The 57671-nt window shown below is 71.2% G+C and carries 43 protein-coding genes and 1 pseudogene; 26 read left to right on the top strand and 18 right to left on the bottom strand.

All coding sequences use genetic code 11. From position 1 onward, the window contains the following. Positions 1-64: 64 nt before the first annotated feature. Entirely contained in the window at positions 65-2983 is a 2919-nt protein-coding gene (locus AB0F04_RS02890; RefSeq protein ID WP_362037017.1) for a glycoside hydrolase family 48 protein, read from the bottom strand. 475 nt (positions 2984-3458) lie between these two features. Here AB0F04_RS02890 and AB0F04_RS02885 point away from each other — a divergent pair, with 475 nt between their 5' ends. Continuing rightward, complete coding sequence (locus tag AB0F04_RS02885) at positions 3459-5180, top strand: glycoside hydrolase family 6 protein (RefSeq protein ID WP_362037016.1); 1722 nt, start codon at positions 3459-3461, stop codon at positions 5178-5180. Positions 5181-5311: 131 nt separating this feature from the next. Continuing rightward, the gene (locus AB0F04_RS02880; RefSeq protein WP_362037014.1) at positions 5312-6208 is read left to right on the top strand and encodes a class I SAM-dependent methyltransferase; all 897 of its coding nucleotides are present in this window, start codon (positions 5312-5314) and stop codon (positions 6206-6208) included. Between the two features lie 299 nt (positions 6209-6507). Here the strand turns inward: AB0F04_RS02880 and AB0F04_RS02875 are convergent, their stop codons facing one another. The 3 genes from AB0F04_RS02875 to AB0F04_RS02865 form a co-directional block, all read right to left on the bottom strand. Beyond that, on the bottom strand, positions 6508-7299 hold the full coding sequence (locus AB0F04_RS02875) for an aldo/keto reductase (protein ID WP_362037335.1): 792 nt from the start codon (positions 7297-7299) through the stop codon (positions 6508-6510). 156 nt (positions 7300-7455) lie between these two features. Beyond that, the gene (locus tag AB0F04_RS02870; protein WP_362037012.1) at positions 7456-9282 is read right to left on the bottom strand and encodes an AMP-dependent synthetase/ligase; all 1827 of its coding nucleotides are present in this window, start codon (positions 9280-9282) and stop codon (positions 7456-7458) included. Positions 9283-9607: 325 nt separating this feature from the next. Next, complete coding sequence (locus AB0F04_RS02865) at positions 9608-10486, bottom strand: LysR substrate-binding domain-containing protein (protein WP_362037010.1); 879 nt, start codon at positions 10484-10486, stop codon at positions 9608-9610. Positions 10487-10648: 162 nt separating this feature from the next. On the opposite strand from AB0F04_RS02865, the gene AB0F04_RS02860 reads away from it, so the two are divergent. Next, positions 10649-11665: a bile acid:sodium symporter family protein gene (locus AB0F04_RS02860; protein ID WP_362037333.1), complete on the top strand. Its 1017-nt coding sequence runs from the start codon at positions 10649-10651 to the stop codon at positions 11663-11665. On the opposite strand, the gene AB0F04_RS02855 is transcribed toward AB0F04_RS02860, so the two are convergent. The 3 genes from AB0F04_RS02855 to AB0F04_RS02845 form a co-directional block, all read right to left on the bottom strand. Continuing rightward, entirely contained in the window at positions 11601-12836 is a 1236-nt protein-coding gene (locus tag AB0F04_RS02855) for a DUF4185 domain-containing protein (RefSeq protein ID WP_362037008.1), read from the bottom strand. The genes AB0F04_RS02860 and AB0F04_RS02855 overlap by 65 nt on opposite strands. Before the next feature lie 11 nt (positions 12837-12847). After that, complete coding sequence (locus AB0F04_RS02850) at positions 12848-14716, bottom strand: sialidase family protein (RefSeq protein ID WP_362037006.1); 1869 nt, start codon at positions 14714-14716, stop codon at positions 12848-12850. A gap of 140 nt (positions 14717-14856) precedes the next feature. Next, positions 14857-15774 (bottom strand): zinc-binding dehydrogenase, encoded by a 918-nt coding sequence (locus AB0F04_RS02845; protein ID WP_362037331.1) that lies wholly within the window; start codon positions 15772-15774, stop codon positions 14857-14859. A 103-nt stretch (positions 15775-15877) separates the two neighbouring features. Between AB0F04_RS02845 and AB0F04_RS02840 the strand changes: the two genes are divergently transcribed. Continuing rightward, a complete protein-coding gene (locus tag AB0F04_RS02840; protein WP_362037004.1) occupies positions 15878-16321 on the top strand; it encodes a MarR family transcriptional regulator in 444 nt (147 codons plus the stop codon). 90 nt (positions 16322-16411) lie between these two features. On the opposite strand, the gene fdhD is transcribed toward AB0F04_RS02840, so the two are convergent. Genes fdhD through AB0F04_RS02815 form a run of 5 tightly spaced genes read right to left on the bottom strand, consistent with a single transcriptional unit; the run spans position 16412 to position 22857 of the window. After that, on the bottom strand, positions 16412-17260 hold the full coding sequence (gene fdhD / locus AB0F04_RS02835; protein ID WP_362037002.1) for a formate dehydrogenase accessory sulfurtransferase FdhD: 849 nt from the start codon (positions 17258-17260) through the stop codon (positions 16412-16414). A 7-nt stretch (positions 17261-17267) separates the two neighbouring features. After that, positions 17268-18128 (bottom strand): 2Fe-2S iron-sulfur cluster-binding protein, encoded by an 861-nt coding sequence (locus AB0F04_RS02830; RefSeq protein WP_362037000.1) that lies wholly within the window; start codon positions 18126-18128, stop codon positions 17268-17270. After that, entirely contained in the window at positions 18125-19957 is a 1833-nt protein-coding gene (locus tag AB0F04_RS02825; RefSeq protein WP_362036997.1) for an NAD(P)H-dependent oxidoreductase subunit E, read from the bottom strand. Before AB0F04_RS02825 ends, AB0F04_RS02830 begins: the two co-directional genes overlap by 4 nt. A 6-nt stretch (positions 19958-19963) precedes the next feature. Next, positions 19964-21889, bottom strand: a complete 1926-nt coding sequence (locus AB0F04_RS02820) for a molybdopterin-dependent oxidoreductase (protein WP_362036995.1) — start codon at positions 21887-21889, stop codon at positions 19964-19966. Then, positions 21886-22857, bottom strand: coding sequence for a 2-dehydropantoate 2-reductase (locus AB0F04_RS02815; RefSeq protein WP_362036993.1), 972 nt, complete (start codon positions 22855-22857; stop codon positions 21886-21888). Before AB0F04_RS02815 ends, AB0F04_RS02820 begins: the two co-directional genes overlap by 4 nt. A 234-nt stretch (positions 22858-23091) precedes the next feature. Here AB0F04_RS02815 and AB0F04_RS02810 point away from each other — a divergent pair, with 234 nt between their 5' ends. The 4 genes from AB0F04_RS02810 to AB0F04_RS02795 all read left to right on the top strand — a co-directional run bounded on the left by AB0F04_RS02810 (position 23092) and on the right by AB0F04_RS02795 (position 26482). Then, positions 23092-24426 carry an OFA family MFS transporter gene (locus AB0F04_RS02810; protein ID WP_362036991.1) on the top strand — a complete coding sequence of 445 codons (1335 nt, stop codon included), beginning with the start codon at positions 23092-23094 and terminating at the stop codon, positions 24424-24426. Continuing rightward, entirely contained in the window at positions 24395-24535 is a 141-nt protein-coding gene (locus AB0F04_RS02805) for a hypothetical protein (RefSeq protein WP_362036990.1), read from the top strand. Before AB0F04_RS02810 ends, AB0F04_RS02805 begins: the two co-directional genes overlap by 32 nt. 170 nt (positions 24536-24705) lie before the next feature. Beyond that, positions 24706-25644, top strand: coding sequence for a beta-ketoacyl-ACP synthase III (locus AB0F04_RS02800; RefSeq protein ID WP_362036988.1), 939 nt, complete (start codon positions 24706-24708; stop codon positions 25642-25644). Positions 25645-25804: 160 nt separating this feature from the next. Then, positions 25805-26482: a GntR family transcriptional regulator gene (locus tag AB0F04_RS02795; RefSeq protein ID WP_362036986.1), complete on the top strand. Its 678-nt coding sequence runs from the start codon at positions 25805-25807 to the stop codon at positions 26480-26482. Here AB0F04_RS02795 and AB0F04_RS02790 read toward each other — a convergent pair. Next, positions 26479-26610 (bottom strand): hypothetical protein, encoded by a 132-nt coding sequence (locus AB0F04_RS02790; RefSeq protein WP_362036984.1) that lies wholly within the window; start codon positions 26608-26610, stop codon positions 26479-26481. The two genes, AB0F04_RS02795 and AB0F04_RS02790, sit on opposite strands and share 4 nt — an antisense overlap. A 200-nt stretch (positions 26611-26810) precedes the next feature. Here AB0F04_RS02790 and AB0F04_RS02785 point away from each other — a divergent pair, with 200 nt between their 5' ends. The 15 genes from AB0F04_RS02785 (at position 26811) to AB0F04_RS02715 (ending at position 46731) form a co-directional block, all read left to right on the top strand. Further along, positions 26811-27992: an ROK family transcriptional regulator gene (locus AB0F04_RS02785; protein ID WP_362036982.1), complete on the top strand. Its 1182-nt coding sequence runs from the start codon at positions 26811-26813 to the stop codon at positions 27990-27992. A gap of 182 nt (positions 27993-28174) precedes the next feature. Next, positions 28175-29692 carry a sugar ABC transporter ATP-binding protein gene (locus AB0F04_RS02780; protein ID WP_362036980.1) on the top strand — a complete coding sequence of 506 codons (1518 nt, stop codon included), beginning with the start codon at positions 28175-28177 and terminating at the stop codon, positions 29690-29692. Beyond that, the gene (locus tag AB0F04_RS02775) at positions 29689-30705 is read left to right on the top strand and encodes an ABC transporter permease (protein ID WP_362036978.1); all 1017 of its coding nucleotides are present in this window, start codon (positions 29689-29691) and stop codon (positions 30703-30705) included. The genes AB0F04_RS02780 and AB0F04_RS02775 overlap by 4 nt, the downstream gene beginning before the upstream one ends. 17 nt (positions 30706-30722) lie before the next feature. Further along, positions 30723-31769 (top strand): substrate-binding domain-containing protein, encoded by a 1047-nt coding sequence (locus AB0F04_RS02770; protein WP_362036976.1) that lies wholly within the window; start codon positions 30723-30725, stop codon positions 31767-31769. 55 nt (positions 31770-31824) lie between these two features. Next, positions 31825-33036, top strand: a complete 1212-nt coding sequence (locus tag AB0F04_RS02765; protein WP_362036974.1) for a Gfo/Idh/MocA family oxidoreductase — start codon at positions 31825-31827, stop codon at positions 33034-33036. Positions 33037-33051: 15 nt separating this feature from the next. Beyond that, positions 33052-34050 carry a sugar phosphate isomerase/epimerase family protein gene (locus AB0F04_RS02760; protein ID WP_362036972.1) on the top strand — a complete coding sequence of 333 codons (999 nt, stop codon included), beginning with the start codon at positions 33052-33054 and terminating at the stop codon, positions 34048-34050. 141 nt (positions 34051-34191) lie between these two features. Next, positions 34192-37914 (top strand): ThuA domain-containing protein, encoded by a 3723-nt coding sequence (locus tag AB0F04_RS02755; protein ID WP_362036970.1) that lies wholly within the window; start codon positions 34192-34194, stop codon positions 37912-37914. Positions 37915-38000: 86 nt separating this feature from the next. Beyond that, positions 38001-39185: an inositol-3-phosphate synthase gene (locus tag AB0F04_RS02750; RefSeq protein ID WP_362036967.1), complete on the top strand. Its 1185-nt coding sequence runs from the start codon at positions 38001-38003 to the stop codon at positions 39183-39185. After that, entirely contained in the window at positions 39182-40225 is a 1044-nt protein-coding gene (locus AB0F04_RS02745; RefSeq protein WP_362036966.1) for an SCO3242 family prenyltransferase, read from the top strand. The genes AB0F04_RS02750 and AB0F04_RS02745 overlap by 4 nt, the downstream gene beginning before the upstream one ends. Further along, on the top strand, positions 40222-41211 hold the full coding sequence (locus AB0F04_RS02740; RefSeq protein ID WP_362036963.1) for a sugar phosphate isomerase/epimerase family protein: 990 nt from the start codon (positions 40222-40224) through the stop codon (positions 41209-41211). Before AB0F04_RS02745 ends, AB0F04_RS02740 begins: the two co-directional genes overlap by 4 nt. Then, entirely contained in the window at positions 41208-42041 is an 834-nt protein-coding gene (locus tag AB0F04_RS02735; RefSeq protein WP_362036961.1) for an EboA domain-containing protein, read from the top strand. Before AB0F04_RS02740 ends, AB0F04_RS02735 begins: the two co-directional genes overlap by 4 nt. Continuing rightward, a complete protein-coding gene (locus tag AB0F04_RS02730; RefSeq protein ID WP_362036959.1) occupies positions 42041-42961 on the top strand; it encodes a TatD family hydrolase in 921 nt (306 codons plus the stop codon). Before AB0F04_RS02735 ends, AB0F04_RS02730 begins: the two co-directional genes overlap by 1 nt. 3 nt (positions 42962-42964) lie before the next feature. Beyond that, positions 42965-44134: a metabolite traffic protein EboE gene (eboE, locus tag AB0F04_RS02725; protein WP_362036957.1), complete on the top strand. Its 1170-nt coding sequence runs from the start codon at positions 42965-42967 to the stop codon at positions 44132-44134. After that, positions 44131-45579: a nucleotide pyrophosphatase/phosphodiesterase family protein gene (locus tag AB0F04_RS02720; RefSeq protein WP_362036955.1), complete on the top strand. Its 1449-nt coding sequence runs from the start codon at positions 44131-44133 to the stop codon at positions 45577-45579. Before eboE ends, AB0F04_RS02720 begins: the two co-directional genes overlap by 4 nt. Before the next feature lie 81 nt (positions 45580-45660). Then, positions 45661-46731: a sugar phosphate isomerase/epimerase gene (locus AB0F04_RS02715; RefSeq protein ID WP_362036953.1), complete on the top strand. Its 1071-nt coding sequence runs from the start codon at positions 45661-45663 to the stop codon at positions 46729-46731. A 52-nt stretch (positions 46732-46783) separates the two neighbouring features. On the opposite strand, the pseudogene AB0F04_RS02710 reads toward AB0F04_RS02715, so the two are convergent. From AB0F04_RS02710 to AB0F04_RS02690, 5 genes and pseudogenes are all read right to left on the bottom strand, one after another. After that, a pseudogene (locus tag AB0F04_RS02710) lies at positions 46784-47050 on the bottom strand (MFS transporter); the annotation flags it as partial. A 45-nt stretch (positions 47051-47095) separates the two neighbouring features. Beyond that, a complete protein-coding gene (locus AB0F04_RS02705) occupies positions 47096-48484 on the bottom strand; it encodes an OFA family MFS transporter (protein ID WP_362036951.1) in 1389 nt (462 codons plus the stop codon). Positions 48485-48606: 122 nt separating this feature from the next. Beyond that, complete coding sequence (locus tag AB0F04_RS02700; RefSeq protein ID WP_362036948.1) at positions 48607-50751, bottom strand: acetate--CoA ligase family protein; 2145 nt, start codon at positions 50749-50751, stop codon at positions 48607-48609. A gap of 4 nt (positions 50752-50755) precedes the next feature. Beyond that, the gene (gene frc / locus AB0F04_RS02695) at positions 50756-51991 is read right to left on the bottom strand and encodes a formyl-CoA transferase (protein WP_362036946.1); all 1236 of its coding nucleotides are present in this window, start codon (positions 51989-51991) and stop codon (positions 50756-50758) included. Positions 51992-52001: 10 nt separating this feature from the next. Further along, positions 52002-53684, bottom strand: coding sequence for a thiamine pyrophosphate-binding protein (locus tag AB0F04_RS02690; protein WP_362036944.1), 1683 nt, complete (start codon positions 53682-53684; stop codon positions 52002-52004). Between the two features lie 142 nt (positions 53685-53826). On the opposite strand from AB0F04_RS02690, the gene sucC reads away from it, so the two are divergent. From sucC to AB0F04_RS02675, 3 genes are all read left to right on the top strand, one after another. Then, complete coding sequence (gene sucC, locus AB0F04_RS02685; protein ID WP_362036943.1) at positions 53827-54957, top strand: ADP-forming succinate--CoA ligase subunit beta; 1131 nt, start codon at positions 53827-53829, stop codon at positions 54955-54957. A gap of 14 nt (positions 54958-54971) precedes the next feature. Next, on the top strand, positions 54972-55853 hold the full coding sequence (sucD, locus tag AB0F04_RS02680) for a succinate--CoA ligase subunit alpha (RefSeq protein WP_362036941.1): 882 nt from the start codon (positions 54972-54974) through the stop codon (positions 55851-55853). A 200-nt stretch (positions 55854-56053) separates the two neighbouring features. After that, positions 56054-57595 (top strand): aldehyde dehydrogenase family protein, encoded by a 1542-nt coding sequence (locus AB0F04_RS02675; protein WP_362036939.1) that lies wholly within the window; start codon positions 56054-56056, stop codon positions 57593-57595. Positions 57596-57671 lie beyond the last annotated feature (76 nt).

Below are 57671 nucleotides of genomic sequence, written 5' to 3'. Positions count from 1 at the left end.
CGCGACCAGCCACAACGGGCCCGCAGCCGAAGAACCACCCACCCCGCGCAGCGCCCGGCGGGGGCTATTCGAGAAGCTCCGCGTACGAGCCCATGGCAAGCGCGATGTCCGCCTGGGCCCAGAACCGGTGGTAGGTGAACGACGGGACGGCCCCGCCGGCCAGATAGCTCTCGATCTTCGACCAGGCCGGGTCGTCCTCGTAGAAGGAGCGGATCGAGTCGAACGTCGACGACGAGTTGATCGCGTCACCGTTCGGCATCGTGCCCGTCCAGCCGCTCGGGATGTGCACCGGGTCGTCGAAGCGGTTGTAGTCGGCCCGGTTCTCCGGAACGGCGATCCCGAGGGCGTCCTGGTGGTTGACCCACATGCCGTCCAGCAGCTTCTTCGCCGCCGCGGCGGCCTCGGTGTCACCGGAGCGGTCCGCGTAATAGGTCAGGGTCTTGGCGAACGCGGCCGCCACACCGACGTCGTTGGTGTAGTCGGCGACGGTGACGTGCAGCCCGCGGTTCGCGCCGGGGCTCGAGGCGTTCCAGGTGTCGGGCTGGCCCGACCACTGCAGCGTCGACGGGATCCGGTAGGTGCCGTCCGGGTTGAACGTGGTCTTGGACAGCGCCCAGTCGACCCACTTGTCCAGGACGGCCTTGGCCTGGGCGTTCCCCGTCTGCTGGTACAGCTCGGCGACCCGCTCCACCGACCACGCCTGGAAGCCGAACCACTGGTTGGACGGCGGGTCGTGGTAGACGGGCTTCTCGTCGTAGTACATGCCGTAGAACGTCGACTTCCCGGCCGGCGGGGTCGCGTACCGGCCCGCCCAGCTGTTGGTCGCGCCACCGGCGATGGCACCCTCGTCCGACTGCAGCCAGCGGTAGAACTCCAGCTGCCGGTCCATGGACTTGGCCCAGTCCGCCTGTCCCGTCGCCGACTTCGGCTTCAGCGGCGCGTAGTTGGCGAGTGCGTGGGCCGCGAGGGGGTTCTGGTAGCCGCCGTGGGCGTGGCTGGAGCCGATGCGCCAGGCCCAGCCGGCACTCGTGTCGGTGGCGCCGCCCCAGGCGTAGTACCAGGACATCAGGTACATCGAGGCGTCCTTGCCGGTACCCGCCGGACAGGCCGCGGGACCGACGCAGTTGCCCACCTTCTTGAAGTACTTGTCGTACATGGAGTAGCGCAGGTAGTCGCCCATCTTGGCGGCCTTGCCGACCGTCGCGGAGACGGCCGAGCCCTTGCCCTGCTGCTTGGCCCAGATGTCGGCCCAGTACGCGGCCTGCACGGCCCGCGCGTCGGCGTCCGGAGCGTTGGTGAACTTCCACTGCTTGGCGTAGGAGGCGTCAGCGGTGAACAGGTCCAGATAGCCGTTCCTGCCGCCGTACTTGAAGGCGTCGCAGGTCGGCTGCGGCACCGTCTCCCACACCGACTCCTGCGCGCCGCGCTGGAAGGTGTTGATGTACGAGGGGCCGGTGTCCGAGGGGCCCGCCTCGCACTTGCCGGGCGCGTTGCCGTAGCCGTAGACGTTGTCGACGTCCTGCAGCCAGTGCATGCCGTAGACGTCGTCCGTGCCGTACGCGCTCTTCAGCTCGGCCGCGATCGGGTCGCGGCCGACCGGCACACCGGTGTCGAGCTTGGCCGGGTACTCGTTCGGCGTGTCCAGCTCGGGCGCGTAGGTGGCCGGCTTGGAGGCGTTGTAGAAGGAGTTGGTCGGCTGGTCGGCACGGGTGGGGATCATGTACTTCTCCATGAGGTCCCACGCGCCGTTGAACTTCGACCAGTCACCCGTCACCTTGCCGTACATGGCCTGGAGCCACAGGAGGTAGCTGTACGCCTCCGAGGTGGTCTCGTGGCCGTGGTCCGGCGCCTCGACGATCAGCGTCTCGACCGAGTGGTAGGGGATGCCCTCGGGGGAGAAGTAGCCGTTCGCCGGGTTGGTGATCTTCCCGTACAGCTCCAGGAAACGGGCGTCGTAGACCTTCGACGCCGCCAGCTGGGTGACGGTGACCGAGGCCTTGGCGTGGCCCGGGGCCGTCGACTCGAACACGGCCGACCCGGTGCCGGAGTTCGCGGCCGCGACGGTCACCTTCTGCGCGGTGTTCCAGTTCTGCGGCGTGAAGGTCAGCGAGGCGCCGGCCGAGACCGACAGCCCCGAATTGCCGCTCGCGCGGGCCGACGTCACCGTCACGCTGGAGGCCGGCTGCTTGGACAGCTTCACCTCGTAGGTGCCCGACTTGCCGGACTGGACGCCCAGTTGGAGGGGCGAGGCGACGACGGTCGGGCCGGAGGAGACGGTGATGCCGACCGGCGTGGAATCGGCGGAGGCGCCCATGCTGTCGTAGGCCTTCGCGACCAGGGAATGACTGCCCACGGCCAGGTCGGAGACGGACAGCGTGTAGGGCGCGCTGGTGTCCGTGCCCAGCAGCGCGGTGTCGTCGTAGAACTCCACCTTGCTGATCGTGGCGTTGTCCGCGGCAGCCGCGGTGGCCGCCAGCGGCACCGCCTGACCCTGGGTGTAGACGGCGCCCGCGCTCGGGCTGGTCAGCACGGCGATGGGCGGCTGGTGCGCACCGGTGCAGGGCGTGCCGTTGACCGAGAACGACGTGGGCGCGGTGTTGGAGCCGCTGTAGGAGAACTGGGCACCTGTGGAGACGGCGGCGCCCGCCGCGACCCGACCGTTGTGGGAGGCGTTCTTCACGGTGATGTTCTGGCCGGACTGCGACCAGGTGCCGTTCCAGCCGTTGCCCAGCCTCTGGTTGCCGGAGTAGGCGTAGGTCAGCGTCCAGCCGTCGATGACGTCCGTGCCGCGGTTGGTGAGGGTGAGGTCCACGGTGAAACCGGAGCCCCAGTCGTTCGTCCTGTAGTCGACACTGCACTGAAGTGCCGCAGCCTGTGCGGGAGTCGACCCTGAGGAGAGCATCGTCAACGGAAGGGTGAGAGCTGCGAGCGCGGCGGTCCACAGACGCCGCACTGCTCTCCGCCTCCGGGGTGGGGGATGCATGGTGCTGGTTCCTCCTTGGGGCTCGGAGAAGTCAAGGCTTGAACCAGTGGGAGCGCTCCCATAGTGCGGATGCGTCAGGTACCGGTCAAGGTTCTCGAAGAGTCGAAAAGATTCGACGCCTCGCGCTGAGCAAAAGTCAGTGACTCCCCTGTTCTTTACCGTCACTTGCCGCTACCTTCCTTGACACCAGTGGGAGCGGTTCCATCAGTTCGACGCGTCCGTGACGGCACGCCCGACCTGCAAGGAGTCGCTCATGCGACACCCCCCGCGTTCAGTACTTTGAGCCGCCGCCGGCGTGAGAGCGCCGCGCGCGGCGGACAGTCGCCGCCCTCCGTCGGCCGCATACGGCGCCGCACCGGCCCCGGCATGCCCGCGGACACCCCACCGCACCTGCTGAACACCTCACCGCACCTCTGAACCCCCCACGGAACCGCGCACAGCGCAAGGAACCCAACGGAAAGAGGGACCCCCACTCATGAGCCGTACGAGAACCGCGTTACTGGCCGCCATGGCCCTGGTCGGCGGCGTGACCGGAACCGCCTTCGCCGTCGACCCGGGCGGTGCCGACGCCGCCGCCGTCCCCTGCACCGTCGACTACAAGATCCAGAACCAGTGGAGCACCGGCTTCACGGCCGCCGTGACCATCACCAACAACAGCGCCGCCAAGTCGTCCTGGTCGCTGAAGTGGTCGTACGCCGGCGACCAGAAGGTCACCAGCGGCTGGAACGCCAAGCTGAACCAGAGCGGTGCCGCCGTCACCGCCGCCAACGAGACGTACAACGCCCAGCTGGGGTCCGGCGCTTCGGTGAGCTTCGGCTTCCAGGGCAGCTACAGCGGCAGCAACGCGGTCCCGGCGACCTTCACCCTCGACGGTGTCACGTGCAACGTCGACGGCGGCGGTCCCGGCGGCCCGACGGATCCGCCGGACCCGGGCGGACCGTCCAACCGGGTGAACAACCCCTACGAGGGCGCGAAGGTGTACGTGAACCCGGAGTGGTCCGCGAACGCCGCCGCCGAGCCGGGCGGCAGCCGCGTCTCCAACCAGCCCACGGGCGTCTGGCTGGACCGCATCGCGGCCATCAACGGCGCGAACGGCAAGATGGGCCTGCGTGCCCACCTCGACGAGGCGCTGCGCCAGAAGGGCTCCGGCGAGCTCGTCGTCCAGTTCGTCATCTACAACCTGCCCGGCCGGGACTGCTCCGCCCTGGCCTCCAACGGCGAGCTGAAGGCCGACGAGATCGGTCGCTACAAGACCGAGTACATCGATCCCATCAAGGCCATCCTCGCCGACCCGAAGTACGCCTCGCTGCGGATCGTCACCACGGTCGAGATCGACTCGCTGCCCAACCTCGTCACCAACACCGGCAGCCGCCCGACGGCCGTCCCGCAGTGCGACGTGATGAAGGCCAACGGCAACTACGTCAAGGGTGTCGGCTACGCGCTGAACAAGCTCGGCGACGTGCCGAACGTCTACAACTACGTCGACGCCGGGCACCACGGCTGGATCGGCTGGGACGACAATTTCGGCCCCACCGCCGCCATCATGAAGGAGGCGGCGACCGCCGAGGGCGCCACGGTGAACGACGTCCACGGCTTCATCACCAACACGGCGAACTACAGCGCCCTGAAGGAGAACAACTTCACCATCGACGACACGGTGGCCGGCAAGTCCGTCCGTGAGTCGAAGTGGATCGACTGGAACCGCTACCTCGACGAGCTGTCCTACGCCCAGGCCTTCCGCACCCGGCTGGTCACGGCGGGCTTCAACTCGGGCATCGGCATGCTGATCGACACCTCCCGCAACGGCTGGGGCGGCACCGCACGGCCCACCGGGCCGGGTGCGACGACCAGCGTCGACACCTATGTCGACGGCGGGCGGTACGACCGTCGCTTCAACGCCGGCAACTGGTGCAACCAGTCCGGAGCCGGTCTCGGTGAGCGTCCGAAGGCCGCCCCGGCCGCGGGGATCGACGCGTACGTGTGGATGAAGCCGCCGGGCGAGTCCGACGGGGCCAGCAAGCAGATCCCCAACGACGAGGGCAAGGGCTTCGACCGCATGTGCGACCCGACCTACACGGGCAACCCGCGCAACAACCACAACATGTCCGGTGCCCTGCCGGACGCGCCGCTGTCCGGGCACTGGTTCTCCGCCCAGTTCCGGCAGTTGATGCAGAACGCCTACCCGCCGCTGTCCTGACCGGTTCGCGGTGAACCGCTGATCCGCCGGGGCACCGGGCCCCGGCGGATTTTGCGGGACCGGCAACAGCAGTGGCCTCCGTCCGGTGTGCCGGTGCACGCTGACCGCATCCGAGCGAGAGGCTGACCACCATGGGGCACGATCACCACGACCACGAGCGGGGCCACGGCCCTCGGCACGACCACACCCATCTCGACTGGGCCGAGATGGGCCCGATGCTGGAGTCCTCGGCGGAACTGTTCGCGTCCCTCTACGAGCGTGCCCTGGGCTGGCTGGCGCAGGAGGTGACCGAGCCGGGGCTGATCGTCGACGCCGGCAGCGGGCCGGGTGTCGTGGCGTGCCTGTTCGCGGAGGTGTTCCCGGGCGCGCGCATCGTGGCGGTGGACGGCTCCGAGGCGCTGCTGGAGCGGGCCCGGGCACGGGCCGGGCGCCTGGGCGTCGCCGACCGCTTCGGCACGCTCACCGGTGATCTGCCCGAGGTGCTCGACGAGCTGGACTACCCCGCCGATCTGCTCTGGGCGAGCCGCAGCCTGCACCACCTGGGCGACCAGCGGGCCGCGCTGGCCGCCTTCGCGCAGCGGCTCGCGCCGGGCGGCACGCTGGCCCTCATGGAGGGCGGTCTGCCCCTGCGGTTCCTGCCGCGCGACATCGGCATCGGCCGGCCCGGTCTCCAGGCGCGGATCGACGCGGTGGAGGCGGAGTGGTTCAGCCGGATGCGCACCGACCTGCCCGGGCACGTGGCCGAGACCGAGCACTGGCCGGCCCTGCTGGCCGCCGCGGGTCTCAAGCACACGAGGACGCACAGCTTCCTGCTCGATCTCCCGGCCCCGGCCTCGGACCGGGCGCGCTCCTATGTCGTGGCGTCGCTGTCGCACCTGCGCGACATGCTCGCCGGGGAGCTCGACGCCGAGGACCTCGCGACCGTCGACCGTCTGCTCGACCCCGACGACGAGGCGAGCCTGCACCGCCGCCCGGACGTGTTCGTTCTGGAGGCCCACACGGTGCACACGGCGGTGCGGGCGGGGTAACGCGGCCGCCCCTGACTTCGAGAGCAGTGGGGGAGGGCGGTGACAGGTCTCGCCGAGAACACCCGGCGGCAGGTCACCGAAGGGGACGTGGGCGTCACCCTGGTCGCGCCGCCGTCCGGGCGATGAGCCGGCAGGAGGGCGTCGACGTCAACACCAGTCGTACGCCCGTTGGGACAGCCGGTCCGAGGCGGCGGGAACGAGGCGCCCCGGGCCGGGCCTCCGTGAGGGGCCCGGGCCGGGGCGCTGCCGGGGCTCCGGCCCCGCGAGGGGGCTTCGGGACCGGGTGCTGCCGGTGCGGTTCAGGCGCCGTTGAACTCGGCCGGGTCCGGGCCGATGCGCCGGTCCTCGTTCAGCGCGCTGATCGCCGCCAGGTCCTCGTCGTCGAGGCTGAAGTCGAACACCTCGATGTTCTCCTTGATCCGCGACGGCGTCACGGACTTCGGGATCACCACGTTGCCCAGCTGGATGTGCCAGCGCAGCACCACCTGGGCCGGGGTGCGGCCGTGCTTGCGGGCGATGGCCACGATCGCCGGGACCTCCAGCAGGCCCTTGCCCTGGCCGAGCGGGGACCAGGCCTCGGTGGCGATGCCCTGCTGTGCGTGGTACTCACGGGAGGCGGCCTGCTGCAGGTGCGGGTGCAGCTCGATCTGGTTCACCGCCGGGACGACCGACGTCTCACCGATCAGCTTCTCCAGGTGCTCGGGAAGGAAGTTGGAGACACCGATGGCCCGGATCCGGCCGTCGGCGTGCAGCTTCTCGAACGCCCTGTAGGTGTCGACGTACAGACCCCGCTCCGGCGTCGGCCAGTGGATCAGGTACAGGTCGACGAAGTCCAGGCCCAGCTTCTCCAGCGAGGTGTCGAAGGCGCGCAGCGTGGAGTCGTATCCCTGGTCGGCGTTCCAGAGCTTCGTGGTGACGAAGAGCTCCTCGCGGGGCACGCCGGCGGCGGCGATGGCCTTGCCGGTGCCCTTCTCGTTGCCGTAGATCGCCGCGGTGTCGATGCTGCGGTACCCGGCCTCCAGTGCCGTCCCGACGGCCGTCTCGGCCTCGTCGTCCGGCACCTGCCAGACGCCGAAGCCCAGCTGGGGCATCTCGACGCCGTTGTTCAGGATGATCGGGGGGACCTTGCTCACGAGCTCTCGATCCTTCGGTAAGTGGTCAGTGTGCTCCCATCGTCAACGATCACGGGCGGTGATGCATTCCTGACGGGAGATCTCCGAAGCCACACCTGCCCATCGGGGCGGAGGTCACGCCCGGTAGAGCGCCTCGACCTCGTTCTCGTAGGCGTTCTCGATGGCCTTCCGCTTCAGCTTCAGGGACGGGGTCAGCAGCCCGTGCTCCTCCGTGAACGGCTGGGCCAGTATGCGGAACGTGCGGATCGACTCGGCCTGCGAGACGAGCGTGTTGGCGGCGACCACCGCGCGGCGCACCTCCGTCTCAAGATCCGCGTCGCGCACCAGCTGCGCCGGCGACATCTGCGGCTTGGACCGCATGGCCAGCCAGTGCTCCACGGCCTCCTGGTCGAGGGTGATCAGGGCGGCGATGTACGGGCGGTCGTTGCCGACCACGATGCACTGATTGACCAGCGGATGGTCCCGGACGCGTTCCTCCAGCACGCCGGGGGAGACGCTCTTCCCGCCGGACGTGACGAGGATCTCCTTCTTGCGGCCGGTGATGGTGAGGAAGCCGTCCTCGTCCAGAGCGCCGAGGTCGCCGGTGGCGAGCCAGCCGTCGTGCAGGGTCGCGTCGGTGGCCTTCTGGTTGTTGAGATATCCCTGGAAGACGTTCTCGCCGTGCAGCCAGATCTCGCCGTCGTCCGCGATGTGCACGGTCATGCCCGGGATGGGCTGCCCGACCGTGCCGAACCGGGTTCGTCCGGGCGGGTTGGCGGTCGCGGCCGCCGTGGACTCGGTCAGGCCGTAGCCCTCGTAGATGTGCACGCCCGCCCCGGCGAAGAACAGCCCGAGGCGGCGGTCCATCGCCGAGCCGCCGGACATGGCGTGCTTGATGCGGCCGCCCATCGCGGCGCGGATCTTGGTGTAGACGAGCTTGTCGAACAGCTGGTGCTGCATGCGCAGGCCCGCCGACGGGCCGGGGCCGGTGCCCCAGGCCTTGGCCTCCATCGCGTCCGCGTACCTGATCGCGATGTCGACGGCCTTCTCGAAGGGGCCGGAGCGCCCCTCCTTCTCGGCCTTGCGGCGGGCCGCGTTGAACACCTTCTCGAAGATGTACGGCACGGCCAGGAAGAACGTCGGCTTGAACGCGGCCAGATCCGGCAGCAGGGCCGCCGCGTTCAGCTGCGGCTGGTGGCCGAACTTCACCTTGCCGCGGATCCCGGCGACCTGGACCATCCGCCCGAAGACGTGCGCGAGCGGCAGGAACAGCAGGGTCGCCGCCTCGTCGCCGCGCCGGGAGTGGAAGACCGGCTCCCAGCGCTCGATGACGGTGTCCGCCTCGTACATGAAGTTGCCGTGCGTGAGGACACAGCCCTTGGGGCGGCCGGTGGTGCCCGAGGTGTAGATGATCGTGGCGACCGACTCGGGTGTGACGGCCTGCCGGTGGCGATGCACCACCTCGTCGTCGAGGTGCGCGCCCGCGTCGTACAGCTCGTGCACGGCGCCGGAGTCCAGCTGCCACAGCCGGCGAAGCCGGGGGAGCCGGTCGATGACGGTGGCGATCGTCATCGCGTGGTCCTCGTGCTCCACCACCGCGGCCGTCACCTCGGCGTCGTAGAGCATCCAGAAGCACTGCTCGGCCGAGGACGTCGGATAGACCGGCACGACCTGGGCGCCGATCGTCCACAGCGCGTAGTCGAACAGGGTCCACTCGTAGCGCGTACGGGACATGATCGCGACCCGGTCGCCGAACCGGATGCCGCTCGCCAGCAGGCCCTTGGCCAGGGCGAGCACCTCGTCGCGGAACTCGGCGCTGGTGACGTCCTGCCATTGTCCGGAGTCGTCCTTGCGGCCCAGCGCGATGTGCTGCGGGTCCTCCTGGGCATGCTCGAAGACCACGTCGGCCAGACCGCCCACCGGAGGTGCCAACGCCAACGGAGGGTTGGTGAACTCGCGCAAACCCCGCTCCCCGTTCCTCAGCGCTCTTGTCGAGTGACGCCCCGCACAGCGCCGTGAAAGCTACCCCACCCGGCCGGGGCGCGGGAGGGGGTACGGAAGCACACACCGCTCCGGTCCGCGCTGGTCAGCGAGGGAAAAAGCGCTCACATGGGGAAGGGTCGGACACAAACCTGACGGTTGAGCAAGTTTCGGTGCCGTAATCTCCACCGAATCTGTACGAGTCCGGCCGTGGAGCGGGAGCACCGTCGAAGGGGGTCCCTTCTGTCAGCGAAAGGGCGGCGGATTCTGTCACTCCGCTTCCGCCGGAGGCGATGGACCGGCCAGATCACAGCCCCTTCCGCGCGCTGCGCTGCAGCCGGTCCCCGCCTGCCAGGATCGCCGCTGCCAGGGCGTCCGCCGCGCCCTGGGCGGAGGGGCGGCGCCGGCCGTGCACCAGGACGAAGTCGACCTGTCCCAGTACCGGCAGCCCGGCCCGGTCGGGGATCCGGACCAGACCCGGTGGGATCAGGCCGCGGGAGTGGGCCATCACACCGAGACCGGCCCGGGCCGCCGCGACGAGGCCGTTGAGGCTGCCGCTGGTGCACACCACACGCCAGCCGCGGCCCTGCCGTTCCAGGGCCTCCAGGGCGAGTGCGCGGGTGATGCCGGGCGGCGGGTAGACGATGAGCGGCACCGGGCGGTCCGGGTCGAGCCGGAGGCGTTCCGCGCCGATCCACACCAGCCGGTCGTGCCGGACCAGCTCGCCCCGCGGGTCCTCGGGCCGCCGCTTGGCCAGGACCAGATCCAGCTTCCCGGCGGCCAGCTGCTCGTGCAGCGTGCCCGACAGCTCGACCGTCAGCTCCAGGTCGACCTCCGGATGCTCGTGCCGGAAGCCCTCCAGGATCTCGGGCAGCCGCGTCAGGACGAAGTCCTCCGAGGCGCCGAAACGCAACCGGCCGCGCAGCCGGGTGCCCGTGAAGAACGCCGCCGCCTGCTCGTGCACCTCCAGGATCCGGCGCGCGAAGCCCAGCATGGCCTCGCCGTCCTCGGTCAGCTCGACCGAGTGCGTGTCCCGGCTGAACAGCGTGCGTCCGGTGGCGTCCTCCAGGCGCCGCACGTGCTGGCTGACCGTCGACTGCCGCACCCCGAGCCGCCGCGCGGCCTGCGTGAAACTCAGCGTCTGCGCCACCGACAGGAACGTGCGCAGCTGGGACGGGTCGTACATGGGCCCAGGCTATCGCGGAACGCGATGACAGTGAGAGCGGTATACCGGATTCCCGATCGCCGGTCGGGGAAGCAGGATGGAAGGGGACCGCTACGGCCCCCGGACCGACCGAAGTACCAAAGCAAGTGGAGCACCGTGAAACGCCTGCGCTGGCCGCATTGGATGCCGATCGACCCCTACATCCTGCTCCTCCTCGGGACCGTGGGCCTCGCCGCACTGTTCCCGGCGCGCGGAACGGCCGCAGATGTCGCCTCGGGTGCTTCCACGGCGGCGGTCGCCCTCCTCTTCTTCCTGTACGGCGCCCGGCTCTCCACCCGTGAGGCGCTCGACGGACTGCGGCACTGGCGGCTGCACGTGACCGTTCTGGCCTGCACCTTCCTGGTCTTCCCGCTGCTCGGTCTCGCGGCCCGCGGGCTGGTGCCGGTGATCCTGACGCACCCGCTCTACCAGGGCCTGCTCTTCCTCACCCTGGTCCCGTCGACCGTCCAGTCGTCGATCGCCTTCACGTCGATGGCCCGCGGCAACGTCCCCGCCGCGATCTGCGCGGGCTCCTTCTCCTCCCTCATCGGCATCGTCGCCACCCCGCTGCTCGCGGCCTCGCTGCTCGGCGGCAGCGGCGGCGGCTTCTCCGCCGACTCGCTGCTGAAGATCGTGCTGCAGCTGCTGGTGCCGTTCCTCGCGGGGCAGCTGCTGCGCCGCTGGATCGGCAGCTTCGTCACGCGCCGCAAGCAGGTCCTCGGTCTGGTGGACCGCGGCTCCATCCTGCTCGTCGTCTACACCGCGTTCAGCGCGGGCATGGTCCAGGGCATATGGCACCAGGTCAGCCCGGTGCGGCTGGGCGCCCTGGCCGTCGTCGAGGCCGTGATCCTCGCCGTGATGCTGCTGCTCACCTGGTACGGAGGCAAGGCGCTGGGCTTCGGCCGGGCGGACCGGATCGCGATCCAGTTCGCCGGCTCGAAGAAGTCGCTGGCCGCCGGACTGCCCATGGCGAGCGTCCTGTTCGGCGCGCAGGCGGCCCTCGCCGTGCTGCCGCTGATGCTCTTCCACCAGATGCAGCTCATCGTGTGCGCGGTGATCGCCAAGCGGCGCGCGCGGGAGGCGGCGGCGGAGGAGGTCAGCGCGTCGCGGCCAGTCGCAGCGACACGAACCGCGGTCGGTACAGGGACACGTTCCGGCTGAGCCGGTCGGCGGCGCCCGTCGGCTCCAGCCAGTTGACGTCGTAACTCAGGACGAGCCGTCCGCCGCCGCTCAGCTCCGGATGCGCCTGCGGGTTGTAGGCGGCCACCAGCCCCTGCGGGAGCGGGGGGCCGAACTCCTCTCCCGGACCGTGCCACGGCCCGGCCGGGGAGCAGGCCCAGTACGACGCCACGGTGGTCAGCCCCTTCGTGCCGGCGGCCATGGTGAACAGCACGTAGGTACCGCCCTCCCGGACGACCGAGAAGGCGCTGCCCACGCCCCTGCTCCGCCCGTCCCCGAGCACCGGACGGGGACGGGCACGCGGCACCCACGCCGAGCCGCTCCAGTACTGCCAGGCCGAGGGGTCCGCGAGCCGGCCCTCCGGCACCCGGGCCGCGTACGCGTGTGAGGCGGGACGGGAGGCGGCCCGGCCGTCGTCGCCGCCGAACACGTACGTCCAGCCGTCCTCCTCGACCAGCGTCGTGCCGAACAGCACCCGCCGGGACGGGTCAGGCACCGACTGCTGTCCGAACACCTCGACGATCGATTCCAGGCGCAGCCCGGGCAGTGACAGGGTGGCGACCTCGGTCGCGGTGGGCACGCCGTAGATCCACGGGGCCTGTCCCGCCGTGCGCACCCACAGCAGCACCCGGACGACCTGCTCCGAGGAGCCGGGGGAGCGGGGTTCGACGCGTGCGGCGACCGGCCAGCGCCACCGGTCCGGTGCCGGGTCGGCGAACAGCGGGGCGGGCAGGGTGGATTCGAGCCGGCCGTCGCGCATCAGCACGGCCGAGTTGCGCACCAGCGGCGTGGTGGCGTCCCGCCAGGCGTAGGACTCGCCGTGCGGATTGGGCGGGCCGTACACCCGGCCCAGATAGGTGTCCGAGAACAGCCACAGCACCCGGCCGTCCGGCAGCCGCACCGAGTGGGTGCCGTCGCCGCCGGTCCAGTCGTCCGTGCGGCTCGCGTCGTCGCCGTAGCGGGCGAACTCGGCGTCGAGGGCGTCGTCCCTGTCCCAGGACCCTACGGTGAGCGCCTGGCAGGCGTCGTCGTCCGGACCGTCGTCGCCGGGCAGGGCGACGATCAGCGCCGCGCCGAGCACCAGGACCAGCAGCAGGCCGATCCCGGTTCCCGTGCGCTGTCGTGCTCGTAATGCTCCTGAGTCGTCGGGCACGTCCCGTGACGTTAGTTGCTGCCGCTCACCCGGTCCATGGGCAGCCACAGCACCGTGCCCCGCGAGGCCGCGCCCGAGGCGCCGAAGGCCAGCTCATCGTCGCTCAGGGCCCGGTTCCACACCCGCACGTCGTCGATCGCCCCGGTGAGGAAGGCCCGGCTGTCCATGCGCTGGCCGATGTGCACGCCGAACGGCGAGTTGCGGCTGACCGAGCCCGGCACGTCAGCGGTGGTGAGCGGCGTGCCGTCGAGGAACAGGGTCAGCCGCCCGCCGCCCCGGCGCAGCGCCAGATGGTGCCAGCGGCCGTCGTTGCGGGCGCCGTCGGTCCACACCGAGGCCGACCTGACGGCCGTCGCACCCGTCCTGGTGGTGATCAGCGCCCGGACCCGGTCGCTCGCGGGTTCCCCGCGCAGCCAGATCTGCGGCTGGGTGCCGCCGATGCCGCCCATCCACAGGAAGGGCTGCTCACCGGCCGTGGCCGCGTAGCGGAAGTGCAGCGACACCGTGAAGTCCCCCTCCCCGAGCGCCGGCCGGGACCGGTACGGGAGCCGGACGGCGTCGTCGGTGCCGTCGAAGGACAGTGCGCCTCCCCGGACGCCGTCCGTCCGCGCCGCGCCGCCGAGCACGGCCGCGGGCCGGCCACCCGCCGCCGCGTCAGGCGTGGCCGGGTCGGCGCCCCGACGCGGCTTCAGCCAGTCGTCGGTGAAGCGGGCGAAGCGGATCTCCTCGCGCGCGTCGGCCGCGCCGCCCTCGTACAGCAGTCCCACCGCCGTGCCGCCCAGAGCCGCCATGTCGGAGTAGCCGGACCAGTCCGTGGTGACGACCGTGCCCCGGTCCACGCTCTCCCAGGTGCGCCCGCCGTCGTAGGAGGAGCGGATCATCATGGTGCGGCGGCGGTCCGGGTCGGCCGGAGCGGACAGCAGCATCCGCTCGCCGAGGCGCAGGGTCGCGCCCTGGACCTGCGGGGTGTACAGGTCCGGCAGGCCCCGGAAGGGCGTGGCGAAGCTGTCGCCGCCGTCCGTGCTGAGGGTCTGGGAGCGGTGGCCCAGGTCGGTGCCGTCCTGTTCCCGGCCGCTGACGAGCAGGGCGCCGTCGGCGCGTTCGGTGAGCGTCACCTCGGACGGCCTCTGCCGGACCGTGCCGTCCTGCGCCACGGGCCAGGTGTCCGTGGCGCCCACGCGCCAGGAGTCGCCGCCGTCGTCGCTGACGACGAGCGCGGCGTGGGCGGCGGAGACGCTCGTGCCGTCCCACGTCTCGGCGTTGACGCCGAACACCAGCCGCCCGGCGTGCCTGCCGCGGGTCAGCTGGACGCCGTGCACGGGGCCGGTCGCGTACCAGGAGTTCCAGTCCTCGGGCAGGATGGCGGCGCTCAGGTCGCGCGGCTTCGACCAGGTGCGGCCGTCGTCGTCGCTGTACTGCAGGTGCGGGGTGCGGTCGCAGGGGACGGTGCAGTTGCCGGCGTCCTCCCGGCCGGTGTTGTACGTCTCGGCCAGCAGGATCCGGCCTGACCTGCGGTCCACGACGGGCGCCGGATTGCCGTGCGTGTCGCCCGCGCCCTCGGTGACGACCTGGAGCGGCCCCCAGGTGCGGCCGCCGTCGGTGGAGCGTTTGAGAACGATGTCGATGTCGGCCGCGTCACCGCAGTTGAGGACACGGCCCTCGGCGAAGGCGAGCAGCGTGCCGCCGGTGGTGCGCACCATGGCCGGAATGCGGAAACAGGCGTAGCCCGGGTCCTGGGAGGCCTTGAAGAGCACCTGCTGGTCGAACCGTCCCGAGGCCGTGACGGGCCGGCTGTACGCCGCGGTCGTGGGCGCGAGGAGCGCCCCGGCGACGGCGGCTGTCAGGGTGGATCTCAGACGTGCGTGAAGACTCGACGGCATGGTGCGACCTGACCTTCATGCGTCCGCCGGCCGGACCACCGGGCGTGGAGAAGGACATCCGGTCGTGCCGGACACTCCACGTCCGACGCGTCGGCCGCAGGCGGTACTCGGGTGGACAACCCCCCCACGAGAAGCGCCCGTCAGGGCATCAGGACGACCTTGCCCAGGTTGGACCGCCCCTCGATCTCCGCGTGCGCCTTGGCCGCGTCCTCCAGGGCGAACTCCCCGTGGACGGCGGGCCTGAGCTCTCCGGCCGCGAACAGCCGCCACAGTTCCTCACGCCACTGCTCGTACAGCTCCGGTCTGCCCCGGGCGATGCGGGCCATCTGGAACCCGATGACCGACTTGGCGCCCACGAGCAGGTCGTAGGCCTGGATGGCGCCGCCGCCCGAGCTGTACGCCACCAGCCGCCCCTCGGGGACGAGCGCGTGGAGGGCACGGGTGAGCAACTCGCCCCCGACCGCGTCCAGGACGTAGTCCACGGGTGTTCCCCAGCTCGCGTCGCCGTACGAGATGACGTGGTCGGCGCCGAGACCGCGCACGAAGTCGGCCTTGCCCGGGTCGGAGACGGCTCCCACCACGCGCCCGGCGCCGCGCGTCCTGGCCAGCTGCACGACCAGGTGGCCGACACCGCTCGCGGCCGCGGTGACCAGGGCCGCCTCCCCCGGCTCGGGACGGGCCGCCTCCAGGGCACCCAGCGCGACCAGGCCGCTGCGGACCAGGGCGACCGCGTCGACGGCGCTCGCGTCCCCGGGGACCGGGGAGGCCATGGCTTCGTGCAGCACCGCGAAGTCCGCGTAGCCGTGGCCGAAGCAGAGGCCGGTCACCCGGTCGCCGGTGCCGAAGTCGGAGACGCCCTCGCCGACGGCCACGACCTCGCCGGCGATCTCGCCGCCGAGCGGGACGGGCTCGTCCGCCTCGGTGACCTTGCGGACGACCGGGAGCGTCACGCCGACGGCCTCCGTGCGCACGAGCAGCTCTCCGGGGCCGGGCCGGGGGAGCGGCGCCTCCTCCACGAAGAGGGGGCCGCCTCGGGATTCGTAGCGGACGCGGCGCATCGCACCTCCGGGATCGTCGGTGGTCCCCACGTATTCATTGGGAACCCCAACGATATAGGAGGATCATAGGAAGAACCAACGATTTTGTGGTTAGGCTGCGCCCATGTCGGAAGCCCCCCTGCCCGCTATCCGCTCCCTCCCCAGCTGGCTGCTCGGCCGGGCCGCCGCCCGCGGCCGGACCCTGGTGGCCGAGGCGCTGGCGGAGGAGGACATGCGGATGTGGCACCACGTGGTGCTGGCCGCTGTCCGCGACCTCGCACCCGTCGCCCAGGCGGACCTCGGCCGCGGGGTCCGGCTGGACCCCAAGGACCTGGTCGGCGTGCTCAACGACCTCCAGACGGCCGGCCTCGTGGTCCGCGAGCCCAACCCGGAAGACCGCCGCAAGAACGCCGTGTCCCTCACCGATCGGGGGGCACGGCTGCTGAAGCGCTGCGAGAAGGCGGCCCGCGCCGCCAACGACGAACTGCTCGCACCACTGTCCGCGACCGAGCGGGAGCAGTTCATGGCGATGCTGCTCCGGATATCCGGTACGGCCGACCAGGCGTGACGCCCTGGGCAGGCCGAGACGGGGCCCCTGCGGCGCAGGGGGCGCTCCCCGCCGGTCGGGGCCCCGCCGCCGTGCAGCGGAGGAACCTGCTCAGCCCTGGGCGGCCGCGGCCCGCAGGGCGATGCGGTCCTCACCCGCGTACACGTTCATGGAGCTGCCGCGCAGGAAGCCCACCAGCGTCAGGCCCGCCTCGGCGGCCAGGTCCACCGCCAGCGACGACGGTGCCGACACCGCTGCCAGCACGGGTATGCCGGCCATCACGGCCTTCTGCGCCAGCTCGAAGGAGGCCCGGCCCGAGACGAGCAGGACCGCCCGCGACAGTGGCAGCTCCCCGTGCTGCAGGGCGCGGCCGACCAGCTTGTCGACCGCGTTGTGCCGGCCCACGTCCTCCCGGACGTCCAGCAGCTCGCCCGCTTCCGAGAACAGGGCCGCCGCGTGCAGGCCCCCGGTCCGGTCGAAGACCCGCTGGGCCGCGCGCAGCCGGTCGGGGAGGCTCGCGAGCAGCTCGGGAGAGATCCGGACCGGGGGAGTGTCGGCGATGGGCCACCGGGCCGTGGTGCGCACCGCGTCCAGCGACGCCTTGCCGCACAGCCCGCAGGAGGACGTGGTGTAGACGTTGCGCTCCAGCGTGATGTCGGGGATCACCACGCCCGGGGCCGTCTTCACGTCGACGACGTTGTACGTGTTCGAGCCGTCGTCCGTGGCCCCTGCGCAGTAGACGATGTTCTGCAGGTCCTGCCGCCCCGCCAGCACCCCCTCGCTGACCAGGAACCCCGCGGCCAGCGCGAAGTCGTCGCCCGGGGTGCGCATGGTGACCGCCAGGGGCTTGCCGTTGAGCCGGATCTCCATCGGTTCCTCGGCGACGAGCGTGTCCGGGCGGCCGGAGACCACCCCGTCCCGGATGCGGATCACCTTGCGTCGTTCCGTGACTCGTCCCATGTCCTGATCAGTCCCGGTTCTGTACGTGCTGGTAGCCGAAGCGGCCCTTGATGCAGAGGTTGCCGTGGGTCACCGGGTTGTCGTGCGGCGAGGTGACCTTCACGATCTCATTGTCCTGGACGTGCAGCGTCAGGTTGCAGCCCACTCCGCAGTACGCGCACACCGTGGTCGTCTCCGTCTGCCGCGACTCGTCCCAGGTACCCGCCGCGCGCATGTCGAACTCGGACTTGAAGGACAGCGCCCCCGTCGGGCACACCTCGATGCAGTTCCCGCAGTACACGCATGCTGAGTCGGTCAGCGGCGCGTCGTGCTCCACGGCGATCCGGGCATCGAAGCCGCGTCCGGCGACCGAGATCGCGAAGGAGTTCTGCCACTGGTCGCCGCAGGCGTCGACGCACTTGTAGCAGAGGATGCACTTGTCGTAATCGCGGACGTACAGGTCGTTGTCGACCCTCGGTTCCTCGTTCAGCCGCGCCGCGTCCGGGCCGAAACGATCCGGCTTCGCCTCGTACTCCTTCAGCCACCCGGCGACCTTCGGAGTCGTCGACAGGTCCACCGAGGACGCGAGCAGTTCCAGGACGACCTTGCGGCTGTGGCGGGCACGCTCGGTGTCCGTACGGACCTCCATGCCCGGCTCGGCCTTGCGGGAGCAGGCCGGGACGAGTGTCCTGGCCCCCTCGACCTCGACCACACACACCCGGCAGGCGTTCTTCGGGCGCAGGGTGTCGCCCTCGCACAGGGTCGGGACGTCCTTCCCCGCCGCCCGGCAGGCGTCCAGGATCGTCGAGCCCTCCGGGACCCGGGCCTCCTCCCCGTCGAGGGTGAACTCCAGCATGCGGCGCGGGATCCCCAGCGGTGTGACGGTCATTCGTACGCCCCCAGACGGTCGATGGCGGATTCCACAGCGTTCCACGCGGTCTGTCCCAGACCGCAGATCGAGGCGTCCCGCATGGCGCGACCCACCTCCCGCAGCAGCGCGATGTCACCGGCTGCCTCCGCGCCCGTGCGCTCCACGATCCGGTGCAGCGCCTCCTCCTGCCGTACCGTCCCGACCCGGCAGGGCACGCACTGCCCGCACGACTCGTCGCGGAAGAACTCCGCGATGCGCAGCAGCAGCCGGGGCAGGGGCACGCTGTCGTCGAAGGCCAGGACGACCCCCGACCCGAGCGTCGTGCCTGCCTCCCGCGTCCCTTCGAAGGTGAGCGGCACGTCCAGCTCGTCGGCCCGTACGAAACCGCCGGCCGCACCGCCGAGCAGCACCGCCCGCAGCCCGTCACGCACCCCGGCCAGGGTGAGCACGTCGCCCAGCGTCGCGCCGAACGGCACCTCGTAGACACCGGGCCGCTCCACACTCCCGGACACGCAGAACAGCTTCGGACCGGTGGAGCGCCCGGTGCCGATCGCCGCGTACGCCGGGGCGCCCAGGGTGAGGATCGGCAGGACGTTGACCAGGGTCTCGACGTTGTTCTCGACCGTCGGCTTGCCGAACAGACCCTTCTCCACCGGGAACGGCGGCTTGGAGCGCGGCTCGCCCCGGTAGCCCTCGATGGAGTTGAACAGGGCCGTCTCCTCACCGCAGATGTAGGCGCCCGCGCCGCGCCGGATCTCGATGTCGAAGGCGTAGCCCTGCCCGAGGACGTCGTCGCCGAGCAGTCCGCGCGCACGGGCCTGCGCGATCGCGTGCTCCAGCAGGCGCAGGGCGCGCGGGTACTCGCCGCGCAGATACAGGTAGCCCCGGTGCGCGCCGGTCGCGTACCCGGCGATCGTCATCGCCTCGACCAGCGCGTAGGGGTCGCCTTCCATCAGCACGCGGTCTTTGAACGTGCCAGGCTCCGACTCGTCGGCGTTGCAGACGAGGTAGTGCGGACGGTCGGGCTGGGACGCCGTGGCCTGCCACTTGCGGCCGGTGGGGAAGGCGGCGCCGCCCCGCCCGACCAGGCCCGAGTCGGTGACCTCGCGGATGACCCCGGCGGGCCCCAGCTCGAAGGCCCGGCGCAGGGCGGTGTAACCCCCGTGAGCGCGGTAGTCGTCGAGGGACGAGGGGTCGACCACGCCGACCCTGTGCAGCAGCATCAGCCCCTCCTGCCCCGTCTGGGGCACGGCCAGCGCGGCCGCCGGCTCCTCGGGCGCGGAGTCCGGGGAGCTCGCGGCGAGCACGGCGTCGTGGACGGTCGCCGGTGCCGCAACCGCCGTGCGCACGGGGTCCCCGGCCTTGATCGCCAGTGCTGCCGGGGCCCGTTCGCACAGGCCCAGGCACGGGCTGCGCTCGACACTCACCCCGCTGCCGAGGCCGAGCCGCTCCTCGATCCCGGCGCACAGCTCCGGCGCACCGGCCGCCGCGCACGCCAGGTCCGTGCACACGTGCAGCACGGTCGCGGGACGGGGCTTGACCGAGAACATGGAGTAGAAGGTGGCGACCCCGTACGCTTCCGCCGGCGGCACCGTCAGCCGCCGGCACAGGTAGTCGAGGGCGCCCTCGCTGATCCAGCCGATCCGGTCGTTGACGGCGTGCAGCCCCGGCAACAGCAGGTCGCGGCGGTCCCGGGCCTCGCGCCCGCCCCGCGCCCACCTCAGATCGGCGGCTCGCATCTCGTCACGGGCCGCGCCCTCCCAGGAGGACTCGGGAGGCCCGAGGAGGGCGTCGACAGCCGCTCGTTCCTCGTCCGTCGGTTTGCTGTCACCGAAGTGCAGGTCCACGTGCTTTCACCCCACGATGGTCGCGATGGGCAGCTTCTCGATCCGGATCGCCGACGCCTTGAACTCCGCCGTCCCCGCGATCGGGCAGTTCGCCTCGATCGTCAGCGCGTTGGTGTCCACCTCGTCGGGGAAGTGCATGGTCATGAAGGCGAGCCCGGGCCGCAGCGCCGTGTCCACCCATACGGGCGCGGTCACCGAACCGCGCCGCGAGGTCACCTGGACGTGCTCGCCCACCACGACCCCGTAGCGCTCGGCGTCCTCCGGGCTCAGCTCGACGAACTCGCCGCGCCGGAGCGGCGAGGCGTAACCGCCGCTCTGGACCCCGGTGTTGTACGAGTCGAGCCGCCGCCCGGTGGTGAGCCGGATCGGGTACCGCTCGTCGGTGAGGTCCACGGGCGGGTCGTGCTGCACGATCCCGAACGGGGCGAGCGGGCCACGCCTGGCCGGGTCGGCCTCCCACAACCGGCCGTGCAGATAGGTCGGTTCGATCCCGTCCGTGCTCGGGCAGGGCCACTGGATGCCCTGGTGCTCCTCCAGGCGCTCGTACGTCATGCCGTAGTGGTCGGGCGAGACGGACCTCAGCTCGTTCCACACGGACTCGGCGTCGGCGTACTTCCAGTCGTGGCCGAGGCGGGCCGCCAGGTCGCAGATGATGTCGATGTCCTCGCGGGCCTCGCCGGGCGGGGAGACGGCCTTGCGGACGCGCTGCACCCGCCGCTCGCTGTTGGTGGTCGTGCCGTCGGTCTCCGCCCAGCCGGCGGTCGCCGGCAGGACGACGTCCGCGAGCTCGGCGGTCTTCGTCAGGAAGATGTCCTGCACGACCAGGAAGTCCAGCGCCTTCAGCCGCCGCACGGCCTGTGCGCTGTCCGCCTCGGACTGGGCCGGGTTCTCGCCGATGCAGTACACGGCCTTCAGCGAGCCGTCCTCCATCGCCTCGAACATCTCCGTGAGGTTCAGGCCGTAGTGCGGCTGGATGACGGTGTCCCAGGCCGACTCGAACTTCAGCCGGACGCTCGCGTCCAGGATGTCCTGGAACCCGGGGAGACGGTTGGGGATCGCCCCCATGTCGCCGCCGCCCTGCACGTTGTTCTGCCCGCGCAGCGGCTGCAGGCCCGAGCCGTAGCGGCCGACGTGCCCGGTGAGCAGGGACAGGTTGATCAGGGCCCGGACGTTGTCGGTGCCGTTGTGGTGCTCGGTGATGCCCAGGGTCCAGCACAACTGGGCCCGCTCGGCACGGGCGTAGGCGTGCGCCAGCTCCCGGATCGCCGCCGCCGGTACACCCGTCACCTTCTCGGCGAGGGACAGCGTCCACGGTTCGACCAGGGCCCTGTACTCCTCGAAGCCGCTGGTCGCCCGCTCGATGAACGCCTCGTTCGCGAGCCCCGCGTGGATGATCTCGCGGCCGATCGCGTGCGCCATCGGGATGTCTGTGCCGACGTTGAGCCCCATCCAGCTCTCCGCCCACTCGGCGGTCGAGGTCCGGCGCGGATCGACCGCGTACATCCGGGCGCCGTTGCGGATCCCCTTCAGCACGTGCTGGAAGAAGATCGGGTGCGCGAACCGGGCGTTGGAGCCCCACATCACGATGACGTCGGTGTGCTCGATCTCCTCGTACGACGACGTCCCGCCGCCCGAGCCGAACGCCGCCGACAGGCCCGCCACGCTCGGGGCGTGGCAGGTGCGGTTGCAGGAGTCGACGTTGTTGGTGCCCATGACGACCCGGGCGAACTTCTGCGCCACGTAGTTCATCTCGTTGGTGGCACGGGCGCAGCTGAACATCCCGAAGGCGTCGCGGTGGCGCCCGAGGCCGGCGGCGGCCCGGTCCAGGGCCTCCTCCCAGGTGGCCTGCCGGAACGGCCCGTCGCGGGAGTCCCGCACGAGCGGGTGGGTGAGCCGGGTGTAGGTCTTGGGGGTCCGGTCGCGTTTCCTCATGCGGCGCTCCTCAGCGCGAGCAGGTCCGAGATGGCGTGCACGGTGCGCAGGGTGGGCACCTCCACGCCGGTGATCTCCGCCAGCTCGACGACCGCGGCGAGCAGCACGTCGAGTTCGAGCGGCTTGCCGCGCTCCAGGTCCTGGAGCGTGGAGGTGCGGTGGTCGCCGACGCGCTCGGCACCGGCGAGCCGGCGCTCGATGGAGACACCGACCTCGCAGCCGAGGGCCTGGGCCACCGCCAGCGTCTCGGTCATCATGATCTCGATGACCCTGCGGGTGCCGCCGTGCAGGCACATCTGCCGCATGGTCGCGCGGGCCAGGGCGCTGATCGGGTTGAAGGAGATGTTGCCGAGCAGCTTGACCCAGATGTCGCCCCGCAGGTCCGGTTCGACCGGGCACTTCAGACCGCCCGCCTGCATGGCCTCGCTGAAGTCGAGACAGCGGGCCGAGCGGCTGCGGTCGGGTTCGCCGATGGAGAACCGCGTGCCCTCCAAGTGCCGGACCACGCCCGGGCCTTCGAGTTCGGTCGCCGCGTAGACGACACAGCCGATGGCCCGTTCGGGCGCGAGCACCGCACTGACCGCGCCGTCGGGGTCGACACTCTCGACACGGTGGCCGTCGTACGGACCGCCGTGCCGGTGGAAGTACCACCAGGGGATGCCGTTCTGGGCCGCGACGACCGAGGTCGTCTCGTGCAGCAGCGGCGCGATCAGCGGCCCGCACGCCGCGTACGCGTTGGCCTTCAGGCCCAGGAAGACATGGTCGACCGGGCCGACTTCGGCCGGGTCGTCGGTGGCGTGGGGGCGCGCGGTGAAGTCGCCGCGTGGGCTGCGCACCCTGACTCCGTGCTGCCTCATGGCCGCCAGATGCGGTCCACGGGCGATGAGATGCACCTCGGCGCCCGCGCGGTGGAGCGCGGCGCCGACGTAGGCGCCGATGGCACCGGCGCCGAGAACTGCGACTTTCACGGGAACACTCCGTTCGGTTTGAGGGATACCGCGGAGGTGGCTGCCGTCCGGCCGCTCACGGGTCGCGTATGGCTCGCGGACGGCTTGTGTCGACGAAATATTGTCTACAGTATGGAGGTTGGGTGGGCAAGAGTGCGTGCGCCGACCGTTCGGCGCATGCCGGATACCGTTCACCGCATACGGTCGACGTGCCGCCTTCCCAACTGCCTTGCGGATCCCTACCGTCCGGGGTTCATGAGTCCCCCAGTCGCGCCCCCGGGCTGGAGCCGCTGGCTCGTTCCGCCCGCCGCTCTCTCCGTACATCTCTCCATCGGCCAGGCCTACGCCTGGAGCGTGTTCAAGCCGCCCCTGGAGTCCGCGCTCGGCCTCAGCGGCACGCAGAGCGCGCTGCCCTTCCAGCTGGGCATCGTCATGCTGGGCCTGTCCGCCGCGTTCGGCGGCACGCTCGTGGAGCGCAAGGGCCCGCGCTGGGCGATGACCGTCGCCCTGATCTGCTTCTCCTCCGGCTTCCTGCTCTCCGCGCTGGGGGCGTCCCTGGAGCAGTACTGGCTGATCGTCTTCGGCTACGGCTTCGTCGGCGGCATCGGTCTCGGCATCGGCTACATCTCGCCCGTCTCCACCCTGATCAAGTGGTTCCCGGACCGGCCCGGCATGGCCACCGGCATCGCCATCATGGGCTTCGGCGGCGGCGCGCTCATCGCCTCGCCCTGGTCGGCCCAGATGCTGGAGTCGTTCGGCGGCGACAGCACCGGCATCGCCCTGGCCTTCCTCGTGCACGGGCTGTCGTACGCCGTCTTCATGCTGCTGGGTGTGCTGCTGGTCCGGGTTCCGCGCACCGCCCCGGAGACGCGGGCAGCCAAGGCGGCGGCCCCCACCGGCCCGCAGGTCTCGGCGAGACAGGCCATCCGCACCCCCCAGTTCTGGCTCCTGTGGATCGTGCTCTGCATGAACGTCACCGCCGGCATCGGCATCCTGGAGAAGGCCGCGCCGATGATCACGGACTTCTTCGCCGACACCTCCACCCCGGTGTCGGTGACCGCCGCCGCCGGTTTCGTCGCGCTCCTGTCCGCCGCGAACATGGCCGGCCGCATCGGCTGGTCCTCCACCTCCGACCTCATCGGCCGCAAGAACATCTACCGCGTCTACCTGGGCGCCGGCGCCCTGATGTACGCCCTCATCGCCCTGTTCGGCGACTCCTCCAAGCCGCTGTTCATCCTGTGCGCGCTGGTCATCCTCTCCTTCTACGGCGGTGGATTCGCCACGGTTCCCGCCTATCTGAAGGACCTGTTCGGCACGTACCAGGTCGGTGCCATCCACGGGCGGCTGCTCACCGCGTGGTCCACGGCCGGGGTGCTCGGCCCGCTGATCGTGAACTGGATCGCCGACCGGCAGGAGGAGGCGGGCCGGCACGGCGCGTCCCTGTACGGACTGTCCTTCGTGATCATGATCGGGCTGCTCGTCGTCGGCTTCGTCGCCAACGAACTGGTCCGGCCCGTCGACCCCCGCCACCACGTCCCCGCCCCGAAGGAGGCCGCCCGTGCCGAGCGACAGCAGTCAGAGTCCGCCTGACCAGGACCGCCGGTGGCTGATCGCCCTCGCCTGGATGTGGGTGGGCGTACCGCTCGCCTACGGGCTCTACGAACTCGTCCGCAAGGCCACGCAGCTCTTCACCGGGTAGGCGCACCGGCGCGCCGGGTGGGCGTTCGACAGGTGTCCGGGCGTCCGAGCTCCTGACCGAAGCTGACAACACCGGCGCCCGTTTCCTGTCACCTTGGCTGCCGTCGTACCCGTGAGTCACTGATCAGACTGGTGGATCCGCTACCCAAGGCAACGAGGGGGATCCACCCAATGAACGGCTCGCGCATCGCCGCCGTCGGCCACTACCAGCCCGCCAAGGTGCTCACCAACGAGGACCTGGCGGGCCTGGTGGACACCAGTGACGAGTGGATCAGGAGCCGGGTGGGCATCCGCACGCGTCACATCGCAGGACCCGACGAGCCGGTCGACGAACTGGGCGCCCACGCCGCCGCCAAGGCGCTGGCCGCGGCCGGGCTGACCCCGGCGGACATCGACCTGGTGCTCGTCGCCACCTCCACCGCCGTCGACCGCTCGCCCAACATGGCCGCCCGGGTCGCGGCCCGACTGGGCGTCCCGCAGGCCGCCACCATGGACCTCAACGTGGTGTGCGCCGGGTTCACCCACGCCCTGGCCACGGCCGACCACGCCGTGCGCGCGGGGGGCGCGAGCCGGGCGCTGGTCATCGGCGCCGACAAGATGTCCGAGGTGACCGACTGGAGCGACCGCAGCACGTGCGTGCTCGTCGGCGACGGGGCCGGGGCCGCGGTGGTGGAGGCCGCGGGCGAGGCGGCCATCGGGCCGGTGCTGTGGGGCTCGGTGCCCGACATGGGCCACGCGGTACGCATCGAGGGCACCCCGCCGCGCTTCGCCCAGGAGGGCCAGAGCGTCTACCGCTGGGCCACCACCCAACTCCCGCCCATCGCACGCCGGGCCTGCGAGCGGGCCGGGCTGGAGCCGGCCGACCTCGCGGGGGTCGTACTGCACCAGGCCAACCTGCGCATCATCGAACCCCTCGCGGAGAAGATCGGCGCGGTCAACGCGGTCGTCGCGCGCGACGTCACGGAGTCCGGCAACACCTCGGCCGCGAGCATCCCGCTGGCCTTCTCGAAGCTGGTCGAGCAGGGGGCGATCACCACGGGCGACCCGGTGCTGCTGTTCGGCTTCGGCGGGAACCTGTCGTACGCGGGCCAGGTCGTCCGCTGCCCCTGAACCCGCCCGGCCCGGCCCCTCGCGGTGTGACGCGCTCAACTCCCCGGAACCCTGGCTCTTGTGCGCCGTAGACTGTAGACGAAAGACAATCAATACTGACTCTGCGGCGATACCGGCTCGCGCCGCGTTGTGCACGGCCCTGCCGAGGAGGGGGACCGCGATGCTGTCGACAGGCCTGCCCCAAGGGGCGGTACCCAAGCTGGAACGCCCGGGTCCGCTGCGCGACCGTGTCTACGAGGCACTGCTCGAACTCATCACCACCCGTGCGCTGCAGCCCGGTCAGCATCTCGTCGAGAGCGAACTCGCCGGGCATCTCGGCGTCTCGCGGCAGCCGGTGCGCGAGGCGCTGCAGCGGCTCAACACCGAGGGGTGGGTCGATCTGCGGCCCGCCCAGGGCGCGTTCGTGCACGAGCCGACGGAGGAGGAGGCCGACCAGCTCCTCACGGTCCGTACGCTCCTGGAGGCCGAGGCGGCCCGGCTCGCGGCGGCGGGCGCGGACAGCGCGGGCATCGCCGCCCTGGAAGCGCTGTGCGCGGAGGGTGAGAGGGCCGTCGAGGCGGACGACGTGGACGGGGCCGTCGCCATGAACGCCCGCTTCCACGCCAAGATCATGGAGCTCGCCGGCAACGCGGTCCTGGCCGAACTCGCCGCCCAGGTCGACCGGCGCGTGCGCTGGTACTACACGCCGGTGGCCCGGCAGCGTGGCAGCCAGTCCTGGATCGAGCACCGCGAATTGATCGCCGCGGTCGCCGACCGGGACGAACAGCGCGCCACCCGGCTGATGCGCGCACACACCGAGCACACGCGGCACTCGTACCACGCGCGGGCGCGCGCCTAGCACTGCGGCACGTCATAACGCCGCGGCACGTCATAACGCCGCGGCACGTCATAACGCCGCGGCACGTCATAACGCCGCGGCACGTCATAACGCCGCGGCACGTCATAGCGTCGCAGTTCGTTCGTCACGCCGCCACGCCTGCCCTCTGATGCGGGGCAGACGTGGCGGCTTCTTTGTCCACTGAGTGGAAAAAGTGAGGGGCAATTCCTGCGCGACTTCTTCCCACCCTCGGCGGCCGCTGCTACGTTCCCTCCGAAAGCAAGCCACCGCGGTGGCGGGAAACCGGCGCGGACAGGCCGATCGAGGCGGGGAGGGGCTCGTGAGACGTATGACCGCACGACCCGGAAACGCCCACCAGGCCCGGCTGCTCAAGCTGTTGCGTAACGGCGGCCCCAACTCCCGTGCCCAGCTGGGCGACCAGGTCGACCTCTCGCGGTCCAAGCTGGCCGTGGAGGTGGACCGGCTGCTGGAGACGGGGCTGGTCGTGGCTGACGGACTCGCCGCCTCGCGCGGCGGCCGCCGCTCCCACAACATCCGGCTCAACCCCGAACTGCGCTTCCTCGGCGTCGACATCGGCGCGACCTCGGTCGACGTCGCCGTCACCAACGCCGAACTGGAGACCCTCGGGCACCTCAACCAGCCCATGGACGTGCGCGAAGGCCCCGTCGCGGTCTTCGAGCAGGTCCTCGCCATGGCCGCGAAGCTGAGGGCCTCCGGGCTCGCGGAGGGGTTCGACGGCGCCGGCATCGGCGTCCCGGGGCCCGTCCGCTTCCCCGAGGGCATCCCGGTGGCGCCGCCGATCATGCCCGGCTGGGACGGCTTCCCCGTGCGGGAGGCGCTCAGCCAGGAGCTCGGCTGCCCGGTCATGGTCGACAACGACGTGAACCTGATGGCGATGGGGGAGCAGCACGCGGGTGTCGCCCGCACCGTCGCCGACTTCCTCTGCGTCAAGATCGGCACCGGCATCGGCTGCGGCATCGTCGTCGGCGGCGAGGTCTACCGCGGTACGACGGGCAGCGCAGGCGACATCGGGCACATCCAGGCCGTCCCCGACGGCCGCCCCTGCGCCTGCGGCAACCGGGGCTGCCTGGAGGCCCACTTCAGCGGCGCTGCCCTGGCCCGGGACGCCACGGAGGCCGCCCAGCAGGGCCTTTCGGTCGAACTGGCCTCGCGGCTGGAGACGAACGGCGGCCTCACGGCCGTCGATGTCGCCGCCGCGGCCGCCGCCGGTGACGCCACCGCCCTCGACCTGATCCGCGAGGGCGGCAACCGCACCGGCCAGGTCATCGCCGGCCTGGTCAGCTTCTTCAACCCGGGCCTGGTGGTGATCGGCGGCGGGGTGACCGGCCTCGGCCACACCCTGCTCGCCGCGATCCGCACCCAGGTCTACCGCCAGTCGCTGCCGCTGGCGACCGGCAATCTGCCCATCGTCCTGGGTGAGTTGGGGGCCGCCGCCGGAGTGACCGGCGGGGCCCGGCTCATCAGCGACCACCTGTTCTCCCCCGCGTAGCCCCGCACGACAGCCCGCAGTCACCGCACAGCGCCCCGCACCACAGCACGGCTCACCGCACAGCGCCCCGCACGACAGCCCGCAGTCACCGCACAGCGCCCCGCACCACAGCACGGCTCACCGCACAGCGCCCTGCTCTGCCCTGCCCTGAAACCGGCCCGCACGCCCGCCAAGGGGACCTCATGGCACCAGAACCACCGCTGCTCAGCATGTCCGGCATCACCAAGTCGTTCCCCGGAGTCCGGGCCCTCGACGGCGTCGACCTCGAGGTCCAGGCCGGCGAGGTGCACTGCCTGCTCGGCCAGAACGGGGCCGGCAAATCCACCCTCATCAAGGTGCTGGCCGGCGCCCACCAGCCCGACACCGGCCGGCTCCGCTGGCGCGGCGAGGAGGTCATCCTCCGTTCGCCGATCGCCGCCATGCGCCTGGGCATCGCCACCATCTACCAGGAACTCGACCTGGTGGAGCACTTGTCGGTCGCCGAGAACGTCCACCTCGGACATGAGCCGACCGCCGCGGGGTTCGTCGTCCGCGGCAAGGCGGCCAGGGCGTCGACGGCCGCTCTCCTCGCACGGCTCGGCCATCCCGAGATCGATCCTGGCCGGCTCGTGGGGGAGCTGCCCGCGGCGCAGCAGCAGATCGTGTCCATGGCGCGGGCGCTCTCCCACGACGTGCGGCTCATCGTGATGGACGAGCCGTCGGCCGCCCTCGACCCGGACGAGGTCGACAACCTCTTCCGTATCGTCGGCGACCTGACCGCCGCCGGAGTCGCCGTCGTCTACATCTCGCACCGTCTGGAGGAGATCCGCCGCATCGGCGACCGGGTGACGGTGCTCAAGGACGGACGGGCCGTCGCGCACGGACTCCTGGCGAAGTCGACGCCGACCCGCGAGGTCGTCACCCTGATGACGGGCCGCAACGTCGAGTACGTCTTCCCCGACCGGCCTCTCGCACCGCCGCCCGGCGAACCCGTCCTGACCGTTCAAGGTCTGACCAGGCGAGGGGAGTTCGAGCCGCTCGACCTGGAGGTCCGCCCGGGTGAGATCGTCGGCCTCGCGGGACTCGTCGGCTCGGGCCGCTCCGAGATCCTGGAGACCGTCTACGGCGCCCGCAAACCGACGGCCGGTCAGGTGCTGGTCGGGGGGACGGCGTTGAAGCCGGGCAGCGTGCGGGCCGCCGTGCGGGCCGGACTCGGGCTCGCCCCCGAGGAACGCAAGGCGCAAGCCCTGCTGATGCTGGAGTCCGTCACCCGCAACGTGTCTGTCTCCTCCATGTCCCGCTTCTCGCACGGCGGCTGGATCGACCGGGGCGCCGAACTCGGTGCCGCCCGGGCCGCCACCCGCGAGCTGTCGCTCCGGCCCGACAACCCGTCCGTGCCCGTGCGCACCCTGTCCGGCGGCAACCAGCAGAAGGCCGTCCTGGCCCGCTGGCTGCTGCGCGGCTGCAAGGTGCTGCTGCTCGACGAACCCACCCGCGGCGTCGACGTGGGCGCCCGCGCCGAGCTCTACGCGGTCATCCGCCGCCTCGCCGACGAGGGCCTCGCCGTGCTGCTGGTCTCCAGCGAGGTCCCCGAGGTGCTCGGCCTCGCCGACCGCGTGCTGGTGCTGCGCGAGGGCCGCGTCGTCCACACGGCTCCCGCGCGCGAACTCGACGAACACCGCGTACTCGACCTGGTCATGGAAGGAAGCCCGGCGTCATGACGCAGCCCGTCTCCCCGCCGCGGGACAGCACCACGAAGGTGCCCGAGGCCCGGCCCCCGGCCTGGCGCGGCCCGCTGGCCCGTGCCGACGTCCGTACCCTCTCCCTGCTCGGCGTGCTCGCCGCACTGATCGTCGTCGGCGGCATCACCAAGCCCGACGAGTTCCTCGACACCCGCAACCTGCAACTGGTCCTCACCCAGGCCTCCGTGGTCGGCGTCGTCACCGTCGGCATGACGTTCGTCATCGTCTCCGGCGGCATCGACCTCTCGGTCGGCGCGATCGTCGCCCTCGCCTCGGTGTGGGCCACCACGGTCGCCACCCAGGAGTACGGCTTCGCGGGCATCCTCTTCACGGCGATCGTCGTCGGAGTCGGCTGCGGCCTGGTCAACGGGGTGCTCATCGCCTACGGCTCGATGGTGCCGTTCATCGCCACCCTCGCCATGCTGGCCTCCGCCCGCGGCCTCGCCCTGCAGATCACCGACGGCAAGACACAGATCGTCACCGTGCCCTCGGTCCTGGACCTGGGAGAACGCGACGCCTACGTCCTCGGCATCCCGCCCCTGGTCCTGGTGTTCGCCGTCGTCACGGTCATCGGCTGGCTGGTGCTCAACCGCACCACCTTCGGCCGCCGCACGGTCGCGGTCGGCGGCAACCCGGAGGCGGCCCGGCTCGCCGGCATCGACGTCCGCCGCCAGCGGCTCTACCTCTACCTGCTGTCCGGGCTGTGCTGCGGCATCGCGGCCTTCCTGCTGATCGTCCTGTCCGGCTCCGGCCAGAACACCAACGGCAACCTGTACGAACTCGACGCCATCGCCGCCGCGATCATCGGCGGCACCCTGCTCACCGGCGGCCGGGGCACCATCACCGGCTCCGTGCTCGGCGTCCTGATCTTCTTCACGATCACCAACATCTTCGCCCTGAACAACCTGCAGAGCGACGTCCAGCAGATCGCCAAGGGCGCGATCATCGTCGCCGCCGTGCTGGTCCAGCGCCGTACCGCGAGCACGACCTGAGGAAAGGGTTGACCGCCATGCCAGAGATCACGAGCCGCAGAGGCCTGCTCTTCGGAGCCGCCGCCGTCTCCGCCGGTGCCCTCCTCACGGGGTGCACGAGCAACGAGCCGTCCGAGTCCGGGGACGAGCCGGCCGGCAACGACCAGCCCGCCGCCGACGACAAGCCCGGCAAGAAGGTCACCATCGGCTTCGCCGGACCGCAGGCCGACCACGGCTGGCTCAACGCCATCAACGACAACGCCAAGAGCCGCGCCGAGAAGTACTCCGACGTCACCCTGGAGATCACCGAGGGATCCAACGACACCGCCCAGCAGATCGGCCAGATCGAGACCCTCATCAACAAGAAGGTCGACGTCCTGGTGGTGCTGCCCGCCGACGGCAAGGCCCTCACCCAGGTCGGCCTCAAGGCGATGCGGGCCGGCATCCCGGTCGTCAACCTTGACCGCATCTTCAACACCCCGCAGGCCTACCGCTGCTGGATCGGCGGCGACAACTACGGCATGGGCCTCAACGCCGGGCACTACATCGGCGAGAAGCTCAAGGGCAAGTCGGGCGCCCGCGTCATCGAACTGGCGGGCCTGGACAACCTGGAGCTCACCAAGCAGCGCACCCAGGGCTTCGACGACGCCCTGAAGAACTACCCCAACATCAAGAAGGTCGCCCGGCAGGCCGCGGAGTTCACCGTCGAGTCCGGGCAGGCCAAGATGGCGCAGCTGCTCCAGGCCCAGTCGAGGTTCGACGCCCTGTGGAACCACGACGACGACCAGGGCGTGGGCGCCCTGCGCGCCATCGAGCAGGCCGGGCGCGACGACTTCCTGATGGTCGGCGGCGCCGGTGCGCTCTCCGCGTTCCAGGCCATCAAGCAGGACGACGGTGTCCTCAAGGCGACCGTGCTGTACCCGCCGACCATGGCCGCCTCCGCGATCGACCTGGCCCGCGCCCTCGGCCAGAGCAAGGGCATCGGGGGCCTCGCCGAGTTCGAGATCCCGTCGTCCCTCACCCTCTACTCGGCCGTCGTCGACAAGGCCAACGTCGACCGGTACATGTCCACCGGCTTCAAGTGAGCCGCCCCGCACCCCCCACGTGCGCCATCCCGACCAGGACGAGGAGGACACCCGTATGGGACAGCCGCAGGAGCAGCCGGAGGGGACCGAGGCAGGCAAGCCACCCCTGCGCGTGGGGATGGTGGGCTACGCCTTCATGGGCGCCGCCCACTCCCAGGGCTGGCGCACCGCGGGCCGTGTCTTCGACTTGCCGCTGAACCCCGTGCAGGCGGTGATCTGCGGCCGCGACGGCGCCGCCGCCCGGGCCGCGGCCGAGCGGCACGGCTGGGAGTCGACCGAGACCGACTGGCGGGCCCTCGTCGAACGGGACGACGTCGACCTCGTCGACATCTGCACCCCCGGCGACAGCCACGCCGAGATCGCCCTGGCCGCCCTGGCCGCGGGCAAGCACGTCCTGTGCGAGAAGCCGCTCGCCAACACCGTCGACGAGGCCACCTCGATGGCACGGGCCGCCGAGGAGGCCCACGCGCGCGGCCAGGTGGCGATGGTCGGCTTCAACTACCGCCGGGTGCCCGCCACCGCCCAGGCCCGCCGCATGGTCGCAGAAGGCCGCCTGGGCAGGCTGCGGCACGTGCGCGTGACGTACCTCCAGGACTGGCTGGTCGACCCCGCGTTCCCGCTGACCTGGCGGCTGCGCAAGGAGCAGGCCGGCTCCGGCTCGCTCGGCGACCTGGGGGCGCACATCATCGACCTCGCGCAGTACCTGGTGGGGGAGCCGCTGGCGGGTGTCTCCGCGGTCACGGAGACCTTCGTACGGGAGCGGCCGCTGCCCACCGGTGCCACGAGCGGGCTGTCCGCCGTCACCTCCGCCGGCACCGGACAGGTCACCGTAGACGACGCCGCCCTGTTCACGGCCCGCTTCCCCTCCGGCGCCCTCGCCTCCTTCGAGGCCACCCGCTACGCCACCGGCCGCAAGAACGCCCTGCGCATCGAACTCAACGGGGAGCGCGGCTCGCTCGCCTTCGACCTGGAGCGGCTCAACGAGCTGTCCTTCCACGACGCCACCGGCCCGGGCGCCGAGGCCGGATTCCGCCGGATCCTCGTCACCGAACCCGACCACCCCTACCTGGAGGCCTGGTGGCCGCCCGGTCACGGCCTCGGCTACGAGCACACCTTCGTCCACCAGGCCCGCGACCTCGTCCACGCCATCGCCGAGGGACGCCGCCCCGAACCCTCCTTCGCCGACGGGCTGCAGGTGCAGCGCGTGCTCGCGGCGGTCGAGGAGAGCGCCGAGAAGAACTCCGTCTACACACCGATCGCGGTCTGAGGAGGGCCTGTACCGATGCCCCGTACCTTCACGCTCTTCACCGGCCAGTGGGCGGACCTGCCCCTGGAGGAGGTCTGCCGCCTGGCCCGCGACTTCGGCTACGACGGCCTCGAACTCGCCTGCTGGGGCGATCACTTCGAAGTCGACAAGGCACTCGCCGACCCGTCGTACCTGGACGGCCGCCGGGCCCTGCTCGACAAGTACGGCCTGAAGTGCTGGGCCATCTCCAACCACCTGGTCGGGCAGGCCGTCTGCGACGCCATCATCGACGAACGCCACCGGGCCATCGTGCCGGGGCAGGTGTGGGGCGACGGAGACCCGGAAGGCGTCCGGCAGCGGGCGGCGGACCGCATGAAGGACACCGCCCGGGCCGCTGCCGCCTTCGGGGTGAACACCGTCATCGGGTTCACCGGCTCCGCCATCTGGCACCTGGTCGCCATGTTCCCGCCCGCGCCCGAGGCGATGATCGAACGCGGCTACCAGGACTTCGCCGACCGCTGGAACCCGATCCTGGACGTCTTCGACGCCGAGGGCGTGCGGTTCGCGCACGAGGTCCACCCCAGCGAGATCGCCTACGACTACTGGACCACCCAGCGGGCTCTGGAAGCGGTCGGCCGACGCCCCGCCTTCGGCCTCAACTTCGACCCCAGTCACTTCGTGTGGCAGGACCTGGACCCGGTCGGCTTCCTCTGGGACTTCCGCGACCGGATCTACCACGTCGACTGCAAAGAGGCCCGCAAGCGCCTCGACGGACGCAACGGCCGGCTCGGCTCCCACCTGCCGTGGGGCGACCCGCGGCGCGGCTGGGACTTCGTCTCCGCCGGGCACGGCGACGTCCCCTGGGAAGACGTCTTCCGGATGCTGCGCTCCATCGACTACACGGGCCCGGTCTCCGTCGAATGGGAGGACGCCGGCATGGACCGGCTCCAGGGCGCCCCCGAGGCGCTGACCCGCCTCAAGGCCTTCGACTTCGAACCGCCCAGCGCGTCCTTCGACGCCGCGTTCAACAGCTGAGCCACGGGTCCACCACACCCGACCTGCCTTGACGCGCTCAAGGCTCAGCACACACCTCCGGGGTGACGGCGCACCCCGGCGCCCGCACCGCACGCTTCGCACCCACCCCGTACGGCCCACCCCGTTCCCGGAGGGACTTTCGTGCACAGAACCGGACCCAGAAGTACCCGCAGCCCCAGGCGGCCCGCACTGCGCGCCACCGTCGCCCTGTTCACCGGCCTGCTCCTCGCCGTCGGCACCCCGGCCACCGTCGCCGGCGCCCACCCCGGACACCCGGAACACGACGCACCCGCAGCCGCGGAGGGCCAGTTCCAGCAGGTGCCGCTCGCCAAGGGCGAGCCGGAGACGGGCGAGCCGATGTCGCTCGCCGTGCTCCCGGACCGCAGCGTCCTGCACACCTCGCGCGACGGCACGCTGCGCCTCACCGACCAGGGCGGCGTCACCAGGATCGCCGGCAAGCTCGACGTGTACAGCCACGACGAGGAAGGTCTCCAGGGCGTCGGGATCGACCCGGACTTCAAGAACAACCGGGCGATCTACCTCTACTACGCCCCGCCGCTCGACACGCCCGTGGGCGACGCCCCCGAGACCGGCACCGCCGACGACTTCAAGAAGTTCGACGGCGTCAACCGCCTCTCCCGCTTCGTCCTCAACCCCAACGGCACGCTGAACCTGTCCAGCGAGAAGAAGGTCCTGGACGTCGCCGCCTCCCGGGGCACCTGCTGCCACGTCGGCGGCGACATCGACTTCGACAAGGACGGCAACCTCTACCTGTCCACCGGCGACGACACCAACCCCTTCGCCTCCGACGGCTACACCCCGATCGACGACCGGCCGAACCGCAACCCGGCCTTCGACGCCCGCCGCAGCGCCGGAAACACCAACGACCTGCGCGGCAAGATCCTGCGCATCAAGGTCGCCGAGGACGGCTCCTACACGATCCCGCAGGGCAACCTCTTCGCCCCGGGAACCGAGAAGACCCGCCCCGAGATCTACGCGATGGGCCTCCGCAACCCGTTCCGCATGAGCGTCGACGACAAGACCGGCACGATCTACGTCGGAGACTACGGACCCGACGCCGGCGCCGCCGACCCCAAGCGCGGCCCGGGCGGACAGGTCGAGTTCGCCAAGGTGACCAAGGCCGCCAACTTCGGCTGGCCCTTCTGCACCGGCGACAACGACCCCTACGTCGACTACGACTTCGCCACCAAGGAGTCCGGCGAGACGTTCGACTGCGACGCCCCGAAGAACACCTCGCCGCACAACACCGGCCTGACCGACCTGCCGCCCGCCCAGGCCGCCTGGATCCCGTACGACGGCGGCTCCGTGCCCGAGTTCGGCAGCGGCTCCGAGTCCCCGATGGCGGGCCCGGTCTACCGCTACGACCCCGAGCTGAACTCCGGCGTGAAGTTCCCCGAGGCCTACGACGGGGACTTCTTCGCCGGTGAGTTCGGGCGCCGCTGGATCAAGCGGATCGAGGAGAACGCGGACGGTTCCGTCGCGAAGATCAACGACTTCCCGTGGACCGGCACCCAGATCATGGACATGGAGTTCGGCCCCGACGGCGCCCTCTACGTCCTCGACTACGGCCTGTCCTGGTTCCAGGGCGACAAGGACTCCGCGCTGTACCGGATCGAGAACGCCGAGGACGGCTTCTCCCCGATCGCCGAGGTGAGCGCCGACAAGACGTCCGGAGCGGCCGGCCTGAAGGTGAAGTTCACCGCCTCCGCCAAGGACGCCGACTCCACGGACCTCACCTACAGCTGGGACTTCGGCGACGGCACCAAGGGCGAGGGCCTCAGCCCCACCCACAGGTACAAGAAGGCCGGCACCTACAGCGCGACCTTCACCGCCACGGACCCCGAGGGCAACACCGGCAACGCCAGCGTCCGGATCGTGGTCGGCAACACCGAGCCGAAGGTGACGATCGAGACCCCGGGCAACGGCAGCATGGCCGCCTTCGGCAAGCCCGTCCCGTTCAGGGTGAACGTCACCGACCCCGAGGAGACCGTCGACTGCTCCAAGGTCAAGGTCACCTACAGCCTCGGCCACGACTCCCACGCCCACGAACTGACCAGCGAGATGGGCTGCGAGGGAACCCTGACACCGCCCCCCGGTGACGGCGGCCACGACCCCAACGCCAACATCTACGGCGTCGTCGGCGCCAGTTACACCGACAACGGGGCGAACGGCCAGGAGTCCCTGACCGGCACCGCCCGCACCGTGCTCCAGCCGCTGCACCGCCAGGGCGAGCACTTCACCACCCAGTCGGGCGTGTCGGTCATCACCAAGACCGGCGCCAACGGCGGCAAGACCGTCGGCGACATCAACGACGGCGACTGGATCTCCTTCAGCCCCTACCGGTTCGACGGGCAGAAGAAGATGACCGTACGGGCCTCCTCCGGCGGCGCCGGCGGCTTCATCGAGCTGCGCACCGGCTCACCCGACGGCCCCCTGCACGGCTCGGCGTACATCCCGCCCACCGGCGGCTGGGAGACCTTCCAGAACGTCAACGTGCCGCTGCGGTCGCTGCCGAAGAAGACCACCGACATCTACCTGGTCTTCAAGGGCGGCGAGGGCGCGCTGTACGACGTGGACGACTTCGAATTCTCCAAGGAGCCGTTCAAGGGCGGCAAGAAGGTCCTGGTCTTCTCGAAGACCGCCGGCTTCCGCCACGACTCCATCCCGGCGGGCATCACCGCCCTGAAGGAACTCGGCGGCCCGGCCGGCATCACCGTCGACGCCACCGAGGAAGCGCGGCAGTTCACCACCACCAACCTCGCCAAGTACGACGCGGTGGCCTTCCTGTCCACCACGGGCGACGTGCTCAACGCCGAGCAGCAGAAGGCGTTCGAGGACTACGTGGCGGGCGGCGGCGGCTACATGGGCATCCACGCGGCGGCCGACACCGAGTACGACTGGGAGTTCTACGGCGGCCTCGTCGGCGCCTACTTCCAGTCCCACCCGGCCATCCAGAAGGCCACCGTCCGCGTCGAGGACCACGACCACCCGTCGACCGCGCACCTGGACGACGCCTGGGAACGCACCGACGAGTGGTACAACTACCGCACCAACCCGCGCGAGCAGGCCAAGGTCCTCGCCACCCTGGACGAGACCACCTACCAGGGCGGCACCATGAAGGGCGACCACCCGATCGCCTGGTGCCAGAGCTACGGCGGCGGCCGGTCCTTCTACACCGGCGGCGGCCACACCAAGGAGTCCTACGCCGACCCCGCCTTCCGCGCCCACCTGCTCGGCGGCCTGCAGTACGCCACCGGCCAGGTGAAGGCGGACTGCAAGCCGGGCAAGGACTACCGCAAGATCTTCAACGGCCAGACCCTGGACGGCTGGAAGCAGGCCGGCCCCGGAAAATTCGTCGTCAAGGACGGCGTGATGGAGTCCGAGGGCGGCATGGGCCTGCTCTGGTACCAGGCCAAGGAGCTGAAGTCGTACTCGCTCAAGCTCGACTGGAAGATGCGGGGCGACGACAACTCCGGCGTCTTCGTGGGCTTCCCCGCCTCCGACGACCCCTGGTCCGCGGTGAACAAGGGCTACGAGATCCAGATCGACGCCACCGACGCGGCCGACCGCACCACAGGCTCCGTCTACTCCTTCAAGTCGGCGAACCTCAAGGCCCGTGACCAGGTCCTGCGGCCGCCCGGCCAGTGGAACTCCTACGAGATCAAGGTCCGGGGCGAACGCCTCCAGGTGTTCCTCAACGGAGTCAAGATCAACGACTTCACCAACAAGGACCCCCAGCGGAGCCTGACCGACGGCTACATCGGCCTCCAGAACCATGGCGCCGACGACCAGGTCTCCTTCCGCAACATCCAGCTGAAGGAACTGCCCGCCCAGGGCAACTGAACGGCGGCGGGCGGGGGACGCCGGACCCCCGCCCGCCGTCTCCACATCTCTCCCCCCGTGACTCGCGCACGATCAGGAGGCTGCCCATGTCCGCGTCCCTCTCCCGACCGCGTGTGGGGGTGTGGCTGATCGGAGCCCGAGGCTCCGTCGCCACGACCGTCGTCACGGGGTGCGCCGCCGTCACCGCGGGACTGCACCCGCCCACCGGCATGGTGACCGAGACAGCGGCGTTCACCGGCAGCGGCCTTCCCGCGCTGTCCGACCTCGTCTTCGGCGGCCACGACACCCACGACTGCCCGCTGCCCAAGCGCGCCGAGTCCCTGACCGCCGGCGGCGTCCTCCCACCCGGCGTGCACACCGCCGTCGCCGCCGAACTCGCCGTCGCCGACCGGGAGATCAGGCCTGGCGGCCCCGCACCGGGGGACACCAGGGGCGAGACCGAATTGATCACGGCCTTCTCCGACGACCTGCGCGACTTCCTGCACCGCCACGAACTGGAGCGGGCCGTGGTGGTGAACGTCGCCTCCACCGAACCCGCCTCCCCAGGGCCGGACGCCCCGCTGCCGGCCAGCACCCTGTACGCGCTGGCCGCCCTGCGCGCGGGCTGCCCCTACGTCAACTTCACCCCCTCCGAAGGCATGCACCACCCGGTCGCCGCCCGAGAGGCCCAGCGCGACGGCCTGCCCCACGCCGGCCGGGACGGCAAGACCGGGCAGACCCTGCTGCGGGCCGTCCTCGGCCCGATGTTCGCCCAGCGCGCGCTGACGGTCCGCGCCTGGTCGGGTACGAACCTGCTCGGCGGCGGCGACGGCGCCGCCCTCGCCGACCCGGCCGCCGCCGCGGCGAAGAACGCCGGCAAGGAACGCGTCCTCGCCGACACCCTCGGCACCGTCCCCGAGGGCGAGGTCCACATCGACGACGTCCCCGCCCTCGGCGACTGGAAGACCGCCTGGGACCACATCGCCTTCGACGGCTTCCTCGGCACCCGCATGATCCTCCAGACCATCTGGCAGGGCTGCGACTCGGCCCTGGCCGCACCCCTGGTGCTGGACCTGGCCCGCCTGACCGCCCGCGCCCACGAGGCGGGGATGTCCGGCCCGCTCGGCGCTCTCGGCTTCTACTTCAAGGACCCGGTGGGCGACGGGCCGTCGGGGCTGGCCCAGCAGTACGAGGAACTGGTCCGGTTCGGGCGACGCCTCGGGGAGGCCGACGCAGACGGCCCCGGCACCCGCGCGATGCGGGACACGCAGGAGACCGGGGGAGCACGATGACGCCGCGCGAGCGCCCTGGCGGCGGCCCCGGCGGGACTCCCGCAGCCGCCCCGGGAGACACCGCCGCGGCGGCCCCCCACCCACGCACCGGCGGCTCCGACCGGCGCCGTGCCCGCGCCTGGGCCGAACTGCTCCGTCTGCCCGCCCTGTTCACCGTTCCCGGCGACGCCCTGGCCGGCACGGCAGCCACCGGCGCGCGGCCCACGCCCCGCACCCTGCTCGCCATCGCCTCCTCCCTCTGCCTGTACGAGGCCGGCATGGCCCTCAACGACTGGGCCGACCGCGACGTCGACGCCGTCGAACGCCCGCACCGCCCCCTGCCCTCCGGCCGCATCCGCCCCACCGCCGCCCTCACGGCGGCCGGAACCCTCACCGCAGCCGGACTGGCCCTGGCCGCCCGCGCCGGACGCCCCGCCCTCGCCGTCGCCGCGCCCCTGGCCGCGACGGTCTGGGCGTACGACCTCGGCCTCAAACACACGCCCGCGGGGCCCCTGGCCATGGGAACGGCCCGCGGCCTCGACCTGCTCCTGGGAGCCGCGGCCACGACGGGCCGTACACGACCGGCCCTGCCCTCCGCCGCCCTCCTCGGCACCCACACCCTGGCCGTCACCACGGTCTCCCGCCAGGAGGCCCAAGGCGGATCACCCGTGGCCCCGCTGGCGGCCCTCGCAACGACCGCGCTGCTCACCCGACTGGTGACACGCCGCTCCGCGACCTTGACGCCACGCCCCGGGCAGACAACCGCCCACGCGCGGACCGGCGGCCCCCGAGCCCCCTGGAACCCGGACCGGACACCCGCGGCCCCGCTCACCACCGTCCTCGCAGCCGCCTACGCCGCGACGACCGCCCGCGCCTACGTCCACGCCACCCTGAACCCCTCACCTCCCCTCACCCAACGCGCCGTCGGCGCAGGCATCCGCGCCACCATCCCGCTTCAGGCCACCCTCACCGCCCGCTCCCACGGCACGGCCACCGCCCTCCTCGTCGCAGCTTTCGCCCCCCTCGGAGCCCGGTTCGCGAAGAAGGTGAGCGTCACATGAGCCCCGACGCCAACGCCCACGCCTCCACCACCCGTGCCGGCGCCGCCCCCGCCCTCCGCTTCGGCTACGGCACCAACGGCCTCGCCGACCTCCGGCTCGACGACGCCCTCGCCCTCCTCGCCGACCTCGGCTACGACGGCGTCGGACTGACCCTCGACCACATGCACCTCGACCCGCTCGCCCCCGACCTCGCCGCCCGCACCCACCGGGTCGCGCACCGGCTGGACGAACTCGGGCTGGGTGTCACCGTCGAGACGGGTGCCCGCTATGTGCTCGACCCGCGCCGCAAGCACGGCCCGTCCCTGCTCGACCCGGACCCCGGCGACCGGGCCCGCCGCGCCGACCTCCTCGTGCGGGCCGTCCGGGTCGCCGCCGACCTCGGCGCGTACGCCGTCCACTGCTTCAGCGGAGTCACACCGCAGGGCACCGGCACCGACACCGCGTGGAAACGCCTCACCGAGACCCTGCCCCCCGTCCTGGACGCCGCCGCCGAAGCGGGCATCCCGCTCGCCGTCGAACCCGAGCCGGGCCACCTCCTGGCCACCCTGGCCGACTTCCACCACCTCCGCGGCGCCCTCGGCGACCCCCAACAACTCGGCCTCACCCTGGACATCGGCCACTGCCAGTGCCTCGAACCCCTGCCCCCGGCCGACTGCGTGCGGGCCGCCGCGCCCTGGCTACGGCACGTCCAGATCGAGGACATGCGGCGCGGTGTCCACGAGCACCTCCCCTTCGGGGACGGGGAGATCGACTTCCCACCGGTCCTGGCGGCCCTCGCGGCCACCGGCTACCAGGGCCTGACCGTCGTCGAGCTGCCCCGCCACTCCCACGCCGGCCCGCACTTCGCCGCACACTCCCTCCCGTTCCTCCGCCACGCCGAGCGGAGCGCGGCCTTCGCGCCGCCCGTCTCCGCACCGGCCCGCCGGCAGGCCGCGCCACCCCACGGCGCTCCCTCCACCACCCATGAGGGGAGCAGCACCAGATGACCCACCCTCGCACCACACCAGCGGCCAGAGCCGAGAACACCGAGCGCAGCCCGGACGCCCAGAGCCACGAAGAGCCCGACCCGACCGCCGCCCAGGACCCGACCGCCGCCCAGGACCCGACCGTCGCCCAGGGCCCGGGCGACGCCCGCACCCGCGCCCGCTTCTCCACCGGGGACACCGCCCCCACCCCCTCGCTCGCCGATGTCCGTCACCACCTCACCACCCACCTCGACCCGCCCGCCCGCACCTGGCTCGACCACGCCCTCGACGAGGCCGCCGCCCACCCCGGCCTCCACGGACCCATCTCCGTCTGGGAACTGCGCCTCGCCGAAGCCGGCCGGCGCTGCGGCCCCGCCTACGCCGACGCCGCCCGCGTCCTCATCCTGGCCGCGGCCCGCGCCGGCACCGACGCCCTGACCCGGGTGTATTTCCAGGGCACCGCCGACGAACGCCGAGCCGTACTGCACGCCCTGCCCCACCTCGTGTCCGGCCCGGGCGCCCTCCCCCTGGTCGAGGACGCCCTGCGCACCAACGACACCCGGCTCATCGGCGCCGCAGTCGGCCCCTACGCCGCCCGGCACCTGACCGCCCACGTCTGGCGCCACGCCGTGCTGAAGTGCCTGTTCACCGGTGTCCCCGTCGACGACGTGGCGGACCTGCCCCGGCGCGCCGCCGGCGACGGCGAACTCGCCCGCATGCTGGGCGACTACGCAGCCGAGCGCACCGCCGCCGGCCGCACCGTCCCCGAGGACCTGTACCGCGTCCTGGACCTGACCGAGTCCGTCACCCCGGCCCCCGGCACGGACCACCCCCACGGCAAGGAGTCCTGATGCGCATCTTCGACCCCCACATCCACATGACGTCCCGGACCACCGACGACTACGAGGCCATGTACGCCGCCGGTGTCCGCGCCCTCGTCGAGCCGTCCTTCTGGCTCGGCCAGCCGCGCACCTCGCCCGCCTCCTTCCGCGACTATTTCGACTCCCTCCTCGGCTGGGAGCCCTTCCGCGCCGCCCAGTACGGCATCGCCCACCACTGCACGATCGCCCTCAACCCCAAGGAGGCGAACGACCCGCGCTGCCGTCCCGTCCTCGACGAACTGCCGCGGTATCTCGTCAAGGACCACGTCGTGGCGGTGGGGGAGATCGGCTACGACTCGATGACCCCGGCGGAGGACACCGCTCTCGCCGCACAGCTCCAGCTCGCCGCCGACCACGGCCTGCCCGCCCTCGTGCACACCCCGCACCGCGACAAGCTCGCCGGGCTGCGCCGCACCCTCGACGTCGTGGGTGAATCCGACCTCGCCCAGGACCGGGTCCTGGTCGACCACCTCAACGAGACCACCGTGAAGGAGGCCAGGGACAGCGGCTGCTGGCTGGGCTTCTCCGTCTATCCGGACACCAAGATGGACGAGGAGCGCATGGTCGAGATCCTGCGCACCTACGGGACTGCGCAGGTGCTGGTGAACTCCGCCGCCGACTGGGGCAGGAGCGACCCCCTCAAGACGCGTAAGGTCGGCGACCTCATGCTGGCGGAGGGCTTCGACGAGGACGACGTCGACCAGGTGCTGTGGCGCAACCCCGTCGCCTTCTACGGGCTCAGCGGACGCCTGAACCTGGACGTCACCAGCACCGACACCACCCACGAGGGAAACTCCGTCCTCCGCGGTGCCCCGAAGGACCCGCACGAGGCGGACACCGGCCCGGGGGAGGGCGACGAGCCGGCTCGCGTCCCCGCCGCGGAGGCGTGAACCATGCGCTTCCGCCACCCCGACGGGTCCACCGTCCACCTCGCCTACTGCACCAACGTCCACCCCGCCGAAACCCTCGACGGTGTCCTCGCCCAGCTCCGCGACCACTGCGAACCCGTCCGCCGACGCCTGGGCCGCGACCGGCTGGGCATCGGGCTGTGGCTCGCCAGGGACGCCGCCCACGCCCTCGTCACCGACCCGTCCGCCCTGCGCGGCCTGCGCACCGAGCTCGACCGCCGCGGCCTCGAGGTCGTGACCCTCAACGGCTTCCCCTATGAGGGCTTCGGCGCCGAAGAGGTCAAGTACCGCGTCTACAAGCCGGACTGGGCCGATCCGCAGCGCCTGGACCACACCGCCGCCCTGGCCCGCGTCCTCGCCGGTCTCCTCCCGGACGACGTCACCGACGGGACCATCTCCACACTGCCCCTCGCCTGGCGCACCGCGTCCGACGACCGGCGCGCCGAAACCGCCCACGCCGCCCTGCGCACGCTCGCCGAACGCCTCGACGCCCTCGAGGAACTGACCGGCCGCTCCATCCGCGTCGGCCTGGAACCGGAACCCGGCTGCGTCGTCGAGACCACCCACGACGCCATCGCCCCGCTCACCGCGATCGGCCACCACCGCATCGGCATCTGCGTCGACACCTGCCATCTCGCCACCTCCTTCGAAGATCCGCACACCGCCCTGGACGCGCTCGTCGCAGCGCGCGTCCCCGTCGTCAAATCCCAGCTGTCCGCCGCCCTGCACGCCGAGCACCCCCACCTCCCCGAGGTGCGCGAAGCACTGGCCGCCTTCGCCGAACCCCGCTTCCTGCACCAGACCCGCACGGCGACCGCCACCGGCCTGCGCGCCACCGACGACCTCGAAGAGGCCCTCGCCGGACACGCCCTGCCGGACGCCTCACCCTGGCGCGCCCATTTCCACGTCCCGCTGCACGCGGCCCCCGCCGCGCCCCTCACCTCCACGCTTCCGGTCCTGAAGTCCGCACTGGCCCGACTGGTCGGCGGCGCCGCCCCGCTCACCCGCCATCTGGAGGTCGAGACCTACACCTGGCAGGCCCTTCCACCCGAGCTGCGCCCCAAGGGCCGTGCCCAGCTCGCCGAGGGCATCGCCGCCGAACTGGCGCTCGCCCGCGACCTGCTGACGGACCTCGGACTGAAGGAGCTGCCATGAGCACCGGCCCCCATGGGCACCCCGACCCGGCCGCCACGGACACGCCCACCCCGCTTCCGGCCGCCACGGACCGCCCCACCCCGCTCCTCGTCATCGACGTCGTCGGCCTCACCCCCCGTCTCCTCGACCACATGCCTCATCTCAAGGCGCTCGGCCAGTCCGGCTCCCGCGCCCCGCTGGGCACCGTCCTGCCCGCCGTCACCTGTGCCGCCCAGTCCACGTTCCTCACCGGCGCCATGCCCTCGGAGCACGGCATCGTCGGCAACGGCTGGTACTTCCGCGAACTCGGCGACGTCCTGCTGTGGCGCCAGCACAACGGGCTCGTGGCCGGTGACAAACTCTGGGACGCCGCCCGCCGCGCCCACCCCGGCTACACCGTCGCGAACATCTGCTGGTGGTACGCCATGGGCGCCGACACCGACATCACCGTCACCCCCCGTCCCGTCTACTACGCCGACGGCCGCAAGGAACCCGACTGCTACACCCGCCCGGCCGCACTCCACGACGAACTCACCGACAGGTTCGGCACATTCCCCCTGTTCCACTTCTGGGGTCCCGGCGCCGACCTCGTCTCCAGCCGGTGGATCATCGACGCCACCCGCCACATCCTCACCACCCGGCATCCCGACCTGACGCTCTGCTACCTCCCTCACCTCGACTACGACCTGCAGCGCTTCGGCCCCGACGACCCGCGCTCGCTGAAGGCGGCCGCCGACCTGGACGCCGCCATGGCCCCGCTGCTGGACGACGCCCGCGCCGAGGGCCGTACCGTCGTCGCCCTGTCCGAGTACGGCATCACCCGGGTGAACCGGCACGTCGACATCAACCGCGCCCTGCGCCGCGCCGGACTGCTGGACGTGCACACGCAGGACGGCATGGAGTACCTCGACCCGATGGCCTCTCGTGCCTTCGCGGTCGCCGACCACCAGATCGCCCATGTCTACGTGCGACGCCCCGAGGACCTCGACGCCACCCGAGCGGCGCTCGACGGTCTTCCCGGCATCGCCCAGCTCCTGGACGACGAGGGCAAGAAGGCACACCACCTCGACCATCCGCGCGCAGGCGAACTCGTCGCCGTGGCGGAAGCCGACGCCTGGTTCACGTACTACTACTGGCTCGACGACGACCGCGCGCCCGACTTCGCGCAGCTCGTCGAGATCCACCGCAAACCCGGCTACGACCCGGTCGAGCTCTTCATGGATCCCCTCGACCCCTACGTCAAGGTCAAGGCGGCCACCGCACTGGCGCGCAAGAAGCTCGGCATGCGCTACCGCATGGCGGTCGTGCCCCTGGACCCCTCACCTATTCGCGGCAGCCACGGCCGCCTTCCGCAGAGCGACGACGACGGTCCGCTCCTCATCTGCTCCACCCCCCGTGCTGTCGGCGACCGCGTCGCGGCCACCGATGTGAAGTCACTGCTGCTCCGACTCGCCGGTCTCGCCTGAGGTCACAGCCCTCAGCACCGACCGCTCACAAGTGAAGCACTCACCACTGACAACGCCCCGCGATCACGAGGAGTTCCCCGCATGAGCCGCTTCTCCCAGCCCGACCCCGGACTCGGCCACCGCCTCAGCAGACGAGGCATGCTAGGCGTGGCCGCCGGTGCCACCGCGGCCGCCCTGCTCGGCGCCGCGGCCCCGGCGAACGCCGCCGCCGGCAACGCGACCGCCGCCGGCGACGCCACGCCCGCCACCGCCTCCGGCGCCAAGGGCCGCGGCCGCCCCGTCCTACCGCCGGGCCGCCTGGGCATACAGCTCTACAGCCTGCGCGACAAGGTCTCCACTCTCGGCTTCGGTCCCGTCTTCGCCGAACTGGAACGGTACGGATACGACGAGGTCGAGTTCGCCGGCTACACCCAGGGCTCCGCAGGTCCCATCACGCTCGCCCAGCTCAAGCGGCTGGCCCGCAATCACGGCCTGAACCCGATCGGCAGCCATGTCGGCTACTACTCCGGCGACCCGAACGCCTACACCTTCGCCCAGAACCTCACCAAGGTCCTCGACGACGCCCAGGCCCTCGGTCTGAAGCACATCGGCACGGCCGCCGGCCCGTTCCGCTACGGCTCCACCGTCGACGCCTGGAAGCGCGCCGCCGAGGACTTCAACACCTACGGGGCGGCGGCCAGGGCCCGGGGCATGAAGTTCTACCAGCACAACCACTCCGAGGAGTTCTCCTTCGCCACCGACAACCCCAAGGTCCGCCTCTACGACATCCTGCTCGAGGAGACCGACCCCGACCTGGTCTTCCTCGAGATGGACATCTACTGGGCGTACGTCGGCCAGTTCCGCTTCTCCCAGCGGCCCGACGGCAGGCCCGCCCCCTTCGAGCCGCTGGACTACGTCCTGCGACAGCCCGACCGGTACCCGCTCTTCCACGTGAAGGACGGCGAGAGCGACCCGTCCGACCCCTACGGCTACCGCATGACCGACGTCGGCGACGGGGACATCGACTACCGGCGGTTCATCTCCGCCGTGACCCGGCTGCGCGGCCACCGCATGGCCCACCACTGGCAGGCCGAGCACGACGACCCCGCCGAGTCCTTCACCTTCGCGCGCCGCTCCAGCGCGCACCTGCACTCCCTGAGGGAGAAGTGCTGACCGCTGCCCGGGCATGAGGAGGCCCCTCCCCGAACGCGGGGGAGGGGCCTCCTCATGGGTGCCGGGGTTGTCGGCCCGCGGTCCGTGCCCGGGCCGGTGTGCGACCCGGCCGGCGCAACAGGAGGGCCGCCACAGCGGCGAGCATCGACACGCCCCCGGCGAGCGCGTACGCGCCGTTGCAGCCCCAGGCCGCGACCATCATCGACAGGAACAACCACTCGCTCCTCAGGTCGCCCGCCCGGCTCACGCCGACTTGCGTGAGGCCCAGCACGACGATGACGAAGACGAGGGTGGTCTTGCGCCCCCACCGGTCGTACAGCCGGGTAAGGAGGAGGCGCGTGGTGCGTACGGATCTGCCGTCATGTCAGGCTGTGTCCTCGCCGAGCGGTTGCGGGTTGGGGGAGATGCGGCCCGTCTTCCTGTCGCGTCCCGGCGGACTCAGGAACAGCGCCACGCAGCCGGCGAAGAGGGAGATGGAGCCGGCCAGGATGAAGGCCCCGGAGTGCCCCCAGGCGCCGACGACCACCGCGCCCATGCCGGCGCCCAGGCCGGAGACGAGCTTGGCGCTGTAGACCATGCCGTAGTTGGAGGCGTTGTTGTTCTCACCGAAGTAGTCGGCGGTGAGCGCGGCGAACATCGGGAAGATGGCGCCGCCGCCGAAGCCGGAGATCGAGGAGAAGACCAGGAACAGAGGAAGGTTCTCGGCGTTCGCCGACCAGAGGATGCCGTACTGGGACAGGCCGAGGATCACGCACACGACGAGCAGGCACCGCTTGCGGCCGTACAAGTCGGAGAGCCAGCCGATGACACCGCGGCCGGTGCCGTTGACGATGGCCTTCAGGGACATGGCCGTGGCCACGATCCCGCCCGCGAACCCGGCCTCCTCGCCGATCTCCACCTGGAAGGCGATGCCGAAGATGTTCACGCCGGACGTGCAGGCCAGGCAGAACCACATCAGGGCGACCCGGCCGGTCTTCCACGCCTCCTTGGGGGAGTACTGGCGCACCGCCGGCGGGTTCATGCGCATCGAGCGGGCCGCGCGCGGGTCGTCCGGCGGGTTCAGCGGGTCGATCGTCGAGGGCCACCAGTTCTTCGGCGGGTCCTTGAAGAAGTAACCGGAGACAGCGACCATCCCGGCCAGGAACAGACCCACCGAGACCAGCACCCAGCGGAAGTTGGTGAGGTCCATGTAGCCGTTGAAGAGGAACACGAAGGGCACCGAGCCGTAGGCGAAACCGCCGTTGACGAAGCCGGTCTTGCCGCCCTTGCGCTCCGGGTACCACTTGCCGACCATGTTGACGCAGGTGGCGTACACCATGCCCGCGCCCATGCCGCTGAACATGCTGAAGCCGATGTACGCGAAGACCACGTGCGGCGCGAAGGCGAGGGACAGGTAGCCCAGCAGGGTGCCCGTCGCGCCGAGCATCATGGCCCAGCGGGCCGGCAGTTTTCCGCTCTCACGCAGTTTGCCCGCGGGGAAGGCCACCGCGGCCTGGAAGAAGACCCAGACGGTCATCATCCAGAAGATGTGCATGCTGTTCCAGCTGTGCGCCGTGTGCAGGGTCTCCTCGGCGGACGCGAACGCGTACTCGGCGGAGGAGATGCCCATCATGCCGATCCAGGGCAGGATCACCATCCACTTGCGCTTGCGGCCCATGATGTCGATGTCGGTCTCACCGAGGCGGTAGACGCGGCCGTTCGCGTCGGTGACCTCCCGGTAAGGAACCGTTGTGGGCAGATCGGTCGTTGTCATGTCGTGTCGCACCCCTTGCGTCGAAAGATCTGGCCAGCGCCCCCTGTCCCATGCCTTTCGTGCGCGCGCGGGTCCCGGGGCCGGCCGACGCGCACCGTCAGCCGGCCCCCCGCTCACTCACCTCATGTACCGCCCCCCAGCCGTCCCGCCTCCCGCGCCCAGCGGTACTTCGCGCCGAGCACGGCCACCGGCTTCTCGGTCGTGTACGGGTACGCCACGACCCCGCGTTCGAAGAGGTACTGGCAGGCCTCCTCGACCTCCACGTCCCCCGCGAGCGACGCCACCACGGGCTTCTCGATCCCACGCTCCCGGAACTCGGCCACCACGCGCGCGGTGAGCTCCGCGAAGACCATGGGAGGAGTGACGATGGTGTGCCAGTAGCCGAGGACCAGCGCGTGGATACGCGGATCCTCCAGACCCAGCCGGATCGTCGCCTCGTACGTCGACGGCGGCTCGCCCCCGGTGATGTCCACCGGGTTGCCCGCGGCCCCGAAGGGCGGGATGAACTTCCGGAACGCCTCGTCCAGGTCCGGCGGGATCTCCATCAACGACAGTCCGTTGTCCGTCACGGCGTCGGAGAGCAGCACACCGCTGCCGCCGGCGCCCGTGATGATGACGACGTTGTCGCCCTTGGGCGCGGGAAGCACCGGCAGCGCACGCGCGTACTCCAGCATGTCGTTCAGCCCCGGCGCGCGGATTACCCCGGCCTGCCGCAGGATGTCGTCGTACACGGCGTCGTCACCGGCGAGGGCGCCGGTGTGCGAACCGGCCGCCTTGGCGCCGGCCGCGGTCCGCCCGGCCTTCAGTACGACCACCGGTTTCTTCGGCACGGTGGCGCGCGCGGCCTCGACGAAGGCCCGGCCGTCCTTGAGGTCCTCCAGGTGCATCGCGATGCAGTCGGTGTGCGGGTCCTCGCCGAACCAGGTCAGCAGGTCGTCCTCGTCCAGGTCCGACTTGTTGCCCAGCCCGACGATCGCCGAGACGCCCGTCTTCGTGGTGCGTGCGAAGCCCAGGATGGCCATCCCGATGCCGCCCGACTGCGAGGTCAGCGCCACCCCGCCTTTGACGTCGTACGGCGTGCAGAACGTGGCGCACAGGTCCTGCCACGTCGAGTAGTAGCCGTAGATGTTCGGCCCCAGCAGCCGTACGCCGTGCCGCTCGGCGATCGCCACGATCTCTGCCTGGAGTTCGTGCTCGCCGGTCTCCGCGAACCCGGAGGGGATCAGCACGGCGTTCGGGATCTTCTTGCGTCCCACCTCCTCCAGGGCCGAGGCCACGAACTTGGCGGGGATCGCGAAGACCGCCACATCCACCTCACCGGGAACGTCCGTGACACTCTTGTACGCCTTGCGGCCCAGGATGTCATCGGCCTTGGGGTTCACCGGGTGGATCTCGCCCGCGAAGCCCCCGTCCAGGAGGTTGCGCATCACCGAATTGCCGATCTTGCCCTGTTCGTTGGAGGCGCCGATCACGGCGACCGAGCTGGGCTGCATCAGCCGGCGCATCGAGGTGAGGATCTCGTCGCGCGAGTACTTCCTGCGGGGAGCCGGCTGCGACTCGGCGAGGATCACCCGGATGTCGGCCGCGACGGCCCCCTCCGCCGTCGCGATCACCGGGTTGAGGTCCACCTCGGCGATCTCGGGGAAGTCCGCGACGAGTTCCGAGACCCGGCGGATCTGCTCGGCGACGGCCCAACGGTCCACGCCCGCCTGGCCGCGCACCCCCCGCAGGATCTCCGCCGACCGGATCGAGTCCAGCATGGACAGCGCCTCGTCGGCGTTCACCGGCGCGAGCCGGAACGTGACGTCCTTCAGGACCTCGACGAGCACCCCGCCGAGCCCGAAGGCGACCACCTTCCCGAACGTCGGGTCGGTGACCGCGCCGACGATGACCTCCTGTCCCTTCGGCAGCAGCTCCTGCACCTGCACGCCCGAGATGCGGGCGTCCGCGTTGTAGGCGCGTGCGTTGTCGATGATCGTGTGGAACGCGGCCCGTACGTCGGCCGCGCCCTCGACCCCGACGATCACCCCGCCGGCGTCGGTCTTGTGCAGGATGTCCGGCGAGACGATCTTCATCACGACAGGTCCGCCGAACCGCGCCGCGAACGCCACGGCCTCGTCGACGTCCGTCGCCAGCTCCTCGCCCGGTACGGCGATCCCGTACGCGTCGGCGATCACCTTGCCCTCGGGCGCGGTGAGCGCGGTCCGCCCCTCGGCCCGCACGGACTCCAGGAGGGACCGCACCCGCAGGACCCGGTCATCCGCCATCACGTCAGATCACTCCGTTCGACTTGAGCAGGCGCACTTCCTCGTCGCCGAGGCCGAGTTCGCCGACGTAGACCTCTTCGTTGTGCTCGCCGAGCAGGGGTGAACTGGTCACGTCCACGGGGGAGTCGGACAGCTTGAGCGGACTGCCGACGGTCACGAAGTCGCCGCGCTCGGGGTGCGGGACGGTGACGACCATCTCGTTGGCGACCAGCGAACGGTCCTCGATGATCTCCCGGGTGGACAGGATCGGCCCGCACGGGATGTTGTGCGCGTTGAGCCGCTCCAGCACCTCCCACTTGGGCAGCGTCGAGGACCACTCCTCGATCAGCTGGAACATCTTGCCGAGCTTGGGCAGCCGCGCCTCGGGCGTCGCCCACTCGGGGTCGGCGGCCAGCTCGGGCCGGCCGATGAGCTCGCTGATCGGCTGCCAGCCGACGGGCTGCACGATGACGTACACGTAGTCGTTCGGGCCGCCCGGCGCGCACTTGACCGCCCAGCCGGGCTGGCCGCCGCCGGACGCGTTCCCGGACCTGGGAACCTCGTCGCCGAAGTCGTCGTTGGGATATTCAGCGAGCGGCCCGTGTGCCAGACGCTGCTGATCCCGCAGCTTCACCCGGCACAGGTTGAGTACGGCGTGCTGCATGGCCACGTTGACCCGCTGCCCGCGCCCGGTGCGCTCCCGTTGGTAGAGCGCGGCGAGGATGCCCGCCACGGCGTGCACACCCGTCCCCGAGTCCCCGATCTGGGCCCCCGTCGCCAGCGGCGGTCCGTCCTCGAAACCGGTGGTCGACATCGACCCGCCCATGGCCTGAGCGACGACCTCGTACGCCTTGAAGTTGGTGTACGGGCCCTCGCCGAACCCCTTGATGGAGGCATAGACGATCCGTGGATTGATCTCCTGGATGCGGTCCCAGGTGAAGCCCATCCGGTCCACCGCGCCCGGTCCGAAGTTCTCGACCATGACGTCGGAGCGCCGGATCAGCTCGGTGAGGATCTCCTTGCCGCGCTCGGTCTTGGTGTTGAGGGTGATGCTCCGCTTGTTGCAGTTGAGCATCGTGAAGTAGAGGGAGTCGACGTCCGGCAGGTCACGCAGCTGCTTGCGCGTGATGTCGCCGGTCGGAGCCTCCAGCTTGACGACGTCCGCGCCGAGCCAGGCGAGCAGCTGGGTCGCCGACGGCCCGGACTGGACGTGGGTCATGTCCAGTACACGGATGCCTTCGAGGGCCTTGGTTCCTGTCATGGCGGGCACCTCACTTGTACATGGTCTGGTTCATGGTTCCGGGGGCGTAGGCGTCGGGGTCGACCCAGACGTTGATGAGCGACGGCTTGCCGGACTCGCGGGCGCGCTGCAGGGCCGGGCCGATGTCGGCGGGGTCGCGAACCTCCTCGCCGTGGCCTCCGAGCATGCGGGCGAACTCGTCGTAGCGGACGTCGCCGAGGGTGTTGCCGATCCGCTCGCGTTCCTTGCCGTACTTGGCGGCCTGGCCGTAGCGGATCTGGTTCATGGAGGAGTTGTTGCCGACGATGCCGACGAACGGGAGGTCGTAGCGGACGAGCGTCTCGAAGTCCCAGCCGGTGAGGGAGAACGCGCCGTCGCCGAAGAGGGCGACGACCTCCTTGTCGGGCCGGGCCTGCTTGGCCGCGAGCACGAAGGGGACGCCCACGCCCAGCGTGCCGAGCGGACCGGGGTCCATCCAGTGCCCGGGCGACTTGGGCTGCACGACCTGCCCGGAGAAGGTGACGATGTCGCCGCCGTCGCCGATGTAGATCGAGTCCTCGGTGAGGAAGTCGTTGATCTCGCTGACCAGGCGGTAAGGGTGGATGGGTGAGGCATCCGACTTCAGGTTGGGCAGCCGCTTCTCCAGAGCGGTCTGCTCGGCCGCCCGCAGCTCGTCCAGCCACTCCTTGCGCTTGGACGCACCGCCGTTGATGCGTCCGGAGGCCGCCTCGGTCACCGACTTCAGCACCAGCCCGGCGTCGCCCACGATGCCGAGGTCGATGTCGCGGTTCTTGCCGACCGTGCGGTAGTCGAGGTCGATCTGCACGACGGTCGCGTCCGGGGACAGCCGCTTGCCGTACCCCATGCGGAAGTCGAAGGGCGTGCCGACGATGACGATGACGTCGGCGTTGGAGAACGCGTAGCGGCGCGAGAGCTGGAAGTGGTGCGGGTCGCCCGGCGGGAGGGTGCCGCGTCCCGCTCCGTTCATGTAGGCCGGGATGTTGAGGGTCCTGACGAGCTCGATGGCCGCCTCGGTGCCCCGGGTCGTCCAGACCTGGCTGCCGAGCAGGACGGCCGGCTTCTCGGCGTGGACCAGCAGGTCGGCGAGCTTCTCGATGGCCTCGGGGTCGCCGGCCGAGCGGGTCGAGGCGCGGTAGGCGCCTTCCTGCGGCACGCGTGCCTTGGCGGCGGGGACCTTGGCGTCCAGCACGTCGCGCGGAATCTCGAGGAAGGAGGGGCCGGGCGCGCCGTGGAAGCACTCGCGGAACGCCATGGACACCATGTCCGCGGCGCGGGCCGTGTCCGGCACCGTCGCCGAGAACTTGGTGATGGGGTTCATCATGTCGACGTGCGGCAGGTCCTGCAGGGACCCCATCTTGTGCTGGGTGAGGGCCCCCTGACCGCCGATCAGCAGCATCGGGGACTCCGCGCGGAAGGCGTTGGCGACGCCGGTGACGGCGTCGGTCGTGCCCGGGCCCGCGGTGACCACCGCGCAGCCGGGCTTGCCGGTGATACGGGCGTACCCGTCGGCGGCGTGGGCGGCGACCTGCTCGTGGCGTACGTCGACGACCTCGATGCCCTCGTCGACGCAGCCGTCGTAGATGTCGATGATGTGGCCGCCGCACAGGGTGTAGATGCGGTCGACCCCCTCGGCCTTCAGCGCCTTGGCTACGAGATGACCACCGGAAATCAAGTCCTGGGTGTCGTCGGGCATGGCGAAGTCCTGTCCCTTCGTAGGGGTTTGGAGCGGCTCGCAGTACATTGCATACAGTCGACGAATACTGTATGAAGCTTGTTATCCCGCATCCGGTGGGTGGTGTCCAGGGGGCGTGCGGCACTTTCAGTCAGGAGCCGAAATGGACCTGTACGAACACCAGGCAAGACAACTCTTCGAAGAACACGGCATCTTGGTGCCGAGGGCCGAGGTGGCCGACTCGCCCAGGAAGGCGCGCGAGATCGCACGCCGGCTCGGCGGCCGGGTCGTGGTGAAAGCCCAGGTGAAGACCGGTGGGCGGGGCAAGGCTGGCGGTGTGAGGATCGCCGCCGACCCGGCCGCCGCCGAGCTGACCACACGCCGGATCCTCGGCATGGACATCAAGGGACACACGGTCGGCACGGTCATGCTGGCCCAACCGGTGGACATCGAAACCGAGTTCTACGTGTCCTACGTTCTCGACCGCGCGGCGGGCCGCTTCCTCGCGATCGCCTCCGCGGAGGGCGGCATGGAGATCGAGGAGGTCGCGGCCACCCGTCCCGAGGCCGTGGCCCGTGTCCCCGTCGACCCAGCCGAGGGAGTCACCACCGCGAAGGCGGGGGAGATCGCCGAGGCGGCCGGACTGCCGCAGCAAACCGTGGACGTCCTCGTACGCCTGTGGGAGGTCCTGGTCCGTGAAGACGCCCTCCTGGTCGAGGTCAACCCGCTCGTCCGCACGAAGGAGGGCCGGATTCTGGCCCTCGACGGCAAGGTCACCCTTGACGACAACGCCCGCTTCCGGCAGGCACGCTGGGGCGCGGACGACACGGAGCACGACGACGCGCTGGAGGCGGCCGCCGCGGCGAAAGGCCTCAACTACGTCAAGCTGGACGGTGAGGTCGGCATCATCGGCAACGGCGCCGGTCTCGTCATGTCGACCCTGGACGTGGTCGCGGGATGCGGCGCGCGACCTGCCAACTTCCTCGACATCGGCGGTGGAGCGAGCGCCCGCGTCATGGCGGACGGCTTGTCGGTCATCCTCTCCGACCCGGACGTGAAATCCGTTTTCGTCAACGTCTTCGGCGGGATCACGGCCTGTGACGCGGTCGCCGACGGCATCGTGCAGGCCCTGGAATCCGTGCGGTTGACCAAACCGCTGGTCGTCCGTCTGGACGGCAACAACGCGGCACGGGGCCGGGCCATCCTCGACGAGCACGCGCATCCGCTGGTCCAGCAGGTCACCACCATGGACGGCGCCGCCGCCCGTGCCGCCGAACTCGCCACCACGGCCTGAGGAGAGGGAACGCCATGGCCATCTACCTCACCAAGGAGAGCAAGGTCCTCGTCCAGGGTATGACCGGCGGCGAGGGCATGAAGCACACCCGGCGCATGCTCGCGGCCGGCACGAACGTCGTCGGCGGCGTCAACCCGCGCAAGGCCGGCCGCACCGTCGACTTCGACGACCGGGCCGTACCGGTCTTCGGCTCCGTCGCCGACGGCATGCGCGCCACCGGAGCCGACGTCACCGTCGTCTTCGTCCCACCCGCCTTCGCCAAGGCGGCCGTCGTCGAAGCCGCCGACGCCGGCATCGGCCTCGCCGTCGTCATCACCGAGGGCATCCCCGTCCACGACTCCGTCGCCTTCACCGCGTACGCCGAGGACAAGGGCACTCGCATCGTCGGCCCCAACTGCCCGGGCCTCATCACCCCCGGCCAGTCCAACGCGGGCATCATCCCAGCCGACATCACCAAGCCGGGCCGCATCGGGCTGGTCTCCAAATCGGGCACGCTGACCTACCAGCTCATGTACGAGCTGCGCGACATCGGCTTCTCCACCTGCGTCGGCATCGGCGGCGACCCCGTGGTCGGCACCACGCACATCGACTGCCTCGCCGCCTTCCAGGACGATGCCGACACCGAACTGATCGTTCTCATCGGCGAGATCGGTGGCGACGCGGAGGAGCGTGCGGCGGCGTACATCCGCGAGCACGTCACCAAACCCGTCGTCGGCTACATCGCCGGTTTCACCGCACCCGAGGGCAAGACCATGGGGCACGCGGGCGCGATCGTGTCCGGCTCCTCCGGCACGGCCGCCGCGAAGAAGGAGGCCCTGGAGGCGGTCGGGGTGAGCGTGGGCAGCACACCGACCGAGACGGCGAGGCTGGTGCTCGCCCGACTCGAAGGGCGCTAGCCGAGCCACCACCCTGTGCTTGCGCGATGCGTAGGGCGGCCCGCCGGCCGGGCCGCCACCGTGTGTTTGCGCGATGCGTAGGGCGGCCCGTCAGCCGGGCCGCCACCGTGTGCTTGCGCCACGCGCCGGACGGCCCGTCAGTGGGCCATCAACAACGCCCCTCCCCGCCCCCGACTGTGCACCGAGAGCGGAGCAACCCCATGGCACCCACCCTCACCCTCAAGACCGGCACGTCCTGGCCCGACGCGTGGCAGCGCTGTCTCGCCGTCGCACCCGAGGCCTTCCGTGACGACCGGGTCCTCAACCTCTGGAACGGCACCTGGCAGCAGGACGGACGGGTTCTGCCCGCCGTCAGCCCGGTCGACGGCAGCCCGATCGCAGGCCCGCCCCGCCTGGACGGGACCACCGCACACCGGGCGGTGTGCGCCGCACTCGACCAGCACCGCGCCTGGCGACACCTCCCCCTGGAGGAGCGCCGGGCCCGGGTCGCGGCCACCCTCGACGCCCTCACCGAACACCGCACGCTGCTCGCGCTTCTGCTCGTCTGGGAGATCGGCAAGCCCTGGCGGCTCGCCCAGGCGGACGTCGACCGGGCCATCGACGGGGTCCGCTGGTACGTCGACGGCGTCGAACCGATGCTCGCCGGCCGGTCTCCGCTGGAGGGCCCGGTATCCAACATCGCGAGCTGGAACTACCCGATGAGCGTGCTCGTTCACGCATTGCTGGTCCAATCACTGGCAGGCAACGCGGTCATCGCCAAGACCCCGACCGACGGCGGTGTCGCCTGTCTGACCCTGGCCTGTGCCCTCGCCGCCCGCGAGGGAGTTCCGGTGACCCTCGTCAGCGGCAGCGGGGGCGAGCTGTCCCAGGCGCTGGTGCGGGCGCCCGAGATCGGCTGCGTCTCCTTCGTCGGCGGCCGCGACACCGGCGCCGCCGTGGCCACAGCCGTAGCCGACCTCGGCAAACGACACGTACTCGAACAGGAGGGACTCAACACCTGGGGCATCTGGAACTTCTCGGACTGGGACGCCTTCACCGCGGTGATCCCCAAGCTCTTCGACTACGGCAAGCAGCGCTGCACGGCGTACCCGCGCTTCGTCGTCCAGCGGCACCTGTTCGACGCGTTCCTGGCGGCGTACCTCCCGGCGGTGCGCACGCTCAGGGTCGGGCATCCGCTCGCCGTGGAGCAGCCCGACGACCCGTACCCTGAGCTGGACTTCGGGCCGGTGATCAACGCGGCCAAGGCGAAGGAGCTGCAGGATCAGGTCGCCGTGGCGATCGAACGCGGCGCCGTACCGCTGCACCGCGCCACACCCGACGACGCCCGCTTCCTGCCCGGCCAGGACACCTCCGCCTACGTCCAGCCGGTCACGCTCCTCAACCCGCCCTCGTCCTCCCCGCTGCACCACGCGGAGCCGTTCGGCCCGGTCGACACGATCGTCCTGGTCGACACGGAGGCGGAGCTGCTGGCCGCGATGAACGCCTCCAACGGCGCGCTGGTCGCCACGCTGTCCACGGACGACCGGGCGACGTACGAGCGGCTCGCCCCGCACATCCGCGCGTTCAAGGTCGGCCACGGCACGCCTCGCTCCCGGGGCGATCGCGACGAGCTGTTCGGGGGGCTCGGCGCGTCCTGGCGCGGCGCGTTCGTCGGCGGCGACCTGCTCGTGCGGGCGGTGACTCGAGGACCGCAGGGGGAGCGGCTGCCGGGAAACTTCCCGGAGTACCAGCTGCTGCCCTGACGCAGGGGGGCGCGTCCGGCGCCGGTCCCCCGCGGGGTTCGCGATGAGGGGGGCCGGCGTCGGACGCCGGAGCGGT

Origin of the sequence: Streptomyces sp. NPDC029041, from assembly GCF_040637515.1 — a bacterium.
Taxonomy (GTDB): domain Bacteria; phylum Actinomycetota; class Actinomycetes; order Streptomycetales; family Streptomycetaceae; genus Streptomyces.
Note: the sequence above shows the minus strand (reverse complement) of the source record. Positions and strands in the feature narration are given on the sequence as shown.

What these genes read in the sequence shown, in the direction of transcription:
- AB0F04_RS02890 (WP_362037017.1), bottom strand. Translation starts at nt 2,983, where the DNA reads ATGCATCCCCCACCCCGGAGGCGGAGAGCAGTGCGGCGTCTGTGGACC.
- AB0F04_RS02885 (WP_362037016.1), top strand. Translation starts at nt 3,459, where the DNA reads ATGAGCCGTACGAGAACCGCGTTACTGGCCGCCATGGCCCTGGTCGGC.
- AB0F04_RS02880 (WP_362037014.1), top strand. Translation starts at nt 5,312, where the DNA reads ATGGGGCACGATCACCACGACCACGAGCGGGGCCACGGCCCTCGGCAC.
- AB0F04_RS02875 (WP_362037335.1), bottom strand. Translation starts at nt 7,299, where the DNA reads ATGCCCCAGCTGGGCTTCGGCGTCTGGCAGGTGCCGGACGACGAGGCC.
- AB0F04_RS02865 (WP_362037010.1), bottom strand. Translation starts at nt 10,486, where the DNA reads ATGTACGACCCGTCCCAGCTGCGCACGTTCCTGTCGGTGGCGCAGACG.
- AB0F04_RS02860 (WP_362037333.1), top strand. Translation starts at nt 10,649, where the DNA reads ATGCCGATCGACCCCTACATCCTGCTCCTCCTCGGGACCGTGGGCCTC.
- AB0F04_RS02850 (WP_362037006.1), bottom strand. Translation starts at nt 14,716, where the DNA reads ATGCCGTCGAGTCTTCACGCACGTCTGAGATCCACCCTGACAGCCGCC.
- AB0F04_RS02845 (WP_362037331.1), bottom strand. Translation starts at nt 15,774, where the DNA reads ATGCGCCGCGTCCGCTACGAATCCCGAGGCGGCCCCCTCTTCGTGGAG.
- AB0F04_RS02840 (WP_362037004.1), top strand. Translation starts at nt 15,878, where the DNA reads ATGTCGGAAGCCCCCCTGCCCGCTATCCGCTCCCTCCCCAGCTGGCTG.
- fdhD (WP_362037002.1), bottom strand. Translation starts at nt 17,260, where the DNA reads ATGGGACGAGTCACGGAACGACGCAAGGTGATCCGCATCCGGGACGGG.
- AB0F04_RS02830 (WP_362037000.1), bottom strand. Translation starts at nt 18,128, where the DNA reads ATGACCGTCACACCGCTGGGGATCCCGCGCCGCATGCTGGAGTTCACC.
- AB0F04_RS02820 (WP_362036995.1), bottom strand. Translation starts at nt 21,889, where the DNA reads ATGAGGAAACGCGACCGGACCCCCAAGACCTACACCCGGCTCACCCAC.
- AB0F04_RS02810 (WP_362036991.1), top strand. Translation starts at nt 23,092, where the DNA reads ATGAGTCCCCCAGTCGCGCCCCCGGGCTGGAGCCGCTGGCTCGTTCCG.
- AB0F04_RS02800 (WP_362036988.1), top strand. Translation starts at nt 24,706, where the DNA reads ATGAACGGCTCGCGCATCGCCGCCGTCGGCCACTACCAGCCCGCCAAG.
- AB0F04_RS02795 (WP_362036986.1), top strand. Translation starts at nt 25,805, where the DNA reads ATGCTGTCGACAGGCCTGCCCCAAGGGGCGGTACCCAAGCTGGAACGC.
- AB0F04_RS02785 (WP_362036982.1), top strand. Translation starts at nt 26,811, where the DNA reads ATGACCGCACGACCCGGAAACGCCCACCAGGCCCGGCTGCTCAAGCTG.
- AB0F04_RS02780 (WP_362036980.1), top strand. Translation starts at nt 28,175, where the DNA reads ATGGCACCAGAACCACCGCTGCTCAGCATGTCCGGCATCACCAAGTCG.
- AB0F04_RS02775 (WP_362036978.1), top strand. Translation starts at nt 29,689, where the DNA reads ATGACGCAGCCCGTCTCCCCGCCGCGGGACAGCACCACGAAGGTGCCC.
- AB0F04_RS02770 (WP_362036976.1), top strand. Translation starts at nt 30,723, where the DNA reads ATGCCAGAGATCACGAGCCGCAGAGGCCTGCTCTTCGGAGCCGCCGCC.
- AB0F04_RS02765 (WP_362036974.1), top strand. Translation starts at nt 31,825, where the DNA reads ATGGGACAGCCGCAGGAGCAGCCGGAGGGGACCGAGGCAGGCAAGCCA.
- AB0F04_RS02760 (WP_362036972.1), top strand. Translation starts at nt 33,052, where the DNA reads ATGCCCCGTACCTTCACGCTCTTCACCGGCCAGTGGGCGGACCTGCCC.
- AB0F04_RS02750 (WP_362036967.1), top strand. Translation starts at nt 38,001, where the DNA reads ATGTCCGCGTCCCTCTCCCGACCGCGTGTGGGGGTGTGGCTGATCGGA.
- AB0F04_RS02745 (WP_362036966.1), top strand. Translation starts at nt 39,182, where the DNA reads ATGACGCCGCGCGAGCGCCCTGGCGGCGGCCCCGGCGGGACTCCCGCA.
- AB0F04_RS02740 (WP_362036963.1), top strand. Translation starts at nt 40,222, where the DNA reads ATGAGCCCCGACGCCAACGCCCACGCCTCCACCACCCGTGCCGGCGCC.
- AB0F04_RS02735 (WP_362036961.1), top strand. Translation starts at nt 41,208, where the DNA reads ATGACCCACCCTCGCACCACACCAGCGGCCAGAGCCGAGAACACCGAG.
- AB0F04_RS02730 (WP_362036959.1), top strand. Translation starts at nt 42,041, where the DNA reads ATGCGCATCTTCGACCCCCACATCCACATGACGTCCCGGACCACCGAC.
- eboE (WP_362036957.1), top strand. Translation starts at nt 42,965, where the DNA reads ATGCGCTTCCGCCACCCCGACGGGTCCACCGTCCACCTCGCCTACTGC.
- AB0F04_RS02720 (WP_362036955.1), top strand. Translation starts at nt 44,131, where the DNA reads ATGAGCACCGGCCCCCATGGGCACCCCGACCCGGCCGCCACGGACACG.
- AB0F04_RS02715 (WP_362036953.1), top strand. Translation starts at nt 45,661, where the DNA reads ATGAGCCGCTTCTCCCAGCCCGACCCCGGACTCGGCCACCGCCTCAGC.
- AB0F04_RS02705 (WP_362036951.1), bottom strand. Translation starts at nt 48,484, where the DNA reads ATGACAACGACCGATCTGCCCACAACGGTTCCTTACCGGGAGGTCACC.
- AB0F04_RS02700 (WP_362036948.1), bottom strand. Translation starts at nt 50,751, where the DNA reads ATGGCGGATGACCGGGTCCTGCGGGTGCGGTCCCTCCTGGAGTCCGTG.
- frc (WP_362036946.1), bottom strand. Translation starts at nt 51,991, where the DNA reads ATGACAGGAACCAAGGCCCTCGAAGGCATCCGTGTACTGGACATGACC.
- AB0F04_RS02690 (WP_362036944.1), bottom strand. Translation starts at nt 53,684, where the DNA reads ATGCCCGACGACACCCAGGACTTGATTTCCGGTGGTCATCTCGTAGCC.
- sucC (WP_362036943.1), top strand. Translation starts at nt 53,827, where the DNA reads ATGGACCTGTACGAACACCAGGCAAGACAACTCTTCGAAGAACACGGC.
- sucD (WP_362036941.1), top strand. Translation starts at nt 54,972, where the DNA reads ATGGCCATCTACCTCACCAAGGAGAGCAAGGTCCTCGTCCAGGGTATG.
- AB0F04_RS02675 (WP_362036939.1), top strand. Translation starts at nt 56,054, where the DNA reads ATGGCACCCACCCTCACCCTCAAGACCGGCACGTCCTGGCCCGACGCG.